Origin of the sequence: Kribbella jejuensis, from assembly GCF_006715085.1 — a bacterium.
GTDB classification, from domain to species: Bacteria; Actinomycetota; Actinomycetes; order Propionibacteriales; family Kribbellaceae; genus Kribbella; species Kribbella jejuensis.
On record NZ_VFMM01000001.1, the window covers coordinates 2149266 to 2205974 of the forward strand.

At 66.7% G+C, this 56709-nt stretch carries 53 protein-coding genes, 1 tRNA gene and 1 pseudogene (2 of these 55 running past the window's edge); 18 read left to right on the forward strand and 37 right to left on the reverse strand.

Annotation, left to right across the window (positions count from 1 at the left end; translation table 11 throughout):
* The 15 genes from FB475_RS10530 to FB475_RS10600 all read right to left on the reverse strand — a co-directional run.
* A protein-coding gene (locus FB475_RS10530) for an MCE family protein (RefSeq protein ID WP_141854842.1) crosses the window boundary here: on the reverse strand, positions 1–474 show its 5' portion. It extends 768 nt beyond the left edge of the window; the window shows 474 of its 1242 coding nt (coding positions 1–474); its start codon is at positions 472–474; its stop codon lies off the left edge, out of view.
* The gene (locus tag FB475_RS10535) at positions 471–1661 is read right to left on the reverse strand and encodes an MCE family protein (protein ID WP_141854844.1); all 1191 of its coding nucleotides are present in this window, start codon (positions 1659–1661) and stop codon (positions 471–473) included. Before FB475_RS10535 ends, FB475_RS10530 begins: the two co-directional genes overlap by 4 nt.
* Entirely contained in the window at positions 1661–2674 is a 1014-nt protein-coding gene (locus tag FB475_RS10540) for an MCE family protein (RefSeq protein WP_141854846.1), read from the reverse strand. The genes FB475_RS10535 and FB475_RS10540 overlap by 1 nt, the downstream gene beginning before the upstream one ends.
* Positions 2671–3702, reverse strand: coding sequence for an MCE family protein (locus tag FB475_RS10545; protein ID WP_141854848.1), 1032 nt, complete (start codon positions 3700–3702; stop codon positions 2671–2673). Before FB475_RS10545 ends, FB475_RS10540 begins: the two co-directional genes overlap by 4 nt.
* Complete coding sequence (locus FB475_RS10550) at positions 3699–5027, reverse strand: MCE family protein (protein WP_141854850.1); 1329 nt, start codon at positions 5025–5027, stop codon at positions 3699–3701. The genes FB475_RS10545 and FB475_RS10550 overlap by 4 nt, the downstream gene beginning before the upstream one ends.
* Positions 5024–5842: an MlaE family ABC transporter permease gene (locus FB475_RS10555; RefSeq protein ID WP_141857912.1), complete on the reverse strand. Its 819-nt coding sequence runs from the start codon at positions 5840–5842 to the stop codon at positions 5024–5026. The genes FB475_RS10550 and FB475_RS10555 overlap by 4 nt, the downstream gene beginning before the upstream one ends.
* A 13-nt stretch (positions 5843–5855) precedes the next feature.
* Positions 5856–6629: an MlaE family ABC transporter permease gene (locus tag FB475_RS10560; protein WP_141854852.1), complete on the reverse strand. Its 774-nt coding sequence runs from the start codon at positions 6627–6629 to the stop codon at positions 5856–5858.
* A 115-nt stretch (positions 6630–6744) separates the two neighbouring features.
* Complete coding sequence (locus FB475_RS10565; RefSeq protein ID WP_141854854.1) at positions 6745–7692, reverse strand: ABC transporter ATP-binding protein; 948 nt, start codon at positions 7690–7692, stop codon at positions 6745–6747.
* A 200-nt stretch (positions 7693–7892) separates the two neighbouring features.
* Positions 7893–8282 carry a 50S ribosomal protein L7/L12 gene (gene rplL / locus FB475_RS10570; RefSeq protein WP_141854856.1) on the reverse strand — a complete coding sequence of 130 codons (390 nt, stop codon included), beginning with the start codon at positions 8280–8282 and terminating at the stop codon, positions 7893–7895.
* A gap of 66 nt (positions 8283–8348) precedes the next feature.
* The gene (gene rplJ, locus FB475_RS10575; RefSeq protein ID WP_141854858.1) at positions 8349–8960 is read right to left on the reverse strand and encodes a 50S ribosomal protein L10; all 612 of its coding nucleotides are present in this window, start codon (positions 8958–8960) and stop codon (positions 8349–8351) included.
* A gap of 217 nt (positions 8961–9177) precedes the next feature.
* Positions 9178–10362, reverse strand: coding sequence for an MFS transporter (locus FB475_RS10580; RefSeq protein WP_141854860.1), 1185 nt, complete (start codon positions 10360–10362; stop codon positions 9178–9180).
* The gene (locus FB475_RS10585) at positions 10362–11171 is read right to left on the reverse strand and encodes an IclR family transcriptional regulator (protein ID WP_141854862.1); all 810 of its coding nucleotides are present in this window, start codon (positions 11169–11171) and stop codon (positions 10362–10364) included. The genes FB475_RS10580 and FB475_RS10585 overlap by 1 nt, the downstream gene beginning before the upstream one ends.
* 81 nt (positions 11172–11252) lie before the next feature.
* Positions 11253–11657, reverse strand: a complete 405-nt coding sequence (locus FB475_RS10590; RefSeq protein ID WP_141854864.1) for a RidA family protein — start codon at positions 11655–11657, stop codon at positions 11253–11255.
* 9 nt (positions 11658–11666) lie between these two features.
* A complete protein-coding gene (locus FB475_RS10595) occupies positions 11667–12401 on the reverse strand; it encodes an IclR family transcriptional regulator (protein WP_141854866.1) in 735 nt (244 codons plus the stop codon).
* Entirely contained in the window at positions 12398–13360 is a 963-nt protein-coding gene (locus FB475_RS10600; RefSeq protein ID WP_141854868.1) for a sugar kinase, read from the reverse strand. The genes FB475_RS10595 and FB475_RS10600 overlap by 4 nt, the downstream gene beginning before the upstream one ends.
* Positions 13361–13499: 139 nt before the next feature.
* Here FB475_RS10600 and FB475_RS10605 point away from each other — a divergent pair, with 139 nt between their 5' ends.
* Genes FB475_RS10605 through FB475_RS10615 form a run of 3 tightly spaced genes read left to right on the forward strand, consistent with a single transcriptional unit; the run spans position 13500 to position 17030 of the window.
* Positions 13500–14801, forward strand: a complete 1302-nt coding sequence (locus FB475_RS10605; protein ID WP_141854870.1) for a type III PLP-dependent enzyme domain-containing protein — start codon at positions 13500–13502, stop codon at positions 14799–14801.
* Between the two features lies 1 nt (position 14802).
* Positions 14803–16395 carry an N-acyl-D-amino-acid deacylase family protein gene (locus FB475_RS10610; RefSeq protein WP_141854872.1) on the forward strand — a complete coding sequence of 531 codons (1593 nt, stop codon included), beginning with the start codon at positions 14803–14805 and terminating at the stop codon, positions 16393–16395.
* Complete coding sequence (locus FB475_RS10615; RefSeq protein WP_141854874.1) at positions 16392–17030, forward strand: bifunctional 4-hydroxy-2-oxoglutarate aldolase/2-dehydro-3-deoxy-phosphogluconate aldolase; 639 nt, start codon at positions 16392–16394, stop codon at positions 17028–17030. Before FB475_RS10610 ends, FB475_RS10615 begins: the two co-directional genes overlap by 4 nt.
* Here the strand turns inward: FB475_RS10615 and FB475_RS10620 are convergent.
* Genes FB475_RS10620 through FB475_RS10630 form a run of 3 tightly spaced genes read right to left on the reverse strand, consistent with a single transcriptional unit; the run spans position 17017 to position 19653 of the window.
* Positions 17017–17718 (reverse strand): DUF4097 family beta strand repeat-containing protein, encoded by a 702-nt coding sequence (locus tag FB475_RS10620; RefSeq protein ID WP_141854876.1) that lies wholly within the window; start codon positions 17716–17718, stop codon positions 17017–17019. The two genes, FB475_RS10615 and FB475_RS10620, sit on opposite strands and share 14 nt — an antisense overlap.
* Positions 17715–18362: a response regulator transcription factor gene (locus FB475_RS10625; RefSeq protein WP_141857913.1), complete on the reverse strand. Its 648-nt coding sequence runs from the start codon at positions 18360–18362 to the stop codon at positions 17715–17717. Before FB475_RS10625 ends, FB475_RS10620 begins: the two co-directional genes overlap by 4 nt.
* 13 nt (positions 18363–18375) lie before the next feature.
* Entirely contained in the window at positions 18376–19653 is a 1278-nt protein-coding gene (locus FB475_RS10630; RefSeq protein ID WP_141854878.1) for a sensor histidine kinase, read from the reverse strand.
* Between the two features lie 156 nt (positions 19654–19809).
* On the opposite strand from FB475_RS10630, the gene FB475_RS10635 reads away from it, so the two are divergent.
* Complete coding sequence (locus FB475_RS10635) at positions 19810–20310, forward strand: hypothetical protein (RefSeq protein WP_141854880.1); 501 nt, start codon at positions 19810–19812, stop codon at positions 20308–20310.
* Here the strand turns inward: FB475_RS10635 and srmL are convergent.
* The 6 genes from srmL to FB475_RS10665 form a co-directional block, all read right to left on the reverse strand.
* Complete coding sequence (gene srmL / locus FB475_RS10640) at positions 20300–21412, reverse strand: PheS-related mystery ligase SrmL (protein ID WP_141854882.1); 1113 nt, start codon at positions 21410–21412, stop codon at positions 20300–20302. The genes FB475_RS10635 and srmL overlap by 11 nt on opposite strands.
* 219 nt (positions 21413–21631) lie before the next feature.
* The gene (rplA, locus tag FB475_RS10645) at positions 21632–22354 is read right to left on the reverse strand and encodes a 50S ribosomal protein L1 (protein WP_141854884.1); all 723 of its coding nucleotides are present in this window, start codon (positions 22352–22354) and stop codon (positions 21632–21634) included.
* A gap of 76 nt (positions 22355–22430) precedes the next feature.
* Positions 22431–22862, reverse strand: coding sequence for a 50S ribosomal protein L11 (rplK, locus tag FB475_RS10650; RefSeq protein ID WP_141854886.1), 432 nt, complete (start codon positions 22860–22862; stop codon positions 22431–22433).
* Positions 22863–22874: 12 nt separating this feature from the next.
* Positions 22875–23753, reverse strand: coding sequence for a transcription termination/antitermination protein NusG (gene nusG, locus FB475_RS10655; RefSeq protein ID WP_420359223.1), 879 nt, complete (start codon positions 23751–23753; stop codon positions 22875–22877).
* 383 nt (positions 23754–24136) lie between these two features.
* A complete protein-coding gene (secE, locus tag FB475_RS10660) occupies positions 24137–24379 on the reverse strand; it encodes a preprotein translocase subunit SecE (RefSeq protein WP_130384685.1) in 243 nt (80 codons plus the stop codon).
* Positions 24380–24434: 55 nt separating this feature from the next.
* A tRNA-Trp gene (locus FB475_RS10665) sits at positions 24435–24507 on the reverse strand.
* A gap of 368 nt (positions 24508–24875) precedes the next feature.
* On the opposite strand from FB475_RS10665, the gene FB475_RS10670 reads away from it, so the two are divergent.
* The 4 genes from FB475_RS10670 to FB475_RS10685 all read left to right on the forward strand — a co-directional run bounded on the left by FB475_RS10670 (position 24876) and on the right by FB475_RS10685 (position 29262).
* Entirely contained in the window at positions 24876–26069 is a 1194-nt protein-coding gene (locus tag FB475_RS10670; RefSeq protein ID WP_141854890.1) for a pyridoxal phosphate-dependent aminotransferase, read from the forward strand.
* A 139-nt stretch (positions 26070–26208) separates the two neighbouring features.
* Positions 26209–27243 (forward strand): adenosine deaminase, encoded by a 1035-nt coding sequence (locus FB475_RS10675; RefSeq protein WP_141854892.1) that lies wholly within the window; start codon positions 26209–26211, stop codon positions 27241–27243.
* Between the two features lie 122 nt (positions 27244–27365).
* On the forward strand, positions 27366–28394 hold the full coding sequence (locus tag FB475_RS10680; RefSeq protein ID WP_202878300.1) for a GDP-mannose 4,6-dehydratase: 1029 nt from the start codon (positions 27366–27368) through the stop codon (positions 28392–28394).
* Between the two features lie 49 nt (positions 28395–28443).
* Complete coding sequence (locus FB475_RS10685) at positions 28444–29262, forward strand: IclR family transcriptional regulator (RefSeq protein WP_202878301.1); 819 nt, start codon at positions 28444–28446, stop codon at positions 29260–29262.
* A 24-nt stretch (positions 29263–29286) separates the two neighbouring features.
* Here the strand turns inward: FB475_RS10685 and FB475_RS10690 are convergent, their stop codons facing one another.
* Positions 29287–30771: a M81 family metallopeptidase gene (locus FB475_RS10690; protein WP_141854896.1), complete on the reverse strand. Its 1485-nt coding sequence runs from the start codon at positions 30769–30771 to the stop codon at positions 29287–29289.
* A 3-nt stretch (positions 30772–30774) separates the two neighbouring features.
* The gene (locus FB475_RS10695; protein WP_202878302.1) at positions 30775–32067 is read right to left on the reverse strand and encodes an aspartate aminotransferase family protein; all 1293 of its coding nucleotides are present in this window, start codon (positions 32065–32067) and stop codon (positions 30775–30777) included.
* Between the two features lie 128 nt (positions 32068–32195).
* Between FB475_RS10695 and FB475_RS10700 the strand changes: the two genes are divergently transcribed.
* On the forward strand, positions 32196–33074 hold the full coding sequence (locus tag FB475_RS10700) for an SMP-30/gluconolactonase/LRE family protein (protein WP_141854898.1): 879 nt from the start codon (positions 32196–32198) through the stop codon (positions 33072–33074).
* On the opposite strand, the gene FB475_RS10705 is transcribed toward FB475_RS10700, so the two are convergent.
* From FB475_RS10705 to FB475_RS10720, 4 genes are all read right to left on the reverse strand, one after another.
* Complete coding sequence (locus tag FB475_RS10705) at positions 33068–33949, reverse strand: SDR family NAD(P)-dependent oxidoreductase (RefSeq protein ID WP_141854900.1); 882 nt, start codon at positions 33947–33949, stop codon at positions 33068–33070. The two genes, FB475_RS10700 and FB475_RS10705, sit on opposite strands and share 7 nt — an antisense overlap.
* The gene (locus FB475_RS10710) at positions 33891–34985 is read right to left on the reverse strand and encodes a pyridoxal-phosphate dependent enzyme (RefSeq protein WP_141854902.1); all 1095 of its coding nucleotides are present in this window, start codon (positions 34983–34985) and stop codon (positions 33891–33893) included. Before FB475_RS10710 ends, FB475_RS10705 begins: the two co-directional genes overlap by 59 nt.
* Positions 34982–35893 carry a succinylglutamate desuccinylase/aspartoacylase family protein gene (locus FB475_RS10715; protein ID WP_238332271.1) on the reverse strand — a complete coding sequence of 304 codons (912 nt, stop codon included), beginning with the start codon at positions 35891–35893 and terminating at the stop codon, positions 34982–34984. The genes FB475_RS10710 and FB475_RS10715 overlap by 4 nt, the downstream gene beginning before the upstream one ends.
* A 137-nt stretch (positions 35894–36030) precedes the next feature.
* Positions 36031–37077, reverse strand: a complete 1047-nt coding sequence (locus tag FB475_RS10720; protein WP_141854905.1) for a nucleotidyltransferase family protein — start codon at positions 37075–37077, stop codon at positions 36031–36033.
* Between the two features lie 157 nt (positions 37078–37234).
* Between FB475_RS10720 and FB475_RS10725 the strand changes: the two genes are divergently transcribed.
* From FB475_RS10725 to FB475_RS10740, 4 genes are all read left to right on the forward strand, one after another.
* Positions 37235–37873: a NeuD/PglB/VioB family sugar acetyltransferase gene (locus tag FB475_RS10725; RefSeq protein WP_141854907.1), complete on the forward strand. Its 639-nt coding sequence runs from the start codon at positions 37235–37237 to the stop codon at positions 37871–37873.
* Positions 37874–38404: 531 nt separating this feature from the next.
* Positions 38405–39745, forward strand: a complete 1341-nt coding sequence (locus FB475_RS10730) for an ABC transporter substrate-binding protein (RefSeq protein ID WP_141854908.1) — start codon at positions 38405–38407, stop codon at positions 39743–39745.
* Positions 39746–39855: 110 nt separating this feature from the next.
* A complete protein-coding gene (locus tag FB475_RS10735; RefSeq protein ID WP_202878303.1) occupies positions 39856–40743 on the forward strand; it encodes a carbohydrate ABC transporter permease in 888 nt (295 codons plus the stop codon).
* Positions 40744–40799: 56 nt separating this feature from the next.
* Positions 40800–41615 (forward strand): carbohydrate ABC transporter permease, encoded by an 816-nt coding sequence (locus FB475_RS10740; protein ID WP_238332076.1) that lies wholly within the window; start codon positions 40800–40802, stop codon positions 41613–41615.
* An 11-nt stretch (positions 41616–41626) separates the two neighbouring features.
* Here the strand turns inward: FB475_RS10740 and FB475_RS10745 are convergent, their stop codons facing one another.
* Both FB475_RS10745 and asnB read right to left on the reverse strand, forming a co-directional pair.
* Positions 41627–42409 carry a polysaccharide pyruvyl transferase family protein gene (locus FB475_RS10745; protein ID WP_185759187.1) on the reverse strand — a complete coding sequence of 261 codons (783 nt, stop codon included), beginning with the start codon at positions 42407–42409 and terminating at the stop codon, positions 41627–41629.
* A gap of 43 nt (positions 42410–42452) precedes the next feature.
* Complete coding sequence (gene asnB / locus FB475_RS10750; protein ID WP_141854916.1) at positions 42453–44306, reverse strand: asparagine synthase (glutamine-hydrolyzing); 1854 nt, start codon at positions 44304–44306, stop codon at positions 42453–42455.
* A 158-nt stretch (positions 44307–44464) separates the two neighbouring features.
* On the opposite strand from asnB, the gene FB475_RS10755 reads away from it, so the two are divergent.
* Both FB475_RS10755 and FB475_RS10760 read left to right on the forward strand, forming a co-directional pair.
* The gene (locus tag FB475_RS10755; protein ID WP_141854918.1) at positions 44465–45880 is read left to right on the forward strand and encodes an FAD-dependent oxidoreductase; all 1416 of its coding nucleotides are present in this window, start codon (positions 44465–44467) and stop codon (positions 45878–45880) included.
* Positions 45881–45968: 88 nt separating this feature from the next.
* Positions 45969–47489 carry an amidase family protein gene (locus tag FB475_RS10760; RefSeq protein WP_141854920.1) on the forward strand — a complete coding sequence of 507 codons (1521 nt, stop codon included), beginning with the start codon at positions 45969–45971 and terminating at the stop codon, positions 47487–47489.
* Here FB475_RS10760 and FB475_RS10765 read toward each other — a convergent pair.
* Positions 47410–48762: a glycosyltransferase gene (locus FB475_RS10765; protein WP_141854922.1), complete on the reverse strand. Its 1353-nt coding sequence runs from the start codon at positions 48760–48762 to the stop codon at positions 47410–47412. The genes FB475_RS10760 and FB475_RS10765 overlap by 80 nt on opposite strands.
* Before the next feature lie 174 nt (positions 48763–48936).
* Here FB475_RS10765 and FB475_RS10770 point away from each other — a divergent pair, with 174 nt between their 5' ends.
* Positions 48937–50055, forward strand: coding sequence for a DegT/DnrJ/EryC1/StrS family aminotransferase (locus FB475_RS10770; RefSeq protein WP_141854924.1), 1119 nt, complete (start codon positions 48937–48939; stop codon positions 50053–50055).
* Positions 50055–51278 (forward strand): UDP-N-acetylglucosamine 2-epimerase, encoded by a 1224-nt coding sequence (gene neuC / locus FB475_RS10775; protein WP_141854926.1) that lies wholly within the window; start codon positions 50055–50057, stop codon positions 51276–51278. Before FB475_RS10770 ends, neuC begins: the two co-directional genes overlap by 1 nt.
* Here neuC and FB475_RS10780 read toward each other — a convergent pair.
* From FB475_RS10780 to FB475_RS10790, 4 genes and pseudogenes are all read right to left on the reverse strand, one after another.
* Positions 51187–52650 carry an MFS transporter gene (locus tag FB475_RS10780; RefSeq protein ID WP_141854928.1) on the reverse strand — a complete coding sequence of 488 codons (1464 nt, stop codon included), beginning with the start codon at positions 52648–52650 and terminating at the stop codon, positions 51187–51189. The two genes, neuC and FB475_RS10780, sit on opposite strands and share 92 nt — an antisense overlap.
* A gap of 144 nt (positions 52651–52794) precedes the next feature.
* Positions 52795–53841, reverse strand: coding sequence for a hypothetical protein (locus FB475_RS10785; protein ID WP_238332077.1), 1047 nt, complete (start codon positions 53839–53841; stop codon positions 52795–52797).
* 177 nt (positions 53842–54018) lie between these two features.
* Positions 54019–54183: pseudogene (locus tag FB475_RS38375) on the reverse strand (helix-turn-helix domain-containing protein); the annotation flags it as partial.
* 141 nt (positions 54184–54324) lie between these two features.
* Positions 54325–55503 (reverse strand): AraC family transcriptional regulator, encoded by a 1179-nt coding sequence (locus FB475_RS10790; protein ID WP_141854931.1) that lies wholly within the window; start codon positions 55501–55503, stop codon positions 54325–54327.
* 80 nt (positions 55504–55583) lie between these two features.
* Between FB475_RS10790 and FB475_RS10795 the strand changes: the two genes are divergently transcribed.
* Positions 55584–56709 carry the 5' portion of a tryptophanase gene (locus tag FB475_RS10795; protein ID WP_238332078.1) on the forward strand. The gene runs 239 nt beyond the window's last position, so the window shows 1126 of its 1365 coding nt (coding positions 1–1126); the start codon lies at positions 55584–55586; its stop codon lies beyond the right edge, outside the window.

A 56709-nucleotide genomic window follows, 5' to 3' on the forward strand; every position in this document is an offset into this window, starting at 1 on the left:
GAGCAGCAGCGACAGCGCCGACAGGACCTCCTCGACCTCGACGTTGCTGGTCGTCCGGGACAGCGGGATCAGCTCGCCGTTCTCCAGCTTGCCGCGCGGTTGCTCGGACCCGGTCGGCCGGGACAGCGACACGAACTTCTCACCGAGCAGGCTGGTCTGGCGGATCGTGGCGTGCGTGTTGTCCGGCAGGTCGAGGCTCTTCGGCAGCTTGATCCGCACCTTCGCGACGTACCCGTCCAGCCAGACCTTCTCGACCGTGCCGACGGTGACGTCGTCGACCTTCACCGACGACTTCGGTACCAGGTCGAGTACGTCGGCGAACTCGACGGTCACCGTGTACGACGGGCCCTTGATCTTGGCGCCACCGGGCAGCGGCAGCGAGTAGACGGAGAAGTCGCAGCCGGACAGCAGCATCGCCAGCGCGGCGACACCGGCGGCAAGCGAGACACGGCGTTGGATTCTGGGGCGTTTCATTTGACCAGCCCCCCGAGCGTCGGGTCGACCGGGTCCGGCCGGTTCAGCGGCGGCTGCGGCGCGGGCGCCCACGGCGTACCGGCCGGGCCACCGCTGATCGGCGCGTTCGCACCGGTCAGCTGGGTGATCAGCGGCAGTTTGGCGAGCGCGTCGAGCACCGGCTTGAGCGCCGAACAGGTCGACATCGACTGGTTCGCCTGCAGCAGGATCGAGCAGATGAACGTCGCCGGGTCGTCCAGCTGGCCGGGGTTGATCCGCTGGTCCAGCGTGCCGAACTGCGGGTTGTAGATCCGGGCCAGGTTGCCGAGGCCGAGCGGCGCGGTGTCCAGCACCTCGGCGATCGCGGCCTTCTCCTTCACCAGGATCTGCGACAGCTGCGTGGCCTGGGAGACCGTCCCCTTCACCAGGGTCCGGTTGTCCCGGACGAACGTGCCGACCTCGGTCAACGCGGTCGCCAGCATCGCCAGCGCGTTGCCGAGGTCCTTGCGCTCGGCGGCCAGCGTGGTCGAGGTCGCCGCGAAGTTCGCGTTGAACTGGCGGACGAGCCCGTCGTTCGCGGCCAGCGCCGACACGAACGTCTGCAGCTGCCGGATCGTGTTGAACAGCGCGGACGAGTTCCCCGACAGCGTGCTGGTCAGCTTGGACACGTCGGTGATGGTCTGGTTGATCTTCGCGCCCTGGCCGTTCAGGTTCTTCGCGGAGACGTCCAGCAGCCGGGCCAGCGCGCCCTGGTCGTTCGCGCCCTTCGGACCGAGCGCCACCGACAGGTCGTTGAGGCTCTGGTAGATCTGGTCCAGCTCCAGCGGTACGGCGGTCCGGTCGAGCGGGATCTCGGCGCCGTCGGCCATCACCTCGCCCTTGGAGTACGCCGGCGTGAGCTGCAGGTACCGGTCCGCGACGATCGACGGCGACGCGATCACGGCCTTCGCAGTGGCCGGCACCTTGTCCTTGGCGTCCCACCAGAACCTCACCCGAACCGAGCGGCCCGCCGGCGTGATGCTCTCCACCTCGCCGACCTTGATGCCGAGGATCCGGACGTCCGAACCGGGGTAGATCGAGACCGCGCGCGGGAAGTACGCCGTCGCGGTGACCCGCTTCGGCTTCGGCCACAACGTGACCGCGCTGACCACGAGGATCACCAGGACCACCGCGATCGCGATCAGCCGGGACAGTGCGTTCACCCGCATCAGCCGTTACCCCCGAGGATCTTGGGCAGCCCAGGGGGCAACAACTTCGGCAGCGGGATCTCCGGGACCGGAGCGAGGTTCTGCAGGTAGGTGTCGAACCACGGTCCGGTGCCGAGCGTGTTGGTGAAGACCCGGACGAACGGCGCCAGCCCCTTCAGGCTCGCGTCGAGCGAGTTCTGGTTCTGCAGGAGTACGGCGAGGACCGCGTTCACCTTCTGCAGCGTCGGTGCGAGGTCCTTGCGGTTCTCCCGGACCAGTGCCGTGATCTGCGCGGACAGCGCCTGCGTCGACACCAGCAGCTGGTGGATCAGCGCGCGCCGGGCCTGGACCGCCTGGAAGACCGTGTTGCCGTCCTTCATCAGCTTGACCAGCTGCTGGTTGCGGTCGGCAAGGACCTTGGTGACCACGTTCGAGTGCTGCAGCAGCAGCTTGAGCTGCTGGTCGCGGGCGGCCACGTTCCGGGAGAGCCGGGACAGTCCGGTCAGCGAGGCCTGCACCTCGTCGGGCGTGTTCTTGAACGTCGCCGACAACGTGTCCAGGGCCTTCGCCAGCTGCGCGGTGTTGATCCGCTCGGTGGTGTTGGCCAGATCGGTGAACGCGTCGACCACGTCGTACGCCGAGATCGTCCGGTCCAGCGGGATCTCCGAGCCGGGCTTCAGCTGCCCCGAACCGGCCGGATCGAGCTTCAGGTACTTCTGCCCGAGCAGCGTCTTGATCTTCATCTCGGCGCCGGTCTGGTCGCCCAGCTTCACGCCCTTGTCGACGACGAAGTCGACCCGGACGTGGGTGCCCTCGAGGACCACGGCGCGCACCTTGCCGACCCGGACCCCGGCCACCCGGATCTCGTCGTTCGGCTTCAGGCCGCCAGCCTCGGAGAACTGCGCGGAGTACTTCGTCCCGCCGCCGATCAGCGGCAGGTCCTGCGCCTTGAACGCGGCCAGCATGATCAGCGCGATCACCGTCAGGCCGACGACACCGATCGTCACCTGGTTCTGCTCCCGGAACGGCTTCACTTGGCACACCTCGCCGAGTTGAGGTCGTACGAGACCGGGATGCGGGTGCCTGTCGGCAGCGTGACGTTGCCGTCGAAGTTGCACAGGTAGAAGTTGAACCAGGAGCCGTAGGAGGCCGTCCGGGTCATCGTGTTCAGCTTCTCCGGCATGAACTGCAGGGTCTTCACCCAGATCGACTGGGTGTCGTCGAGCGTGCTCGCGACCGTCCGGAGCCGGTTCAGGTCGGCCTTGATCGGGACCCGGGTCTGCTGCAGCAGGCCGGCCGTCTTGGTGTTCAGCGAGTTGATCGAGGTCAGCGAACTCAGGATCGGGTTGATGTCCTGGCTCAGGCCGGTGATGAACTGCTGCAGGTTGACGAGCAACTGGGAGAAGTTCTGCTGCCGCTGCGAGACGATCTGCAGCGTCGAGGTGAGGTTCGTGATCAGGTCGCCGATCACCTGGTCGGCGTCCGCGAGCGTGGTGGTCAGCGACGCGGTCTTGGCCAGCAGCGACTCGATCGTGCCGCCCTCGCCCTGCAGCACCTTGATCACCTCGAACGCGAACTGGTTCACGTCCGCCGGCGTGAGCGCGGTGAACAGCGGCTTGAAGCCGTTGAACAGGACGGACAGGTCGAGCGCCGGCGTCGTCCGCTCCTTCGGGATGATGCCGTTCTTCTTCAGCCGCGGGCCGCCGCCGACCCCGTCGGTGAGCGCGATGTAGCGGTTGCCGACCAGGTTCCGGTAGCGCAGCGTGGCATGCGTCGAGGTGTCCAGGACCTCGTTCGAGTCGACGCTGAACGTCACCATCGCCAGCGAGTCCTGGTACAGCTGGATCTTGTCGACCTGCCCGACCTTCACGCCGGCGATCCGGATGTCGTCGCCCTGGTTCAGCCCGACCGCGTCGGTGAACACCGCGCGGTACTTCGTGGTCGAGTTGAAGGTGATGTTCCCGATCGTCACCGCCAGCAGCGCGGTCGCGATCGTGGTGACCACCACGAAGATCCCGAGCCGGACGGTGTCGAAGGTCGTCTTGCGGTCGAAGAAGCTCATCCGAGGTTCACCTGCCCTCCGCGGAGCAGCGGCCCGACCAGCAGCGTGGTCAGGTCCGGTACGTCGGTGGCGGGTACACCCATCGCGGGGCCGACGACCGCGTCGATCACCTGCTGTTCGGCCGGCGTACCGACGCCCTGGGTGTCCATGGCGAACCCTGGCATCGCGCGGTTCAGCTGCAGGTTGAGCGGGAAGCGCTGGTTCTTGTTGTGGTCGCCGATCACGCCGTCGTCACCGGTCACGTACGGCGCCGGGTTCTCCTGCGTGTACGGGCCGGGCTTCTCACCGGGGACGCTGTAGTTCCGGCCGATGCAGGTCGGGCCGCGGTGGTCCTTGTACGCCGGGAGCTCGTTCGGCTCGTACGGCGTCGGCTGGTTGGTGATCAGCTCGAGGTTGATGTTCAGCCGGCCGTCGCGGAACGTGTCGTTCAGCCGCGGCAGCGTGTCGCTCATCACGCCGAGGAAGCACGGGAACTCGGGCGAGTACTTCTCCAGCAGGTCCAGCACCGGGCGGCTGACCTGGCCGAGCCGGATCACCCGGTCCTCGTTCGCCTTCAGGAACGCGTCACCGGTCGTCGACAACTGCTGGACATTCACGAAGAACGCCTGCAGCTGCTTCTCCTTCTCGACGACCGTGTTGCCGGTGATGGTCAGGTTGCGCAGCGCGCGGGCGAGATCCGGTGTGACGTCGCCGTACAGATCCGAGACCTGGCTGAGTTTGGCGAGCGCGTCCATCAGCTTCGGGATGCTCGGGTTCAGCTTCTTCAGGTACGCGTCGAGCTGGGTCAGAGTGCCCGCGATCTCGGTGCCGCGGCCCTCGAGCGCGGTCGCGAGGGTGTTCAGCGTGGCGTTCAGATCGGCCGGGTCGACCGCCTGGAGCAGCGGAAGCGCGTCGTTCAGCACCTTCTCGATCTCGATGCCGACCGCGGTCTTGTCCCGCTGGATCACGTCGCCGGCCTTGATGTGCGCGCCCTCGGGGCCTTTCGGCGGGACGAGCGAGACGTACTTCTCGCCGAACAACGTCTTCGGCAGGATCCGGGCGCTGACCGCGGCGGAGATCTCGTCGACCTGGTCCGGCTTCAGCGCCAGGTCGATGGTCGCCTCGTCACCGTCGGTGGACACCTTGCGGACCTCGCCGACGATGATCCCGCGCAGCTTGACGTCCGCGTGCTCGTTCAGCTGCAGGCCGATGTGGCTGGTCTTCAGCTCCACGTTCACGGTCTTGACGAAGACCTTGGCGTAGAAGGCGTACGTCAGCCAGAGCAGGAACACGAGGACGCCGATGAACATGACGCCCAGCACCTTGTGAGAGACGAGTCGGGTCATCCGGCCAACCTCACGGTGGTCGTCGTACCCCAGATGGCCATCGAGAGCAGCAGGTCGACGACGTTGATCACGACGATCGACGTACGCACGGCGCGGCCGACGGCGACGCCGACGCCCGCAGGACCGCCGGTCGCGTGGTACCCGTGGTAGCAGTGCACCAGGATCACCAGCACGGAGAACACCAGCACCTTGCCGAACGACCAGAGCACGTCCCCGGGTGGCAGGAACAGGTGGAAGTAGTGGTCGTACGTCCCGGTGCTCTGCCCGTAGAACGTGGTGACCGTCAACCGGGTCGCGAAGTACGACGCGAGCAGGCCGACGACGTACAGCGGGATGACCGCGACCAGGCCGGCGATGATCCGGGTGGTGACCAGGAACGGCAATGACGGGATCGCCATCACCTCGAGGGCGTCGATCTCCTCGCTGATCCGCATCGCGCCGAGCTGCGCGGTGAACCCGCAGCCGACGGTCGCGGCGAGCGCGATGCCGGCGATCAGCGGGCCGATCTCGCGGGTGTTGATGTAGGCCGAGACGAAGCCGGCGAAGGCCGACGTACCGATCTGGTTCAGCGCCGAGTAGCCCTGCAGGCCGACCTCGGTACCGGTGAAGAAGGCCAGGAACGTGATCACGCCGACGGTGCCGCCGATGACGGCCAGCGCGCCGGTGCCGAGCGTGACCTCGGCGAGCAGCCGGAGGATCTCCTTGCGGTACCGGGTGACGGACTTGCCCGACCAGGCCAGCGCCTTGATGTAGAACGCGAGCTGCTCACCGAGCCGGTCGAGCGAGCTCAGCGGCTTCTTCACCAGGACGTCCATCAGGGCCGACACGTCAGGCCCCCTTCGGCGGGACGAGCTGGAAGTAGATCGCGGTCATCGAGAAGTTCGCGACGAACAGCAGCATGAACGTGATCACGACCGACTGGTTCACCGCGTCGCCGACACCCTTCGGGCCACCGCCCGCGTTGACACCCTTGTACGCCGCGACGATCGCGGCGATCGCTCCGAAGACGAGGGCCTTCGCCTGGCCCTGCCACAGGTCCGGGAGATGCGCCAGCGCGGTGAAGGACGCGATGTAGCTGCCCGGCGTACCGTCCTGGAGGACCACGTTGAAGACGTAGCCGCCCATCACGCCGACCACGCTGACGAAGCCGTTCAGGAAGAACGCGACCAGCATCGTGGCCAGCACCCGCGGTACGACGAGGCGCTGGATCGGGTCGATCCCGAGCACCATCATCGCGTCGAGTTCCTCGCGGATCTTCCGCGAGCCGAGGTCCGCGCAGATCGCCGAACCGCCGGCACCGGCGATCAGCAGCGCGGTCGCGATCGGCGACGCCTCCCGGACCACGGCCAGGACGGCTGCCGAACCGGTGAACGCCTGGGCGCCGAACTGCTTGATCAGTCCGCCGACCTGCAGCGCGATCACCGCACCGAACGGGATCGCGACCAGCGCGGTCGGGATGATCGTCACGCTGGCCACGAACCAGGCCTGCTGGAGGAACTCCTTCAGCTGGAACGGCCGGCGGAACATCGCCCGGAAGGTGTCGAGAGCGAACGCGAAGAGCGATCCTGCGTGCTTCAGCGGAGCGGTAGCAGAGACGGTCACGGGGCCTCCCGCTCTGGACTGAGGAGCGCAGGGAGCGAAGCGACCGGAGCGACGAGGGAAGAGCGGGAGTCACAGCCCCGTGACCCGCCGCGCGGCAGCGCGGCATCCAATACGGTCACCTGGCGCCCACCGTCGATGTGGCGAAGGATCCGGGCGGCGGAGTGACGCCGTTCTCCCGGCACCACTCGCCCGGCGGGCGCTGGGTCGGGCGGAGCATCCCGCTGCTGGGCAGCTGCTGGATCGGGATCGGCGGCAGCGGCGGCAACTCCTGGCCGCTCTCGCGGGCCAGCTCGTCGGCGTCCTTCTCCTCGGACATCCCGATCGGGCCGATCATCTGCGCGTTCAGGAACTGCCGGATCACCGGCTCCTCGCTGGACAGCAGCATCTCCCGCGGGCCGAACATGGCCAGGTGCCGGTGGTACAGCATGCCGATGTTGTCCGGCACGGTCCGCGCGGTGTTGATGTCGTGCGTAACGATCAGGAAGGTCGCGCCGAAGGCTTCGTTCAGGTCGATCATGACCTGGTTCAGGAACGACGTACGGACCGGGTCCAGGCCGGAGTCGGGCTCGTCGACGAGCAGGATCTCCGGGTCGAGCACGAGTGCCCGGGCCAGGCCGGCGCGTTTGCGCATCCCGCCGGAGATCTCACCGGGCAGCTTCCGCTCGGCGCCGACCAGGCCGACCATCTCCATCTTCTCCATCACGATGGAGCGGATCTCGGACTCGGACTTCCTGGTGTGCTCGCGGAGCGGGAACGCGACGTTGTCGTACAGGTTCATCGAGCCGAACATCGCGCCGTCCTGGAACAGCACGCCGAACAGCCGGCGGACCTCGTACAGCTCGCGTTCGCTGCAGGTGGCGATGTCGGTGCCCTCGATGAAGACGTGTCCGCGGTCGGGCTTGATCAGGCCGATCAGCGTCTTCAGGAACACGGACTTGCCGGTGCCGGACGGGCCGAGCATCACGCAGATCTCACCGGCCGGCAGGGTCAGGGACACGTCGCCCCAGATCAACTGGCTGCCGAACGATTTGGTGAGACCTTCGACGCGAACTTCTACGCCCACCGGCCCTCCTCACGGGATGTCTGCTGCTGCCCAAACGACGGGGCAGTGGCCTAGGTTACGCACGAGTACGGTTTTGCGTAACCCCTGGAAGTCAAGCGATTGCGATAGTAGCGATCCAGAAATGAGAGAAGGACGGACCCCTTGCGGGGACCGCCCTTCTCTACACATTCGTTACGTCCCGGAACGGAACGTAAGCGAGGTCACTTCAGGGTGACGGTGGCGCCGGCGCCCTCGAGGGCCTCCTTGGCCTTCTCCGCGGCAGCCTTGTCGACCTTCTCCAGGATCGGCTTCGGGGCCGACTCGACGAGGTCCTTGGCCTCCTTCAGGCCGAGGCTCGTGAGACCGCGCACCTCCTTGATGACCTGGATCTTCTTGTCGCCGGCGCTCTCGAGAACGACGTCGAACTCGTCCTGCTCCGCGGCCTCTTCGGCCGGGGCGCCGCCGCCCGCGGCCGGGGCAGCGGCAACGGCGACGGGAGCAGCGGCGGTCACGCCGAACTCCTCCTCGAACGCCTTAACGAACTCCGAGAGCTCGAGCAGGGTCAGGTCCTTGAACTGACCGAGCAGCTCCTCGGTGCTGAGCTTCGCCATGGTGGCGGTCCTTCCTAACTGTGGTACTTCGTGATCACTGATGGGGTGGTGCTGGTGAGAATCGCCTCAGCTGTCCGCTGCGGCGGTCTCCTCGGTGCTCGCCTCGGCAGGTGCGTCGGCCGCCGGAGCAGCCTCCTCGGCCGGCGCCTCGGTGGCGCCACCCTCCGCCTGCAGTTTGTCCTGCAGCGCCGCGAACAGGCGCGCGGCCTGCGACAGCGGAGCAGCGAACAACGACACCGCTTGCTGCGGGGCCGCCTTCATCGCACCTGCGAGCTTCGCGAGGAGAACCTCACGCGACTCCAGGTCAGCGAGCTTGCTGATCTCGTCAGAGCTGAGCGGCTTGCCGTCGAGCACGCCGCCCTTGATGACGAGAAGGGGATTCGCCTTGGCGAAGTCACGCAGGCCCTTGGCCGCAACCACCGCATCGCCCTTGATGAAGGCGATGGCCGACGGACCCTCGAGCAGCGAGTCGAACGACTCGACACCCGCGTCCTTGGCCGCGATCTTGGTCAGCGTGTTCTTCACCACGGCGTAGTTCACGTCGTCACCGAGCGAAACTCGAAGCTGCTTGAGCTGCGCAACGGTGAGACCGCGGTACTCGGTCAGCACAGCGCCGTTGGAACTACGGAACTCGTCCGTCAGCTCCGCGACAGCGGCTGCCTTGTCCGGCCTCGCCATGGGGGTCTCCTTCTATCGGCTTCCACGCCGTAGACCCCGGAGAAAGAGAAACGCCCCTGCGCAGGCGCAAGGGCGTGAACATACATGCTTCACTATCCAAGTCACCTGCGCGGGCCGCCCACCTGAGTGGGACTTTCAGCTACCTAGGGCAGCAACCAGCGGTCTTCGGCAGTAGCCATTGTTGCACCCGCAATAGCTTCTACCAAATCGGTTGCGATCAGGCGGGCTGCTCCGCTTGTGGATGCGGTGGGATCCAGCGGTGCATCGCGGTGGCCGCGGCCCAGCCCGTGCCCGCCATGATGACGATCGCCGGCGCCAGCCCGAGCACCGCCGTGGCCCCCGCCAGCAGCAACGGCCCCGCGCCGTTCCCGGTGTCCGCGAACAACCGGAACGCTCCGAGGAACTGCGCCCGCCCGACCGCTGGCGACGCGTCCGCTCCCAGCGTCATGATCACCCCGGCGCCCAGCCCGTTCCCGATCCCCATCAGCAACGCGACCGCGGTCAGCGTCACCGTCGTATGCGTCAACGGCAGCAACAGATGCGCCAGCCCCAGCACGAACATCGACGGTACGGCGACCCACTTCCGCCCGAGCCGGTCCATCACCGAACCCGCCGGATAGAACAGCAACATGTCCACCGCACCGGACAGCCCGAAGATCACACTGGTCGTTTGCGGATCCAGCCCGATGTGCAATGCCCACAGCGGAATCACCACCTGTCGCGACGCGCGCACCGCGCCGACAAGTAGGGCGCCGACGCCAAGAGTCCGCAGTACGGGGAAGTGGTCGCGGATGACAACCCAGGTGGACTGACCGGCGACAGGGCCTCGTCCACGGCGGTGCTCCACGTCGGGCAGGCTCAACAGGACGCCACAGGCCAGTACGGCGGCCACCAGGTGCACCCAGTACGCACCGTCGGTATTGAGGAACTTCATCGCGAAGGCACCGAGGAACGGGCCGATGAAGGAGCCGATGCGCTGTACGCCGCCCAGTGTCGACAACGCTCGCGCCCGGAGCTCGATCGGGACCGCTTCACTCAGATACGCCTGCCTGGCAAGGCCCCAGACCGCTCCTGCGAGCCCGGTGCAACCGATAGCAATGGCCAGACCCCACACGTTCGGGACAACCAAGCAGCCCGCTAGAGCGAACGCCACGAACACAGTCGCTCCCAGCATCGCCTTGCGTTCACCGATGCGGTTCGTCAGCGCGCCGGCCGGGATGTCGCCGATCACCTGTCCCAGACCGGCAGCCGCCACGACCAGACCGGCTACCGCAACGGACGCACCCAGGTGGGTTGCCGAGAGCGCGACAACCGGCGCGATGGCGCCCTGGCCGATCCCGTAGAGCAGGGCCGGCAGGTAGACGGCAGGGGCGATCTTCCACAGACTCCGGGCCTGGGACATCACCGGCCGCCGGCCAGCGCCGTACTACGGTCCCGGGTGGCCGGGGTGGCTCCCAGCAGCTCCGACACCGACCAGGCACCTTCGGCGACCCGCATCCCGAACTCCTTCATCCGCTCCACCGGCATCCGCATCTCGGGGCCGGACACGCTGAGACACCCGGCGACCTGGCCGGAGTAGCCGAACACCGGTGCGGCCACACTGCAGATACCCGCGGTCCGCTCGGTCCGTGACATCGCGTAGCCGCGCCGCCGAATCTCCGCGAACTGCTGCGCGAGCACCTCCGGGTCCGTGATCGTCGCCGGCTGCACCTTCTCCAGCGGGCCCTTCAGAACTTCCTGCTGCCGCTCGAACGGCAGGAATGCGAGCAACGCCTTGCCCGGTGCACCCTGCGGCAGGGCGACCGGCAGGCCGAACTCCGTGTATGTACGGCGGAGTTGGTGAAGGCTCTCGACCTGATCCAGCACGACGCGCTGGCCCGACGGCAGCAACTCGTGCACAGCCGCGGTCTCCCCTGTGTCATCGCGGAGTGCACGCAGCACCGGAAGCGCCGCGTCGCGCAGACCGGCCGGAATCCCGCCGCTGTGCGCGAGTTGTACGACGAGCGGGCCGATCGCGTACCGCCGGTGCGCGGTCTGCCGGACCAGACCGTTCTCCTGCATCGCCAACAGCAACCGGTGCACCGTGCTCGTCGACAGCCCGGTCGCCCGGGCCAGGTCACTGATGCCGAGATCCGGCGTCCTGGCGTCGAAACAGCGCAGGATCGCCACGGCCCGGTCGATCGACTGCACCGAACCGCGAGCTTCCTGCATGGTGAAATCCTATCCCGCGATACGGGACGCCGGCTGGGCAGTCCAAAGCCCGGACCACCAGGGCCCGGGCTTGGGAGTGGTTCAGCTCAGGACGGCGAGGGCGTCGATCTCGACCAGCATGTCCGGGAGCGGCAGGCCGGTGAAGACCGTGGTCCGCGACGGCAGCACACCACTCGGGGTGCGGGTGGAGACGAAGTCCGCGTAGGCCTCGTTCATCGCGGCGAAGTCCTCGCGCTGGGTGAGGTAGACGCGCAGCATGACCACGTCGTCGATGCTCGCGCCGCCGGCCTTCAGGATGGCCTCGATGTTCTGCAGCACCCGGGTGGTCTGGCCCTTCACGTCACCGGCGAACACGAAGTCGCCGGTGGCCGGGTCGACCGAGCCCTGACCGGACACCTGCAGGATGTTGCCCTTGCGGACGCCCTGCGAGAACACCGGCATCGGCGGCGGCGCGTCGGTGGTGGACACTGCGGTCTTGTCGGACATGGGACCTCTCTAGTTGTAGTCGGCTGAGATCGCGTTCGCGGTGGCGAGCAGGTCTGGCAGCAGCTCGAGCACCTGTTCATAGTTCAGCAGTACGTCGGGTACGGACAACGACACGGCCCCCACAACCCGGCCGGTGGCGTCCTTGAGCGGCGCACCGATGCAGTTGATGAACGACTCGTGCTCGGCCTTGTCCTGCGCCCAGCCACGTTCCTTGGTGATCAGCAACTCGTCCCGCAGCCGGTCCGGGTCGGTGATGGTGTTCGGTGTGTAGGCCTTGTAGTCCAGCGCCTGGACGATGGCCTCCTGCTGCCGCTTGGGCTGCGCAGCCAGCAGTACCTTTCCCACCGCGGTGCAGTGCAGCGCAGCCGGCGCACCGACCTGTGAGTACATCCGTACTGACCGCACACTGTCCAGCTTGTCGACGTAGATGACCTCACCGTTCTCCCAGGCGGCCAGGTGGACCGTCTGCCCGGTCTTCTGGTTCAGCTCGCGCAGATGCGGTGCGGCAACCTGCCGTACGACGTGTTGCTCGCGCGCGACGTCCGCGAGAGCGAACAGCCGCGAACCCAGGCGGTACTTGTGCGATGCGTCCCGCCGTACGAACCGGTCGGCCTCCATCGTGCGCAGCAACCGCAGCACGGTTGTCTTGTGGACGCCGAGCTCCGCGGCCAACTGGTCCAGCGACCGCTCGCCCTCTCCCAGGCTCGTGAGAATCTGCAGCGCGCGGCCGAGGCTCTGGCTCATGCCACACCGATCTTCGTCGCCGCCCACTCCTCGTCGGTGGCGTTGAGCAACTTCTCCCGCTCGACCAGGCTCGGAGGCGGCGCATGATCCTCAGGCCGCGTCAACACCGCGGCCGCCGTGAGATGCCCCAACCGCAACCGCTGCGTTGCCGGCAGCCCCTGCAAGGTCCCTGCCAGGAAGCCTGCCGCAAACGCATCCCCGGCCCCGACCGTCTCCACAACTTCTACGGACAGTGCTGGGACCTCAGTGCGACCATCCGGCTCAAGAACAATCGCGGCGTTGGAGTCGTCCTTCACCACCAGCGTCTTGCCGCCGACCAACTCGTACAACGCCTCGGGATCCCCGGTGCCGGCGAAGACCTCAGCCTCGTCCGCCCCGATCAGCACGATGTCGGCAGCCTTCAGCAACCGCCACAACGGCTCCGGATCCCGCTCACGCCACAGCACCGGCCGCCAGTTCAGATCGACGCTCAGCAAGAACTCCCGCGGCTCGGTGGCCAGCCGCTCCAGCATGTCCGAGCTCGACGAAGAAATACCCGCGGTAATACCGGTGGTGTGCACGAGCTTCGCCTGCGCCAACCGCTCCCGCACCTCCGGCCGGTCCAGGAACGCGGGATCCATCGCAGCGGCCGCCGAGCCGGTCCGGTAGTAGTGCATCTGCGACCGCCCGCCGTCGGACTCCTTCACGTAGAGCGCCGTCGGCCGGACCGGGTCCAGTTCCACTCCCCCGACGTCGACCCCGCGCGCTTCGAGGTCCCGCAGTACGTGCTGGCCGAAACCGTCGTCGCCGAGCCGGGAGATCCACCCGGTCGGTACGCCCAACGCGGCCAGCCCGCCGGCCACGTTGCACTCCGCCCCGCCGACCGACCGCTTGAACACCTCGACGTCCGACAGCGGTCCGGCGCCACCCGCGAGCATGATCATCGCTTCGCCCAGGCAGAGGGCGGCCGTCTCGGGCATCGGCACTCCTCGATCGAGAGGTGATGGGATAGGGCCTTAGCGTGCGTTGACGCGACTTCGGCCGCGATGTTACAACCGATGAGTCAGAATGCGCAATGAGCGTTGCGTATTCTGCAATCCCGACACCCCAGGGGGTCTGATGCCTGCGTACGATGCCGACGCTGTTGCCGCTCTTGCCGACCAGCAGGTGAGCTGGCGGGACAAGGCCCTGCCGCCGGGCTTCTGGGGCCGGACCGTCGCCGACGTGCTGGCCGAGAAGCCCCGGCTGTCCCAACTGCCGACGCCGTTGATGACGCTCTCGGCGGCCGGCCTGCGGCACAACGTCGACACGCTGGCCACCTGGTGCGCGCGGCACGGCGTCGAGCTCGCGCCGCACGGCAAGACCACGATGGCGCCCGCGCTCTGGGCGATGCAGCTGGACGCCGGCGCCTGGGCGATCACGCTCGCGAACGCGTTCCAGCTCGGGGTGGCCCGGGCGTACGGCGTCCGGCGGGTGCTGATCGCGAACGCGGTGATCTCACCGCTGCAGCTGCGCTGGATCGCCGACGAGCTCGCGGCCGACCCGTCGTTCGAGGTGTCGGTCTGGGCGGACTCGGTCCGGACCGTCGAGCTCATGGAGCAGGCGCGGTCGGCGTACGTCGGACCGGACGCCCGGCCGCTCGACGTGCTGGTCGAGGTCGGCGGGATCGGCGGCCGGACCGGCGCTCGCGACCTGGAGACCGCGCTCGCCGTCGGCCAGGCGATCAAGGACGCGTCCACGCTCCGCCTGGCCGGTGTCGCCGGCTACGAGGGCGCGATCGGCCACGGCGTCGACGAGGCGAACCTGGAGGAGGTCCGCGCGTACCTCCGGGAGCTGGCCGGTGTGCACCACCGGCTCCGCCCGCTGTACGACGCGGACGTCGTACCGATCGTCAGCGCGGGCGGCAGCCAGTACTTCGAGCAGGTCGCGAAGGTCCTCGCGTCCGAGGCCGGTGAAGGCGCCCGGGTGGTCCTGCGTTCCGGTGCGTACATCGCCCACGACGACGGGCTGTACCGCCGCGTGTCGCCACTCGGCGAGCACCCGCGGACCGATGGCGAGCAACTGGTCGCCGCCATGCACGGCTGGATCCGGATCACGTCGCAGCCCGAGCCGGGGCTGGCGATCTTCGACGCCGGGCGCCGCGACTTCCCGTTCGACCAGGACTGGCCGGAGCCGCAGCTGATCCGGCCCCACGCTACGGGCGATCCGGTCCTGCCCGCGACCGGGATGACCGTCACCAACCTCAACGACCAGCACGGTTTCCTGCACTTCACCGACGTACCGGTGGTGATCGGCGACGAGCTGCGGGTCGGGCTCTCACATCCTTGTACGGCGTTCGACAAGTGGGGCCTGATCCCGGTCGTCGACGACGCGGACGCCGCCGACCCGGTCGTCGTCGATCTGGTGCGGACGTTCTTCTGAGATGCTCACCATCACGGGCGCGCTGATCGTCGACGGCTCCGGTGCGCCGGGGTACCACGCCGACGTCGCCGTCGACGCCGGCCGGATCGTAGCCATCGGCAACGACCTGCCGGCCGCGGGCCGGACCATCGACGCGGGCGGGCTGGTGCTGTCGCCCGGCTTCATCGACATGCACGCGCACTCCGACCTGCAGATCCTGGTCAACCCGGACCACACCGCCAAGGTCAGCCAGGGCGTCACGCTCGAGGTGCTCGGCCAGGACGGCCTCTCCTTCGCGCCGATCGACGACCCGACCCGGGCCGTCGTGCGGCGCCAGATCGCCGGCTGGAACGGCGAACCCGACGACTTCGACTTCTCCTGGTCGACGGTCGCCGGCTACCTCGACCGGCTCGATCAGGGCATCGCGTGCAACGCGGCGTACCTGGTCCCGCAGGGCACCTTGCGGATGATGGTCGTTGGCACATCCAACCGTCCAGCGACCGGTCCTGAACTGCAGCGGATGAAGCAGCTGCTCGCGGACGGCCTGCGCGAGGGTGCGGTCGGGATGAGCAGCGGGCTCACGTACACGCCGGGCATGTTCGCCGACACCGACGAGCTCGTCGCGCTCTGCTCCGTGGTCGCCGAGTACGGCGGGTACTACGCGCCGCACCAGCGCTCCTACGGTCGCGGGGCACTCGAGGCGTACGCCGAGATGATCGAGGTGGCGCGCCGCTCGGGCTGCGCGCTGCACCTGACCCATGCGGTGATGAACTTCGCGCCGAACGCGGGCCGCGGCGCCGAGCTGGTCGAGATGATCGACAAGGCACTGGCATCCGGCGTCGACGTCACCACCGACACCTACCCGTACTTGCCCGGGGCAACCACCCTCTCCGCGGTGCTGCCGAGCTGGACCGCCGAGGGTGGACCGGACGCGCAGCTGGCCCGGCTCCGCGACCCGGCCGCCCGCGAGCGGATCACGTACGAGCTCGAGCAGGTCGGTACCGACGGCTGTCACGGCTGCGTGGTCGAATGGGACACGCTCGAGATCGCCGGCGTCCGCAATCAAGCGCTGTCCGAAACGGTCGGAAACACCATCGCGGCACTCTCCGCGCGTTCCGGGAAGCCGGCCGCGGACGTGTTCTACGAGATCCTGCTCGCCGACGACCTGGCCACGTCGATCCTGCAGCACGTCGGCCACGAGGACAACGTGCGGACGATCATGCGGCACCCGGCGCACACCGGCGGTTCGGACGGGATCCTGGTCGGCGGCAAACCGCATCCACGCGCGTGGGGCACGTTCCCGCGCTACCTCGCCCGCTACGTCCGCGAACTCGGCATCCTCGAGCTCGCCGACTGCATCCATCACCTCACCGGCCGCCCGGCCCGCCGGCTCCGGCTCACCGATCGCGGCCTGGTCCGCGAGGGGTACGCCGCTGACCTGGTCCTGTTCGACCCGGACACCGTCCGCGACGCCGCCACCTTCCCCGAACCCCGGCAACCGGCCGAGGGCATCCCGTACGTGTTCGTCAACGGCGTACCCGTCATCGACGCCGGCCACCGCACCGACGCTTTGCCCGGCCGTGCCGTACGCCGAACTGAAAGGAAACCCCTGTGAACACCCTGGACCTGCTGCGCGCCGACCGGGTGCTGACCGTCGTCCGCGCCCCGGAGATCTCCGACGCCCGCGACCTGTGCGCCGCGTTGGTTGCCGGCGGCATCCACGTCGTCGAGCTCACGTACACCACCCCGGACCTGCCCCGGCACCTCGAACGCGCCGCCGCCACCGCGGCCGAGACCGGCGCGGTCGTCGGCGCGGGTACCGTGCAGACCGGCGACCAGGCGACGCAGGCGATCGACGCGGGCGCCCAGTTCCTCGTCACGCCCGGCCAGGGCCTCGAGGCGGCCGCGATCGCCGACGCCGCCCGCACCGCGGGCATCCCGCTCGTCCTCGGCGCGTTCACGCCGTCCGAGGTGATGACCGCGCTGGCGCTGGGTTCCGTCGCCGTGAAGATCTTCCCGGCCCACCAGCTCGGCCCGAAGTACTTCAAGGACCTCAACGGACCGTTCCCCGGCGTACCGCTGATCCCGTCCGGCGGCGTCAACGCCGGCAACGCCCGGGACTTCCTCGACGCCGGAGCGCTCGCGGTCAGCGCCGGTACGGATGTCGTCGCACCCACCGACGTCGCGGCAACGAACTGGGACGCCATCACCACGAAGGCGAAGGCGTTCTGCGCGGCTATTGCACCGTGATGCTGCCGTAGCTGCTGCGCAGCCGGAGCCGGTGCGTCGCGGTCGGATCGTTCGGCACGCTCAGATCCGTCGAGCCCTGCGACGCGACCGCGTCGATCGAGTACGCCGTCGTGCGCGGCAACTGCACCGTGATCGACCCATCGGTGGAGCTCGCCGACACCTGCTGCGGTGCGACATCGAAGAACAGCGAGATCGATCCTTCACGCGCACTGACAGAGATCTGCGGGCTCCGGACCCGCGCCATGTCCACCGATCCCTGGCTCACGTCGACCGTCAAAGGCGACGAGACGCCGGCCACGTTCAGCGAACCGCCGTCGACCTTCGCCTTGAGCGCTGCTGTCGCAGCGGGCACCTCGACCGTGAGATCGACCTGACAGTGCGAGTCCGGGCACCTGGTCGCCACCACCACGACCTTGCCGGCGGTCGACACGTTGACCTCAGGTCGCTGCGCCCCGTACGTGCCGTCGACCGTGACATGGACCTGACCGTCGAAGCTCGGCTCGACCTGCGTCGACACGTCGGAGGTGATCTGCACCCCGTCCGCGGCCGGCGCGAACGCGGCCGAGTAGCTGTACTGCAGCTTGCCCCGGATCACCGAGACGGTCACCGCCGCGCTGCCGAGGACAACCGCCAGCAAGGGAATCAATCCCACGAGCAGCATCGTCCGCTGCGCCTTTGTGAGGCTCATGACGTACCCAGGTATCTGAGGACGGCGAGCACCCGGCGGTGTTCGCCGTCGGTCGGTGACAGCTGGAGCTTGAGGAAGATGTTGCTGATGTGCTTCTCGACCGCACCTTCGCCGACAACGAGCGCCTGCGCGATCCCGGCGTTCGACTTGCCCTCCGCCATCGCACGAAGCACGTCCTGTTCCCGCGGGCTGAGCACGGCCAGCGGATCCACCTTCCGGGACCGCACCAGCAGCTGCGAGATCACCTCCGGGTCCAGCGCCGCGCCGCCGCCCGCGACCCGGCGCAGTCCGTCGATGAACTGGTCCACATCCGCGACCCGGTCCTTCAGCAGGTACCCGACGCCGCCAGGGTTTCCGCCGATCAGCTCGCTGGCGTACCGCTCCTCGACGTACTGCGACAACACCAGCACACCGACGTCGGCGTACCGCTCCCGGATCACCAGCGCCGCCCGCAACCCTTCGTCGGTGAAGGTCGGCGGCATCCGTACGTCGACCACGCACACGTCCGGGCGCTGCGCCTCGACCGCCTTCAGCAGTGCGTCTCCGTCGCCGACCGCCGCGACCACCTCGCAGTCCTGTTCCTCAAGCAGCCGCACGATCCCCTCGCGCAACAGCACCGAGTCCTCGGCGATCGCGACCCGCATCCGTTGAACGCTGTCAGCCACAGGGCACCTCCGCGATCAGGATGGTCCCGCCGCCGGGCGGGCTGTCCACCGTCAGCCGTCCGTCCACACCAGCCACCCGATCGGACAGCCCGCGCAATCCACTACCGCCCGCCGGGTCGGCCCCGCCGCGTCCGTCGTCGCGTACCTCGACCCGCAGTATGTCGCCCTCGCGCGTGACGCGTACCTCGGCCGCGGCGGCGTCCGCGTGCTTGGCGACGTTCGTCAACGCCTCGGTCACCACGAAGTACGCGATCGACTCGATCGTCAGTGACGGCCGCGGGTGCACGTCGACGCTCAGCCGGACCGGTACGACGGATCGGGCCGCGACCGCGGACAGCGCCGCGTCCAGGCCGCGGTCGGTCAGCACCGGCGGGTGCAGGCCCCGGGTCAGGTCGCGGATCTCGGCGATCGCCTGCATCGCCTCCGAGTGCGCCTCCTCGATCAGCGCCCGGACCGCCGGGTCCTTGTCGCCGAGCCGGTTCTTCGCCCGGCCGAGCGTCATCGCCAGCGACACCAGCCGCTGCTGGGCACCGTCGTGCAGGTCACGTTCCATCCGCCGCCGCTCGGCCTCGACCGAGTCGACCACCTGCTGCCGGCTTTGCACCAGTTGGTGGACGCGCTCGGCGAGGACGCCGGACTCCGACGGGCCGAGCAGCTCCTTCGCCAGCCAGCCGTCGAACGCCGACGCGGCCCGGACGATCAGCGGCGAGACGAAGAACAGGAACAGCGCTGCGAGCACGGCCACGATCGTGGCCGACTTGACGTTGTCGATGACGAACGGCCCGAGCTGCGCCTGCGACGCCGCGTACTGCGAGTAGTACGCCGGCAGCGCGATCAGCACCGGCGGGATCGACCAGGCGACCACCACCGCGAAGAACCAGATCGTTGCCAGCAGCAACAGCGCGCAGTAGTAGGCGAACTGCCGCCACAGGCCCGGATCGTTGATCGCCTGCAGCGCGTCCTCCTGCCGCGAACCGGTCCGCGGCGGCGGCACCAGCGGCGTCACCTGCTGGCCACGGGTGATTCGCGCCCGGGCTCGCTCCCAGCCCGCGATGGTGTAAACCGATCGGTTCGCCCACACGCTGATCGGGATCCCGAGCGCCGCGAACGGCATCCCGAGCAGCACCAGGATCGTCGCGCACAGCACGAGCAGACCCGACGTCAGCACGACCACCGAGTCGCCGAGGATATGGATCGTTGCCAACCACAAGTACGGCGACCGCCAGAGCCGCCAGGGTGCCCGGGGAACCGGACTCGCTGCAACGCTCATCCGGATCACCTCCCCGTTGCTCGCGGTCACAACTTACGTGGTCGGCCGCACCGACGGCATCCGGACATCCCACCGAACCCGCGGGGGGTTATCCCCACCCCGGTTCGTGGGCTGACCGGACTGCGCCGGAAGGCCGTCGCCGGGAGCCTTGAGGACATGACGACGACAGCGACGTTTCCCGGCGAGTTGGACGGCAAACTGGGTGATGCGATCGACGATCGCGTGGCCGATGCCCTCGAGGACTACATCACCGAGGGCCGGCTGGACGGCCGGATCCGGGCCCGCCGCTCCCCCGGCGGCCTGGCCGCGATGGTCGCCGCCGGAGTCGCCGCGGTACTGCTCCCGTGGTGTCTGATCCTCGCCGCCACCCTGCCGAGCAGCTACCAGGCCGGCCACTGGAAGCTGACCTGGATCGGCCTCGACTGCGGTACCGCGATCGCCGCGGGGCTCACGGCGTACCTGCTGCACAAGCGCAACCGGCACGCCGCGCTGACCGCGATGGCGGCCGGCACGCTGCTGGTGGCCGACGCCTGGTTCGACGTCAGCACCGCAGCGGCCGGCTTCGACCGGACCCTCTCGCTGACCGAGGCACTGCTGCTCGAGCTGCCGCTGGCCGTCTGCGCGTTCGTGGTCGCGGCCCGCGATCTCAGGCGCTGATCAGCTCCAGCACTGGGCCCTCGTGCAGCGCGCGGTAGACCTTGTCCCGCAGGACATTCGCCTCCGCGTCGGTGAGCGTCCGGTCCACCGGTCGCAGGATCAACCTCACCAGCAGGTTCCGCTGCCCCGGCGTCAGCTGCAGCCGGTCACGGGCACTCGTCGGCAAGTCGTCGTACGACGTTTCGCCCAGCACCTCCAGCGACTCCGCGGCATCGGCGTCCGGGCCCAGCGCGGACCGGACCTTGTCCCCGAGCACCTCGTCCGACACGTCCGCCGTCGCGCCGACCACGACCGACAGGTCCCGGCGTACCGGCGGCATCGTCGAAACCGCCTTGTAGGGCAGCAGATCCAGCATCTGCCCGGCCACCCGCGGGTCGGTGGACCGGAGCAGCCGGATGTCGCGGATGCCCTTGCGGAGCATCATCAGCCGGTCGAGGCCCGGGCCCATCGCGAGCCCGGTCCAGCTCTCGTCCAGGCCGGCGAGCCGCAGTACGTGGGGCGCCGCGACCCCGCACTCGCCGATCTCGATCCACTGGTCGTCGAGCAGTACGTCGATCTGCCGGCCGTGGATCGTGTACGGGTGTACGGCCGGGACGGTGCGGTACGTCTGCCCTGGCAGAACGGTGTCGACCAGCCGGGCGATCATCTCCTCGAGCTCGGGTTCGCCCAGGGTGACGTTGCGGCTGAGCCGCCACAGGTCGAGCTGGTGCGGCGTACCGGTGTGCTGCCAGTCGACCGAGTCCCGGCGGTAGCAGATGCCGGCACAGATCATCAGTACGTCGGACACGTCGGAGGCCGCCAGCTCGCGCAGCGCGGGCGGGATCATTGCCGACGTGTGACTTCGCAGTACCTCGGTGTCGGAGACGTAGCGCGTGTACCGCGCCTCGCGGGTGACGGCATCGGGCGCGTAGCCGAGGTTGTCGTAGTTGTCGGCCAGCGACACGACGGGATGGTCGCGGCGGGTCCAGACCTCGGTGTAGGGCCAGGCCTTTTCGAGCGCGGTACGGATCGAGTCGACGACGAGCTGGATCGCGTGCGGGCCCTGGGCCGGATCGCTCAGGTCGCGGAGCTTCAGGGCAGCGTGCAGTTCTTCAACAGACATGAGTGCTTCTCCAAGATGACGGTCTCGACGGGGGATCCACCCCGGTCGGCCACGGTCACCTCAGGAGAGAGCGCAGCAGCAGCCCACCCCGTCGGCACCGTCGTGCCGGCCGGGGCGCAGAAATCGCCGCCCGTACTGCGTCATACCGCCAACTGTACCTGGTGCAACAGAAATGCCCCCGGGAATATCCCGGGGGCAATCTGGTGCTGACGGTGAGGCTCAGGCCTCGACCGGCTCCTCGGTGAGGTTGCGGGTCAGGTTGGGGTCAACCTGGACACCCGGACCCATCGTGGTCGAGAAGACCGTCTTCTTGATGTAGCGGCCCTTCGAGCTGGCCGGCTTCAACCGCAGGATCTCCTCGAGCGCGGCGCTGTAGTTCTCCACCAGCTGGGCCTCGTCGAACGACGCCTTGCCGATGATGAAGTGCAGGTTCGCGTGCCGGTCGACCCGGAACTCGATCTTGCCGCCCTTGATGTCGGTGACAGCCTTCGTGACGTCCGGGGTGACGGTGCCGGTCTTCGGGTTCGGCATCAGACCACGCGGGCCGAGGACGCGACCGAGACGGCCGACCTTGCCCATCAGGTCAGGGGTGGCGACGACGGCGTCGAAGTCCAGCCAGCCGTCGGTCACCTTCTTGATCATGTCGTCGTCGCCGACGAAGTCGGCGCCCGCCGCCTTGGCCTGCTCGGCCTTCTCACCGGTGGCGAAGACGAGGACCCGTGCCGTCTTGCCGGTACCGTGCGGAAGGTTGACGGTGCCACGCACCATCTGGTCGGCCTTGCGCGGGTCGACCCCGAGACGCATCGCCACGTCCACGGTGGAGTTGAACTTCTTGCTGCCGGCGGCCTCCTTGGCCAGCCGGACCGCCTCGAGCGGCGTGTAGAGGTGATCGAAGTCGATCTTCTCCGCCGCGGCGCGGTATGCCTTGCTGCGCTGTGCCATTACTGCTGTTCCTCTCTGGGGTGTGGTCTCCGGGCGGCACTACGCCCTGCCACTACTACGTGAAGTTGGGGTGCGATCAGCCGTCGATGGTGACGCCCATGGAGCGCGCCGTACCCTCGATGATCTTCATCGCCGCGTCGATGTCCCGGGCGTTCAGGTCCGGCATCTTGGTGGTGGCGATCTCGCGGACCTGGTCCTTGGTGATCTTGCCGACCTTGTCGCGCTGCGGAACGGCGGAGCCCTTCTGCAGGCCAGCGGCCTTCTTGATCATCTCCGGCGCCGGCGGCGTCTTGGTGACGAAGGTGAAGGAGCGGTCTTCGTAGATCGTGATCTCGACCGGCACCACGTTGCCGCGCATGGATTCGGTCTGGGCGTTGTACGCCTTGCAGAACTCCATGATGTTGACGCCGTGCGGACCGAGCGCGGTACCGACCGGCGGGGCCGGCGTCGCGGCACCGGCCTGGAGCTGCACCTTGACCAGTGCAGCGATCTTCTTCTTGGGAGGCATTCTGTCGGGTCCTTAGACTTTCTGGATCTGGTTGAAGCTGAGTTCCACCGGGGTCTCCCGGCCGAAGATCTCCACCAGGGCCTTGATCCGCTGGGCCTCGGCATTGATCTCCGTGACTGTGGCGTGCAGGGTCGCGAACGGCCCGTCGACCACCATGACCGAGTCACCGACACCGAAGTCGGCGACCTCGACCTTCTTCTTGGCCGCGGTCTTGGCGGGTGCGGCGCCGGCTTCGGCTGCCGCCGCCTCGGCCGCCGCCACGACGGCCGGAGCGAGCATCTTCTCCACCTCTTCGAGGCTGAGCGGGACCGGCTTCTGGCTGTTGCCGACGAAACCGGTCACCGACGGCGTGTGCCGCACGGTCGACCAGGACTCGTCGGTCAGATCCATCCGGACCAGCACGTAGCCCGGCAGCACCGTACGCTTCACCATCCGGCGCTGCCCGTTCTTGATCTCGGCGACCTCCTCGGTCGGCACGATGATCTCGAAGATGTAGTCCTCCATGTTCAGGGAGTTGATCCGGTTCTCCAGGTTGCCCTTGACCCGGTTCTCCATCCCTGAGTACGTGTGCACGACGTACCAGTCGCCGAACTGCGAACGCAGCCGGGCGCGCAGCTCCTCGAGCGGGTCACCCGGTTCCTCGGGCTCCGGCTCTTCCTCGTCCTCGGCACTGTCCTCGTCGGCGCTGTCGTCCGCGCTGTCCTCGTCGGTGCTGTCGTCCGCGCCGGCGCTGGAGAAGACGACCTCGTCCGGCGCGGCGGCCGGCTCGGTGGTGGTCTCCGGCGCGGTCTCGGCGGTCTCCGCGGCGAGCTCCTCGGTGGCGTCCTCGACGTCGCCGGCGGTCACCACCTCGGCGTCCTCGCCCGCGGCCTCGTCGGCCGCCGGGACCACCACGACCGGCTCGTCGTCGGAGGTGTCCGCGTCCGGCTTCGGCGTCTCCGCCTCGTCGTCGGCGGAGTACTCGTCCTCTTCGTCGACCGCGTCGTCTTCCTCGTCGCCCTCGTCCTCGTCGTCGAGGTCCGCGAACGGGTCGTCGTCATCCTCGTCCGCAGCGAACAGGTCGTCGTCGTCGTCGGTGTCGGTCTCGTCGAAGTCGAGATCGAGGTCGTCGGAGTCGGATACGTCGAACTCGTCCTCGTAGTCGAGGACCTCGTCGTCGCGCTCGGACACGTCGTACTCCGTCATCTGTGGTTCGGGGTCTTGTCTGCTTCGGATCAGGCTCTGCTTCGGGTCGAGCCCGGGACCTACAGGAGGTCGGTCGTTTCGGGTGTTCCTCAGCCGAAGATCTTGAACATCGCCCAACCGAAGGCGAGGTCGAGGACCGAGACGATCGCGATCACGAACACCACGAAGGTCAGCACGACCACGAAGTAGGTGGACAGCTGCTTGCGCGTCGGCCAGACGACCTTGCGGAGCTCGGCCACCACCTGCCGGTAGAAGCGCAGCAGGCCCCTGCCCTGCTTGCCCTCGGCGGGCTTGCCGGCGCCGGACGGTGCCGGGGTGCGCGTCTCCGTCACGACCTACCTCTTTCGCTAGCGGCGGCCTGACCGGCCCTGCGCCGGTCAGGATTTGCAGGGCACGAGGGACTTGAACCCCCAACCTTCGGTTTTGGAGACCGATGCTCTGCCAGTTGAGCTAGTGCCCTCTGCAATCCATCCGGACGCCGCGTCGGACCTGATCTCGGGCATGCCGGATCAGGGCCATCAACGCCCGGACTAGAGAAGTGTACGGGGTTCGAGCCACCTGGTCGAACTGAGGCCCTTACCCGTACGACCCCGGAGCCGGGCGCCGCACCGCGGACAGAACCATACAGCCTCCACCACCTGCCAACGGACCACACCCCCTTGGTGTTCCCGGACTCCCAGCACTCATCAAGCTCGCCTGGGTACACGCCCTCACGCTCAGGACCCGCCACCCACACCTTCCGACGGGGGGCTTGGTGAGTGCCGGGCGTCCGCATCACCTGGTGGATACCGGGTGGGACCCGGTGCGCGGTGCTGCCAGGATGGGCGCATGGGTTCCAGGATCTCGGCGCGGATCGGCGCCATCAGTGAATCGGCGACGCTGGCGGTGGACAGCAAGGCGAAGGCGCTCAAGGCGGCCGGGCGCCCGGTGATCGGGTTCGGCGCGGGCGAGCCGGACTTCCCGACGCCGGACTACATCGTCGAGGCCGCGGTCGCGGCGGCCCGGGATCCGAAGAACCACCGGTACAGCCCGGCCGGCGGCTTGCCCGAGCTGAAGCAGGCGATCGCGGACAAGACCAAGCGCGACTCCGGGTACGAGATCGAGGCGTCCCAGGTGCTCGTCACGAACGGCGGCAAGCACGCGGTGTACAACACGTTCGCGACGCTCCTCGACCCGGGTGACGAGGTGCTGCTGCCCGCGCCGTACTGGACGACCTACCCGGAGACGATCCGCCTGGCCGGCGGCGTACCGGTCGAGGTGCTCGCCGACGAGACCCAGAACTACAGCGTCACGGTCGAGCAGCTCGAGGCGGCCCGGACCCCGCGGACCAAGGCCTTGCTGTTCTGCTCGCCGTCCAACCCGACCGGCGCGGTCGACAGCCCGGAGGCCGTGGCGGCGATCGGACGCTGGGCGCTCGAGCACGACCTGTGGGTGGTCACCGACGAGATCTACGAGCACCTGACGTACGGCGACGCCCGCGCGACGTCGATCCCGGTCGCCGTACCGGAGCTCGCGGACAAGACCGTCGTACTCAACGGTGTCGCGAAGACGTACGCGATGACCGGCTGGCGGGTCGGCTGGATGATCGGTCCGAAGGACGTCATCAAGGCCGCCACCAACCTGCAGTCGCACCAGACCTCGAACGTCTGCAACATCGCCCAGCGGGCCGCACTCGCGGCGGTGTCCGGTGACCTGACCGCGGTCGACGCGATGAAGGTCGCGTTCGACCGGCGCCGGCGGACCATGGTCCGGATGCTCAATGAGATTCCCGGCATCGACTGCCCGGAGCCGACCGGTGCGTTCTACGCGTACCCGTCGGTCAAGGGAGTCCTCGGCAAGGAGATCGCCGGCCGGACTCCGACCTCGTCGTCGGAGTTGGCGGACCTGATCCTGGACGAGGCGGAGGTGGCAGTCGTACCCGGCGAGGCGTTCGGCGCACCGGGATACCTGCGCCTGTCCTACGCACTCGGCGACGACGACCTCGTCGAAGGCCTCGGCCGGATCGCCAAGCTGTTGAGCTGACGATGGACGCCGGCCACTCACCAACCCCGCTCCGGGCGCCGAGCCCACGCTCGGGGCTGCCGTGCTCCGGGGGCTTGGTGAGTGGCTCAGGTCCGCGGCCGATTTCTCGCCCGGCGCTGTGCGTCGGTAACCTTCGGTAATGACGCAGCGGGATCTGCGGGTGCTGCCGAAAACACACCTGCATCTGCACTTCTCCGGGTCGATGCGGCACCTGACGCTCGTCGAGCTGGCCGACAAGCACGGCGTCCGGCTGCCGGACGCGCTGCGGACCGAGTGGCCACCCGACCTGTCCGCCGCGGACGAACGCGGCTGGTTCCGGTTCCAGCGGCTGTACGACATCGCCCGCTCGGTGCTGCGCACGGAGGACGACGTACGCCGCCTGGTCCGCGAGGCCGCCGAGGACGACCGTGCCGACGGCTCCCGCTGGCTGGAGATCCAGGTCGACCCGTCCGGGTACGCGAACCGCTTCCACGGCATCACCGAGTTCACCGACCTGGTCCTCGACGCCGCCCGGGACGCTTCCGCGTCGACCGGCATCGACGTACAGGTGATCATCGCCGCGAACCGCACCCGCCACCCCCTCGACGCCCGCACCCTGGCCCGCCTCGCCACGCAGTACGTCGGCCGCGGCGTCGTCGGCTTCGGCCTCTCGAACGACGAACGCCGCGGCACCACCTCCGAGTTCGCCGCAGCCTTCCGCATCGCCCGCAACGCCGGCCTGCTGGCGGACCCCCACGGCGGCGAACTCTGCGGCCCCGCCACCGTCCGCACCTGCCTGGACGAACTAGGCGCCGGCCGCATCGGCCACGGCGTCCGCGTCGTAGAGGACCCGGACCTCCTGAAACGCGTGGTAGACGCCCAGATAGCCCTCGAAGTCTGCCCCGCCTCCAACGTCTCCCTAGGCGTCTACCGCCGCCCCGAAGACGTCCCCCTCCGCCAACTCTACGAAGCCGGCGCCCGCATAGCCCTAGGCGCCGACGACCCCCTCCTCTTCGGCTCCCGCCTGGCCGAGCAATACGAAACCGCCCGCACCGTCCACAACTTCACCGACCCAGAACTGGCCGACCTCGCCCGCTCCTCGGTCCTGGCCTCCACCGCCCCACCCGAAACCCAAAAATCCCTCCTCACCGAAATAGACGAATGGCTAGGCACCCCCGCCGCCGTACCAGCCTGACCACCGCCTGACGGCTTCTGCATGTAACTCACCCCCTGTCGCCGCCCGTTCCGCTGTTGCCAGCATTGCCAGGTCAACGGACAGCGGAGGCAGCGTCACCGATGGTGAGGGGAGATGGCCCAGTGGAGGGACTGGCGGGGAAACGCGTGCTCGTGACAGGCGCCGACGGGTTCATCGGGAGCCACTTGGTCGAGCGACTGCTGGACGAAGGCGCCGAAGTACGAGCACTCTGCGTCTACAACTCCAACGGCTCCTTCGGCTGGCTCGACGATCAGCATCTGCGGGGTCCGACCACGATCGAACGGCGGCTCGGCGACATTCGCGACGCACGGCTGATTCGGGAGCTCGTCAGCGGCGTCGACATCGTCTTTCATCTGGCTGCACTCATCGCGATCCCGTACAGCTACGAAGCACCGGCCTCGTATGTCGAAACCAATGTGCTGGGCACGATGAACGTCCTGGACGCCGCGAGAGACTGCGACGACGTCCGTGTCGTCAACACGTCCACCAGCGAGGTCTACGGCACGCCTGAATCCGTACCGATCGACGTCGGCCACCGGCTGCACGCTCAGTCACCCTACGCGGCAACGAAGATTGCCGCCGACCAACTGTGTCAGTCCTATGCCTGTGCCTTCGGACTCGACGTCGTGACTCTGCGGCCCTTCAACACCTTCGGCCCGCGGCAGTCCACCAGGGCGGTGATACCCGCGATCCTGCGGCAACTGCTCGCCGGCCACGATCGGATCAAGCTCGGCAACCTTGCTCCCCGACGTGATTTCACCTATGTCTCCGACACGGTGGACGGCTTCATCAGGCTTGCGGTCGCCGACGTGCCGACCGGTACCGTCGTGCAACTCGGCACCGGACACGCCGTCTCGATCGGAGAACTGTTCGACCACTGCGCCGAGATCGTGGGGAGCACGGCGACCGCCGTCATCGATCCGGTCCGGATGCGCCCGGACGCCAGCGAGGTCACCGTTCTGCTGTCGGATCCGCAGCAGGCCGACACTGTCCTGGGCTGGCGGCCGAAGGTCTCGCTCACAGAGGGAATCACGCGTACGGCAACCTGGCTCGCGACCCGGAGCGATCAGCACCTCCGGGGGCATGCAATTGGCCCCCTTGCCCCCGACGAGAAGCGTTTCATAGGATGAAACCTGGAATCTAATTCACGTCGAGGCTCTCGGCGTCTCGTACACAGAGGTGAGTCCACTGGCATCGCCAACGCGCACTGGATCGACAGCCAAGCCCGAGGACGAAACAAGGGAGTACGGGGTTCGTGCCATCGAGCGTGTCTGTGCGGTCCTGAATCTGCTCCAGGAGTCCGTCGACGGCGTGACGTTGAAGGAGGTCGCGGACGCCGCAGAGCTGCCCAAGTCGTCGGCGTTCCGCTATCTCTGGACGCTCGAGAAACACCGCTACGTGGAACGCGACCTGGACAGCGGCCTGTTCCGTATCGGTCTGGGGTTCCTCGGAATGCAGTCGCGGCATCTGGAGGTCCTTCGTGAACGGGTCCGTCCGTCGCTCGAGAGGCTTCGCGACACCCTCGACGAGACAACCAACCTGGGTGTCCTCGACGGTCACCACGTCATCTACCTCGAGATCATCGAAAGCCGCCGCAGTGTGCGGTTGGCGGCCAGCCGAGGCAGCCATGACGCACTGCACTCCACGGCACTGGGCAAGGCGATCGCCGCCCACCTGCCAGAATCTCGGGTACGCGAGTTACTGGAGCAGGTCGGCATGCCACGCCGGACGGCTGACACCATCACCGATGTCGACGACTACATCGCGGAATTGGCGAAGGTGCGGCGTCTGGGGTACGCCGTCGACAATCGCGAGAACGAACCCGACGGCCGCTGTGTGGCTGTCCCGATCCTCGGCACCCGGCTGCCGGCCGCGATCAGCGTCAGCGCGCCCGAAGCTCGCTTCCCGATGCGAGACGTCGAGAAGACCGCCCAAACGCTCATCGAAGTAGCTGAACAGATCACGCTGACTCCGCTGCCCATGGACGAACCGCAGTAGCCGTCCGAGTGAGCCGGTGATGCCTCACGTCGCCGGGAACACCGCGTCCTCGAAGGGATACAGCGGCCGCCGCCGATGCGAGTAGTCGAACTTGTCCAGGCTCATGGCGCTGACGCCATCGGTGTCGACGACGATCATCCGCGAGGCGATCGGGGCATAGCTGGCCCGCGGCGAGTTCACTCCCTTCGCTACCACCACGCGGTAGGACGACGGAACGACCCCGACCGACAACAGTTGCTGACAACTCGTGCTCATCACGGCGGTCGACGACAGGACCAGAGTGTGGCCCGCTGTGGTGTCGAGCACCGCTGTAGGCCCCATATCGAAGTACCTGAATCCACCGTGCGTCGGCGTCGGTTCCTCGAACCTGCCGTCGGACACGGCCCGCACGCAGCCGTCGACGAGCACCGGGCGCCCCGCGGAGTGGGGCTGGCAAGCGCCGACTGCCAGGCTCAGGCTGGTACCGACGCCTGATTCGATGCACTGCCGGGCGGCCTTGGGATCGCAGATCACTTGCACCAGCGATCGTTGGCCGCACCGGACAGCGGCTTCGAGAATGACGGTGGAGTCGCCGGGCGCGCCCCCTCCGATGTTGTCCCCGGCGTCGAGCAGAACCACCGGCCCGGTCGGCTGGCAGGCTGCGATGTCGAGTGCCTGATCGACGGAGACCCCGATCGTCTGGAGGTCTCGCCGGCGGTCCCACACAGCCGCGGCGAGTTCCTGCGCGGCGTGACGGGCGGCGTCCGGATCCCCATCATGGATGGCCACGCAGGACATCCCCAGCTGCGGTACGTCGGCGTAAGGGAATCCCTCGATGACGCTGCAGGACAGCAGACCGGGCGACGCTGCAATCGTTCGCGCCTTGGCCAGGAGGCTCGCCATCGGCTCCTCACTGGTGTCCTGGCAGGCGATGTTCGCGACCAGCGGGAGCGAAACCATCGCCTGCTCCGGGTGGATCTCTCCGCGAACGGTTCGGACGATCAACTCGGTGCAACGCTCCGCCTGGTGTTTGGCGTCGACATGCGGATTGGTCTGGTAGACCAAGGTGACCGTCAACGCGTCGAGCAGCCGCTGGGTGAGGTTGGCGTGCATATCGAGTACGGCGCCGATAGGCACGCCCGCGCCCACGACGGCACGGACTCTCGCCGCGATCTCGGCATCCGCATCGACGAAGTTCTCCGCAACGGCGGCACCGTGCACATTCAGCAGCACCCCGTCCCACGGACCACGCTCGCGCAACAGCTCGGTCATTTCGCCGACCAGCCAGTCGAACGCCTCCGCGGTGATCGGCCCGGTCGGCGTCACGAACCCGAACATCAACGGGACCACGTCGACGCCCAACTCCGCGCCGGCGGCGAGGAAGCCACCGTTGGTCGTCGACGACGTGGCGTAGGCCTCGACGATCTCCGCTCCCCGCCAGACGCCACCGTTGCTGAACAAGTCGCGATCCGCGCACACCGGCGAGAAGGTGTTCGTCTCGTGGTACAGGCCCAGCAGTGCAAGTCGCATGATCTACTGCTCCGCCTTCACTTTCCACTCCTCAAGCGTCTTGTCGAAGCGAGTCAGGGCAGCGTCCAACTCGCGCGCGCCGTGGGCTGCGGACACGTACCACACGCCACGTCCGGCCAGCCAGATTCCGTTGTCCACCAATGCGGCCGCCAGGCGCTCGTAGCGGGCGAGGTCGAGTTGCTGGAGGCTGCGATAGTCGCGCACCTGCGCATCACCGAACGAAACGTGGAACGCCGCCGGCAACCCGGCGACCCGCAGGTTCACGTCGTGCCTCGCGGCGATGTCGAGCAGCCCTGACATCAGCGCACGTCCGTGCTCGCCCACCTTTGCGTATGGCGGTTGGTCGCGCAGACTCGTCAAGGTCGCGGTCACGGCCGCCATGGCCATCACCGACGAGTTGAAGGTACCGGAGTGATTGACCTCCCCAGTTCCGAACCTGCACATCAGATCTTGCCGTCCAACGACGGCCGCGACCGGGAAACCTCCCGCGAACGCCTTCCCGTAGGTGGCGAGGTCGGGGGTTACGCCGTACCTCTCGACGGCACCGCCGAGCGCGATCCGGAAACCTGAGATGACTTCGTCGAAGATCAGCACCACGCCGTACCGGTCGCACAGTTCGCGCACGGTCTCCAGATAACCCGGAAGCGGCTCGATCACCCCCGCGTTGATCATGATCGGTTCCATGATCACGGCCGCCAGCCGGGATCCGTACTGCTCGAACTTCTCGACCAGCAGTTCGGCGTCGTTCCACGGCAGGATGTGACACGGCCGCAGATGATCCGCGACCTGACCGGCGCTCGCGGCGCCCCAGGTTCCGTCGTGCTCGCCGACAAAAATGTTGTCCAGCCAACCATGGTAGTGCCCTTGGAACCGAATGATCTCGGTGCGGCCGGTCGCCGCCCTGGCGAGCCGCAGCGCCGCCTGAACGGCCTCGGTGCCACTGACGGAGAAGCGGACCATGTCCGGCCACTTGGCGACCGAGCAAACGAGCTCCGCGGCCTGGATCTCCGGTTCGTGCTGCCCGCCGTAGATCAGCCCGTCCCGGCACGCTGCGGAAACGGCTTGGATCACCTGATCCGGCGCATGACCGAGGAAGTTCGGTCCCTGCCCGAGCAGATAGTCGACATAGTCGCGTCCGTCGACGCTGAACAGCCACGCCCCCTTGGCGGAGCGGATGAACGGATGCGGGCCACGCAGTCGGACGTTCGAGTGCACGCCACCGGGCGATCGTTCGAGTGCGCGGTCATGCAACTCGTCGGAGCGGACGTTGCGCCCGTTGACCTCGGATATCGACACTGTTCCCCCAAACGATGGAGTTTCACTTGATGAAACGATCGTGCTATTATTCAACGCTACGGTTCTGAAGCGCCGTTGGTCAAGGGAGGCGCGTTACGCCAGGTCGCCGAGGTTCGAGCGAGGTGACGATGCAGTACGAACCGCCGACAGTGCTTGTGCACTGCGGCTGCACGGTCGGCGAAGGCCCGCTGTACGACGAGACCACGCAGACGTTGTACTGGGTGGACATTCCCCGTGGTGTGCTCTGGCGCTACTCGTTCAGATCCGGCAGCGCGGACTTCTGTGAGGTCGGCGAGCCGGCGGGCAGCCTGTGCCCTGCCGGGGACGATGGGTTCGTCATCGCGGCCCGCCGAGGTTTCCTGCACTTGGAACGGTGGGACGCCGAGCCTATTCTCTGGAGGCCGGTCGAGCACGACCTCCCCACTCAGTTCAACGACGGCAAGTGCGACTCGCGGGGACGGTTCCTCGCCGGAACAGCTGCGTTCGAAGGCAAATGCCCGGGCGCGCTGTATTGCCTGGACAGCGACGGGACAGTCACGCGGCTGATCAGCGGTGTGGGTATGTCCAACGGCTTGGACTGGAGTCCGGACGACCGGTTGTTCTACCACGTCGACAGCGAAACCCGGGCTGTCACCCGGTACAGCTGGGACGCCGACGATGGGGTGCCGCACAATCCCGAGGCGCTGATCACGCTGACCGCGGCCGAGGGGCTACCTGACGGACTGAGTGTGGACGCCGATGGATACCTGTGGATCGCGGTGTGGGGTGGTTCGCAGGTACGCCGCTACGATCCGGCCGGGCGCCTGGTCGGCCGGATCCTTCTCCCAACGCCCAACGTGTCCAGCTGTACGTTCGGCGGCCCGGACCTGAGCGATCTCTTCATCACGACAGCCGCCGCCGGCGTCGCTCCGGATAGCCCCGGCTGGGAGTACGCGGGCAGCTTGTTCATGGTTCCCGCCGTTGGCCGAGGACAGGCGCGGAAGGCCTTCAGCGGCCCAATTCAATAGGCCGCCAGGCCGCCGTCGACATAGATCGTGGATCCAGTCACCGCCGCCGCCTCACCGGAGATGACCCACGCCACGGCAGCTGCGACATCGGCCGGCCTAATCGGTCGTGGCCACGGGGTTCGCTTGGCCCAGGACACCGCTCGCTCGGCGGCAAACTCCGCCGCTCGGCTGCTCACGGTCTCCACGTCCCCCGGGGCGATGCAGACCACGCGCACCCTCAACGAGGCGAGGTCGTACGCCAGCGCCCGCGTCAACCCGTCCATTCCCGCTTTGCTCGAGACATAAGCCGCCGCGTTGGTCTGCGCTTGCAGTCCGGCGATCGAGCCAATGTTGACCACGACGCCCTCGTTGCGGGACAGGTACGGGAGGGCTTCGCGGACCAGCCGCAGCGGGGCCTTGAGGTTGACGTCGATCACCTGGTCGATGCGCCGATCACTGAAGTTGCCAAGGGCATCGACGGCGCCCGCGCCGGTGACACCGGCATTGTTGACCAAGATGTCCAGCGCACCGAAGTGGGCGGCACAGGCCTCCACTGCCCGCGCGCACTCTTTCGCATCACTCAGATCATGTGCTCCGAGCCGAACCCGGGCCGAGTGCCGGAAGAAATCCTTGCCCGCGGCTACCTCCGCCTCGGTCCGCTGGGCCACGTAGACGTTCAGCCCATCGGCGAGAAGCCGACAGGTGATCGCAGCGCCGATTCCGGTTGCGCCACCTGTCACAAGAGCTGTGCTATGCGCCACTGAAGTCCTAGTCGAAGCAGCCACGGAGTATGGAACCGTCGTTTCAAACTCAGCTTGGCAGCGACGCAGCGAATCGTCAATCCGAGGTTGTGCGACCCACCCAGTCTTCGACCCGCCGCGACACGGTGTCGACATCGATCATCTGCATCCGTGACGCGTCGTCACTGAACCGGCCAAGATCCTTCCAGCCGCCGCCAGTCAGAATGACCACTGGTCGTGCGTCCGGACCGAGGCGCCCGTGTTCAGCGTCGGCCAGCAACGCCGCAACGGTCGCCGCCGCAGCCGGTTCCACGAACACGCCCTCTGCCGAAGCCAGCCAACGCTGTGCGGCCAGGATCGCTGCGTCGTCGATCGCAGTACCCCATCCGTGCGAGCGCTCGACCGCGCCCGCCGCAAGGTCTCCGTCCGGCGGGCGCGGCAACTGCAAGGCCGAGATAGAGGTGGTACTACGTTCGACCTCAACCGCAGCGACGGCGCCGTCGAGATAGCGCACGACCGGCGCACAGCCCGACGATTGACACGCGATCATCCGCGGCTGCAAACCACGCCGGTCGAGGCCACGAGCGACCGCCACGAGCAATCCCCCGCCGCCGACCGATACATAGACGTGCGTAGCGGCGGGGACCTGTTCCGCGAGCTCGTACGCGATCGTGTCGATACCTCTCATCCCCTCGGCGTTGAATGCGTGCAGCGTGACGCCGAGAAACAACTTGTGTCGTTGCGCCGCGTCCCGAACCTGATCGAACATGTGGCCGTCGACCTCGGGCCGGCCCGCACCCTGGACTCGCACGACAGTCACAGCGCCGGATCCGAAGGCCATCAGCGGCAGCGACTTCTCCGGCGGAACGGACCCGGCCAAACAGATGAACCCCGGCAGGCCCGCACGGGCCCCGTATGCCGCCATCGCCATACCCGCGTTTCCCGACGAGGTAGCGATCCACCCTCGATACCCGCGGCTGCGCGCCAACGACAAGGACATCGCAGCGACGCGGTCCTTGTACGAACCTGTTGGATTACCTGTCTCCACCTTCGCTGAAACCGACCGCACTCCGAGCCGCCGTGCGAGCGCCGGCAACTCGATCACAGGGGTCGCACCTTCGCCCAAACAGACTGTCTCGCTCACAGGCGGGAGATCCGATGCGAACCGATCCAGAACGCAGCAATTTGTCACGGAGCCTCACAAGGGTCTGCCAGCACGAACAACACCTCGCCGCGCATGGTCCGGGCCTGGCGCCGGAGGAACATCAGCACGCCGCACCGCGGGGCACGGACAATTTCCAGAAGTTCTCCTTGATAGCCGAAGAGCCGACCGATCTCGCCGCCATCCGGAATCAGGTCCCCTGCGACGGCCGTGGCCGCGAACAGCCCGGCACGTGATGATGTGGCGCCCGCGTCAAGATCGCCTGAGCCACGGACCCATCGTGGCTCGGCGGACGGTTCGGTTCGTGACCGGTCGGACAACATGCCCAACTCGGCCATCACCGACAGCACGCCGGTGACGTAGGTCCGCAGATCTTCCTGCCTGATCGCGCCGCCTCCACCACACTCGACGTACATGGCCGGTATGCCACGATCTCTGGCAGCAACGAGGCTGCGACCGTGCGGCCAAGAGTCGTGCAGCCAGGTCAAGGGCGCACCGAAGGCCGCAGCAGCCCAGAGGCCCTCGTGGAGCACACCGCAGAACAGCGGCATGCTGTAGCGCAGACCGCCGGAGTGCAGGTCGATCAGTAGGTCCGCCCCGTCGATGACCCTGTTGGTGATGCCATCCGCAATGACCTCGGTCGGTCCTCCGTGGCAGTCACCCGGAAACGACCGGGCCAGGTCTCCGCCATCGTGCGGGGTCCTTCTAGCGCCTGCCGACCACGCAGCCGGATTCGCCGGCGCAACCGCCCTCACGGTGCCGCGAAGAGCTGACCCCTCGAGTTCGTCGAGAATGCGCCACACGGCGAGCACGCCTTCATCCTCGTCACCGTGCACTCCCCCGAGCAGAGCCAGAGTGGGGCCTGACCGGCCACCGTGCACCGTCGTCATCACAGCGCCGCCCGGCAGCACGTCGCGCTCCAGGCGAGCTCCGTGCACTGTTCGCAAGGCGGTCTCCTCTCCAGCGGTGAAAAACGAAACTCGCGTTCCAATGTAATTGACACTCGGGGTGCCAGGGAATCAGACACCGCGGGATGTCCGATGCAAGTCCGGTTCGACGCCGGCGAAGGAAACGGTCAAGCTTGCCCGCGCGCCTGGGCGAGCTCGGCCGGGCGGCCGATGTCCTGCCAGTGTTCGCGGACCTGCCACAGGCCGATCGGCCAGCCGCGCTTGAGACATTGGTCCAGCAACTCGGTGATCAGAAAGAGCCGCCCTTCGGGAATCTCCGAGATGAGCTTGGGCTCGATCACATAGATCCCCGCGTTGACGGGCCACGACGGGACGGGCTTCTCGACGATACGTACCAATCGGCCACTCGTCTGCTCGAGTACGCCGAACGGCACCTGGTGTTCGTAGCGAGTCGTCGCGACCGTGGCGACCACGTCTTCACCGGCGTGGGCCTCGAGGAGACCACCGACGGAGAATGCGGTGACCAGATCGCCGTTCATCACCAGGATCGGCTCGGTGATCTCGCAGTCCTGCTGGGCCAGCAGACGCAACGAGCCTCCGGTGCCCAGCGGAACCGCCTCGTCCTCGCGCAGGTATTCGATCCGGCAACCGAAGGCGCGGCCGTCACCGAAATGTTGCTCGATCACCTCGTTCAGGTAGTTGACCGAGATGAAGATCCGGGTGATTCCTGACCCGACGAGATGCATCACCAACCGTTCGAGGATCGGCCGCCCGGCCACCGGCAACATCGGCTTCGGCACATGATCGGTCAACGGAGCCAGTCTCGACCCCCGCCCGCCGGCCATGATGACTGCCACGTTCCCGCGGTGCGCAGGGCCGGCAACCGCGAGGTCGGAATGTACCTCGACGAGCCGTCCGTCCTGGTCGACGACCGGCAGCTCGCGAAGACCGAGCGTATGCATCAGGTCGATCACTTCTGCCCGTCCGGCACCCGGCTTGGTCGAGACACCGGCATCCTCCATGAACGGGTAAAGCCTGGACTCGAGTCCGATACCGTCGAGCAACGCCTGGCGAATCGCGCTCTCGCTGACCGCGCCCACCAGCCGACCGGCCGAATCGGCAACGAAAGCACGCGACCAACCGGACCGATCGATCGCCAGCAGCGCCGCTCGTATCGAATCCCCTTGGCCGACAAGGACCTCACCAATACGCATGCTTGCCTCACATCCCTACTGGGCCGTCCACGTGTGCAAGCGTTCCAGATGCACCCACGACCGAACCAGGAGATGAATTCAGCCTGACCAGGCCGGCACGGGCGGAGGCGAAAGGAGGCCGCTGGCACCCAACCGGCGTCGTCGGCACGATGACACCATGGCTGAGCGGCAGATTCCGGTCCGTGAACTCATCGTTGTCGGAGCCGGTGCTCTGGGCCGGCAGGTCGGGTCGCTGGTGGCCGAGCTCGCCGGTGCCCCCTTCCGGATCACCGGGTACCTCGACCGCTCCGACCCCGCGCCGCGATGCACTCCTCTGCTCGGCGGAGACGAAGAGTTGACCAGCGCGGATGCCGCGTACGTGATTGCCATCGGCGATCCCACGGTCCGGCGACGGGTCGACATTTTCGCCACCAGGTGGAATCGGCATCCTGCGACCCTGGTGCATCCCGCTTGCACGTTGGACGACGGAGTCGCTCTCGGGGCGGGGACCATCACGTTCCCAGGAGCACGAATCCAGGTCCAGGCGACCCTGGGTCGGCACGTCCTCGTCAACGCCAACGCAGTAGTCGGACATGACTGTCTGGTCGGCGACCATGTCGTACTGAGCCCTCTTGCCATGCTGTGCGGTGGGGTCGAGGTCGGAGACGCGGCCTTCATCGGCGCGAGTGCCGTTGTGCTGCCCGGTCGGGTGATCGGTCCCGGCGCGACCGTCGGTGCGGGTGCCGTCGTCACCTCGGATGTGCCACCCCTGGCCCGCGTCGCCGGCGTGCCGGCCAGGAATTTACCTCGGGGCTGAGCTGCCCGGCTGGCCGGAACGGCATGCCCGTGCGTGCCCTGCGTGCTCACCTTGACAGTTCACCAAGCGCTTCGTTTACTGGAATGAAACACGGGGTTCAATTCTTGGGCCTCAGGCTTCGTCACCTGTTTCCAGTGCCGGGGACAGGATCCGATCGGAGCCTCCGGCCCCGTGCCGCTCCGTGCCAACTCCAGCCCTGAGGAGGTCGGTCGATGATGGACCACAACCATGTGCGGTGCGGCGAGCACATAACGGGCATTCCGACACCGTCCACGCGTTGACCGACTGCCGCGTCCGTACCTGCGAAACGCGACGAACCCGATCGGTCACGTCTTTCGACTCCGCGCCTTCCAAGACCGTCTCTTGACTCGCCTGAGAGTCCAGTCCCGGTAGGCCAACCGTATTCGCTCAGCATCGGGCTGAGTGCGGAACATTCATCCTCAGCGCCTCACGGGTCGGCGGATCAGCCGAACATGCCCAGTCGAAGCTGCTGAGTCGGCTATGGCCAGGCACTAGTTAAGGAGCCTCGACATGAACCGTCGTCTGTCACTCATCACATCTGTCACCAGTGTGCTCGCACTGGCCGCTTCGCTTGCCGCGTGCGGCAGTAAGGACGCAAGCCCAGCTGCCGGATCGTCTGCGGGCAGCTGCGCGCGAGCGCAGGGCAAGGTCGAACTCACCTATTGGGGTTTCGGGTTGCCGGCACCGAAGATCGTGCAGGAATTCAATAGAACCCATCCCAATATTCACGTCACCATGAAGGACGTCTCGACAAACTCGGTCCAGCAGATGACGAATGCCCTCAAAGCCGGAACCGCTCCCGACGTCGGCATGGTGCAGTACTCCGACCTCCCGAGCTTCCGGCTGCTCAACGGGCTCCGAGACATCTCGGCTTGTCCTGGCGTCGCAGACACGCGCGGGCAGGTTATTCCATGGACCTGGGCACAGGTCACATTCGGTGGCGGCGGAGTTTATGGAATGCCGCAGGACACAGGTCCCTTGGCGCTCTATTACCGCAAGGACATTTTGGCCAAGTACGGACTCGCCGTTCCCAAGACGTGGGCCGATTACGAAGCGATCGGCAAGCGCCTCAAAGCAGCGGACCCGTCGGCCCACCTAGCCCACTTCGCCTCCGGCGACGCGTACCGGTTGCTCAGCCTGATGTGGCAGAACGGCGCAAGGCCCTTCCAGTACGCCGACAACCATCTCACCGTCGACCTGACCGGCGGCAAGGCACGCCAAGTGGTCGAGTACTGGCAGCGGCTGATCGATGAGCACCTGGTGGCAACCACCGTGCAGGAGCTCACCCCGGCAGAGTTCAAAGCGATGGACAACGGCACTCTAGTCACGATGCTCGGCGCGAGCTGGCTGAGTGGCGTGATGCAGGCCAACGCGCCGGGCGCTTCCGGCAAGTGGGCAGTAGCGCCGCTTCCACAGTGGGACACCTCGAAGCCCGCGGGCGCCAACTACGGAGGCTCGGCGAATACTGTCTTCGCCAGCAGTAAACACCCGGCTGAGGCCGCTGAGTTCGCTTCCTGGGTCGCCACCAACTCGTACGCGCAGAAGCAGTTGATCGCCGTCGGCAGCGTACCCCCGTCGGTAGCGGCGCTGGGTCTGCCCGAGATGGATGTGAAGCCTGCGTACTTCGGCGCGGAGCCGATCTGGCATGTGTTCAGCGATTCCTCGAAGACGGTCGACACAAGCTTCCAGTGGCCCCCGAACATGACCACGGTGACGAACAGCATGAGCGACGCCATCACCAGCACGCTGAAGGGGTCGACCACCCTGAGCGCCGAACTCGAGCGCGCGCAGCAGAAGATCGTCACCGACTTGAAGTCCCGCGGCGTCGATGCCCGGGCCGGCGGTCAGTGATGGTGAGGGTTGGGTCGTCGGCCGAAGCCGAACACCAACTGAAGGGCCCCGGACGCACGCGGGAGAGGGCAAGCGTGAGCCGGCCGTCCCTGAATCGAGGTAGTCCGCTGGTGGCGGAGCGTTCGTTCCGCCGGCAGCGTGGCCGCTTGGTCGGTCTCGGTTTTCTGAGCCCGTTCTTCGTGCCCTTCGTGCTGTTCTACATAGGACCCGTCGTCTACGCGGCGGTCCAGAGCACCGAAGTCACCCAGCGAGTCGGCGGAATCTTCGGAACGGAGGTGACAAGATTCGGCGGCGTAACGCAGTACGCCGCTGTCCTGACCAGCGGCGACTTCTGGTCCAGCTTGAGCCGGGTCGTGCTGCTGGCAGCGGTTCAGGTACCGGTGATGGGCGCAGTCGCCCTACTCCTCGCGCTTCTGCTGGATTCACCCCGAGTCAAACTCGGCCGATTCTTCCGGCTCGCCTATTTCCTGCCGTTCGCGGTTCCAGGGGTTGTCGCAGCCATCATGTGGGGAACCCTCCTGGATCCCAATACTTCGCCGATCTATCAAGCCGGCCTGCATGTCGACTTCCTCGGAGGGAGTCTGGTGCTGCCGAGCATCGGCAATGTGGCCTCCTGGACCTTTGCGGGATCCAACGCGATCATCTTCTTGGCAGCGCTCAAAGCCGTACCGCCGCAGCTGTTCGAGGCTGCCCGGATCGACGGCGCAGGCGATCTCCGGATCGCCTGGTCGATCAAGATCCCGCTGGTGCGGCCGACGATCATCTTCACCGGCATTCTCAACATGATCGGTGTACTGCAGCTGATCACCGAACCGATGATCTTCCGCACGATCACCTCTGAGGTCACCTCGGGATACACACCGAACATGCTGGCCTACAACGCCGCCTCGACGAATCAGTACCAGTACGCGGCAGCCGTCTCGGTGACGCTCGCGGTCATCACGTTCGCGGCATCGTTCGGCTTTCTGCGCCTGCTCCAGCGGAGGTCCGAAGGATGAGCCGGATCGCAGTAGCAGCACCTGACCTCAAACGAGCCAACGGCAGAATGTCCGTGATGATCGTCTGTGTGATCCTCGCGGTCTTCGCCGGGTACTTCCTCCTACCGCTGTGGTGGCTCGGCGTCACGGCAACGAAGCGGCAAGGCGACTTTGCGACGACGAACGGATTCTGGTTCAGCGGCTTCCATCTGGTGGAGAACCTGCGCGCCTTGTTCGGCTACGGCGACGGAATCTTCGCGAGGTGGCTGCTGAACAGCGCCATCTACGCGGGCGTCGGTGCACTGGCTGCCACTGTCCTCTCGTCCATGACCGGCTACTACCTCGCGAAGTTCTCGTTCCGGGGACGGAGCTTCCTGTTCTCGATCGTCCTCGGTAGCGTCATGGTGCCGTCGACCGTCCTTGCACTACCGCTGTTCCTCGTCTTCTCGAAGGCACATCTTGTCGACACGTACTGGGCGGTCCTCCTGCCCAGCATCGTGAGTCCCTTCGGGGTCTACCTGTCGCGGATCTTCGCCGACTCGTCCGTACCCACGGAGATCATCGAGGCGGCCCGGGTGGACGGTGCCGGTGAGTTCCGGATCTTCACAACGATCGCCCAGCGACTGATGCTGCCAGGTTTGGCGACCGTGTACCTGTTCGGATTCGTGGCCATCTGGAACAGCTTCTTCCTCCCGCTGTTGATGCTGCAGAGCCAGGATCTCTATCCCGCGACCTTCGGTCTGTACGCCTGGAAGGGCCAGGCTCAAATGGATCCTCATGTTCAACTGCTCGTCGTCATCGGGTCGTTCGTCGCCACAGCACCGCTGATGGCGGCCTTCCTGGCGCTACAACGCTATTGGCGGGCAGGGCTGACGCTCGGAGCACTGGATTAGGGGCGGGCCGGCTAGCCCGGGAAGGCTTTGACGAGCCGATCCGCAATAGCTTTCAGATCGGCCGGAACGCGATACCGCCGTTCTATCTCCGAGGTGATGGACGCGGTATCTCGCGACATCACCTCGCTCAGCGGCAGGATGACCTGTCGCGCGGGATCGGTGAACACCGAGTAGTAGTCGAGGAACTTCTTCGACCCGCCGATCCGAGGGTCATTGCTGAGTGGAACGTAGGCGTTGGGCGTTCCGATGCTGTCCGCGACCACGAGCCCGTGCAGGCTCGACGACAGGACGTAGTGGCATCGAGCGATGTCGCGGACGACTTCGGGCGCCGGCTTTGTCACGTCGACGATCGTCACCCCAGGCCGGCCCCGCAACTGCGCAACGAGTGGCAGTTCGGCATCAAGGAAGTGTGGGACGATGCCGAGCTCGTGCTGCTTGCGGGGCAGAGGCTCGACGAGGACGTACGCAAGCAGTCCCGGATCGCCGAGCGCGACGTCAGAGTCCAGGTCCGCGATGCGCTCTCTCGTCAGCCGGCCGCGGAGTGCCGCGATCTGGAACTCACCAGCAGAAATCGTGTCGGTTGCCGTCAAGAACAGACCGCTACCCCACAAGGCCGGCCGGTTCTCGCCTTTGCTGGACAACATCATTTCGATGACTGTTCCTACGGTTGCGATCTCACAGGCGTCCGGCTCCGCCCATTCGACCCGGAGACCGAACAGTGCACCCACCAGGTACGGTCCGAGTTCGTCGCCGAAGTTGCCGCGGTAGGGCGGATCCGGTCGCCACCAGTACATCCTCAGAGGTGCTCGGAGAGGTCGTGGGTGCTGTGTCATCAGCTCAATCCAGCGCCAGCGTCGGCCGGTAAAGCTCGAACAAGTCGTGCAGATCGAGAACCCAGTTGATCTCCTCGGACAGCATGGCCGGCGCGTCGCTCGGATCGCAGCGAGACGCTTCCTCCATCCAGCTGCGGTCCACAACGGCGAACACGGCGTCGTCCTCGCCTGCGAGCACTTCCTTCGCACGCTGCTGAAGCGCGGCGGTATACATCGGATCGTGGCTGGAGGGGTATCCGCTCTTCACCCGACCTACGACGGAAGCCGGAAGCTTGTCCTTCATCGCATGTCGAAGGATGCTCTTCTCCCGTCCGTCGAACGTCTTGAGTGACCACGGAACGTTGTAGACGTACTCGACGAGATGGTTGTCGCAGAACGGCACTCGCACCTCGAGGCCGACGGCCATCGACATCCGGTCCTTGCGGTCGAGCCATTCCCGCACATAACGAGTCATGCACAGATGGGACATCCTTCGCATGCGCCGGTCTTCGGGGCTCTCGTCCTCGAGGTATTCGACTGTTGCCGCGGCCTCCGCATACTGTTCGGCGACGAACGCGGGCAGCTCAGCGCGGCGGAGGTGTTCAGCACGAATGGGCGAGCGGCCCAGTGACCGGTAGCGGCCCAGACTGTGATCCCGCGATGTGACCAACCAGGGAAACCCGTCGAAGGCTCGGGCTGCCTCGTCGTGGAACCAGAAGTAGCCACCGAACAGTTCGTCGGCCGATTCGCCGGACAGGGCTACCGTGGCGCGCTTCCGGATCGATGCGAAAAGCAAATACAGCGATGCATCGAGTTCACCCAGACCCGGCATGTCCCGAGCTGCCACAACAGCCCGGCGGAGGTCGCGATCGTCCATCCGCGCAGGATCAAGGGTGACGATCTGGTGTTCGGACCGCACCAAGGTCGCGACCTCGGCGGCATAGGGCGTATCAAGTCCGCGGACCATGTTGTTCGGTGCGAAGTTCTCGGCCAGATTGGCGAAGTCCACGGAGAACGTACGCACCTGTTCTTCGTGTGCCCGCAGCTGTGAAGCCGCGAGCGCGGCGATCGAACTCGAATCCAGCCCACCCGAAAGCAGCACGCCCAGCGGGACGTCGGAGACCAACTGACGACTGACGCAGTCGGTCAGCAACTCTCTGACCCTCTCAACAGTTGTTTGCCTGTCGTCCTGGTGCGGCCGGGTCGGCAACCTCCAGTATGTCCGCTCGGATATCCCTGATGGCCGTACGGTCAGAACTGTGCCGGGTTCGACCTGCTCGATGCCCTTCCACGGCGAGCCGCCGGTGAGTCCTATCGGAGCGAGCATCCGCCGGAGCCCGGCTGCATCAACGGCCGGCTCGAGCAGACCATGGGCCAGGATCGCTTTCGGTTCGGAGCCGAACAGGACGCCGTCGTTGGTTCGGTGGTAATAGAGGGGTTTGATGCCCATCCGGTCGCGGATCAGAACGAGTTTGTTGTCGCGCTCGTCCCAGATAGCGAGCGCATACATGCCGTTGAGACGCTCAGCGATGTTGTCGCCCCACTCCAGGTAGCCGCGCAGCACGACTTCGGTGTCACTGCTCGTCCGGAACCGGTACCCGCGCGACTGCAGCTCGGCGCGTAACTCCTTGAAGTTGTAGGCCTCACCGCTGTACACCATCGCAACCGCGCCGCCCGCCGTCTCGACGGTCATCGGTTGTGCTCCACCGGCAAGATCTATGACGGCCAACCGGCGATGGCCCAGGGCAACATGCCGCCGTACCCAGGTGCCTGACGCGTCGGGTCCGCGATTGGCCATGGTTGCTGTCATCTCATGGATGACCTCATGCTCGCGGGTGAGGTCGCGGTCATAGGAAACCCATCCGGTGATGCCGCACATCGTTGAACCTTTCGTCGACGTCCTCGCCGCCAATGATGTTCGAGCCACCTCGGCACAAGACAGGCGGCGAATTCAGCCCACTGGCACGCCGTCACTGCTAGAATGAAATGCGAGTTTCAGTACGTGACATGTAGTGGATCGACCTCAGGAGAGTCGCCATGACTGCCACATTCCAACTGCGCCGGGAAATCCCGGTGGAGGACGGTTACGACCTGGTCGTGGCCGGAGGCGGGCCGGCCGGTGCGACGGCCGCAATCTGCGCCGCTCGCCTCGGCGCCAAGGTTCTGTTGATCGAGTCGACCGGCTGCATGGGCGGCATGGGAACGTCGGGGTTGGTGACGGCCTTCGATCCGGTCGGCAACGGCGAGGAGATGCTCGTCGGGGGCCTGATGCGGGAGATCATCTTCAAGCTCGGCGAACGCGGGTCCTTGAAGCCGCGGCTCGAGGTGCAGAGCCATGTCAAGAAGTACCACGCCTGGACGCCGTTCCGCGTGGAGGGCTACAAACTGCTTCTCGACGAACTCACCACACAAGCCGGCGTCGAGGTCCGGTTCTTCTCACGAGTGATCGACGCGCAGGCCGACGTCGGCACCGGTCTGGTCGACGGAGTCGTTGTGGCGAACGCCGAAGGCTACCGGTTCGTCAAGGCGAGGACCTTCATCGATGCAACGGGCGACGCGATCCTGGCCAAGATCGTCGGCGTCGAGGTACGTGAAGCGGGCCGGGATTCGCCGAACATCATGCCGGCCACGCTGCCGTCGCTGTTCACGGGCATCGACTGGGCGCGATCCGAGTTCCGGCCGGGCGCCGGCATGCACCAGCACGACGAGTACCTGTTCCAGGCGATCGCGGACGGCCACTTCAGCCAGCCGGACAAACATTTGCCAGGCATGTCCCAGGTCGGCGATCAGATCGGCTACCTGAACGGCGGCCACCTGTTCAACATGAACGCGCTCAAGGTGAAGGATCTGAGCGACGGAGCAATGCTCGGCAGACGACTCGCGCACGAATACTGGCGGTTCTTCAACAAGTACGTCCCCGGCTACGAGAATGCCGAACTCGTCATCACGGCTTCGCTCATCGGCGTCCGCGAGAGCCGTCGCATCGTCGGCGAGTACGAGCTGAACATCGACGACTACCTGGCCCGCCGCAAGTTCCCCGACCAGATCGCACTGTTCAACAAGTTCATCGACATCCACCCTCACGACACCGGCGACGATGAGTACGAACGCTTCCGGGCCGACGCCGAGACCCAGAAACGACTGGGACCGGGCGAAGCGTTCGGCATCCCGTCCGGCATCCTGGTCCCACGCGGCTGGACGAACCTGTGGGTTGCCGGACGCTGCGCCTCGAGCGATGTGGAGGTCCACGGCTCGATCCGTGTTCAGCCCGCCGCATCGATGATGGGTCAGGCTGCGGGCACGGCCGCCGTGCAGTCGATCCAAACCGGCGAGCCCGCCTGTGACCTCAACACGGCAACTCTCGTAGAAACCCTCCGCTCGCAGGGCGCCCACCTGCCACAGCCGCACCTACGGCCGACCATGACCCGCAACCGCGAAGGATCCGCGCACTAACGGGAGTTGTTCAGATCGATTGCGGCGCTGGTAGAATGGAATGGTCGTTTCAGTCTATGGATAAGCGTTGACCCTCCAGGGGGTAGGGATGATCGAGAACGGGGTCGAGGCAGGCGCGTCGCCGTCGGCGGAGCAGGTCGCGCGTTATCGGGCCCGGCGTGGGTTTCCGGCCAATCCGGCGCGGGACTCCGATGGGCTGCGTGCTGATCTCGTCGAGTTCCTGAGCGTGTTCCGTCGGCTCAACCAGCTCGAGCAACCGCGGCCACAGCTGCGCTACGCAGACCGAGATGCCGGGAGAGCACCCCGCCCCGGTGAGGATCCGTACAACGCCATCATTCGGTGGTGCAACGTTGCCGGTGCCGCACAAGGTCCGCTAGGCGGCCTCAGGGTCGGGGTCAAGGACAACATCGCAGTGGCCGGAGTGCCGATGACCGAGGGCGTCAGGTACCCCACGGAGATCATCCCCAGGGAAGACGCGGTCGTCGTCGAGCGACTGCTTGATGCGGGAGCCGTCATCACCGCGAAGACCTCGGTCAGCTTGGCCGATGCCGATTTCGGCGTGACACGCAATCCGCACGATCCTCGCTTCGCGCCGGGAGCCTCGTCGTCAGGATCGGCCGTTGCCGTCGCGACCGGGCTCGTGGACGCGGCGATCGGATCGGACCAGGGTGGCAGCGTGCGGAACCCCGCGGCCTACTGCGGAATCGTCGGTATGAAGCCGACCCACGGCCTGGTCCCTTCGTACGGTCTGGCGTACTGGGACCACACGCTCGACCATATCGGTCCGATGACGAAAACCGTCGCGACCAACGCGGCCCTGCTCGAGGTGATGGCAGGAGCAGATTGGCGGGATCCGCAGTCCAGATGGGCCCCGCGCGTGACCGGAAAGTATGCGGGTGCCTTGGGTGAAGGAATTGCCGGTCTCCGCATCGGCATCGTGGAGGAATCGCTCGTACCCGCGGGCTGTACCGCAGCGACGCTCGCTGCCTTCGACCGGGCCTCTGAGCGGCTACGTGATCAGGGTGCGAAGGTCGAACCGGTGTCAATTCCACTCTGGGCCGACGCAGCGGCCATCTGGCTCGCGGTCCTGACCTTCGGTCTCGTCGCGATGGCCGACTCGAACGGCCAGGGCTATGGTCACCTCGGCCGGATCGACGTCGACCGGCTTGCAACGGTCGCCGCCCAGTACCGGTCCGGGCAGCGGGACCTTCCGTGGCTGGCCTCGATCCTTCCGCTCGCCTACGAATACCTCCAGGAAACCCGTCTCGGCGTCGATTTCGGCATCGCACAGAACCTCAGACTCGAATTGCGCCGTCAGGTCGGTCGCTGTCTGGACCAGCAGGATCTGCTGATCACACCCACCGCCACGAGCGGCCCACCACGGCTCGATGTGCGCCAGTCCGAAGGGTTCCGCCTGGCCGACTACACCAGAGCGATGGCCAACACCACTCCCGCGAATCTCACCGGCCATCCAGCACTGACCGTGCCTTCAGGGGCCGGCGACAACGGTCTGCCGACCGGCCTGCAGATCATGGGCCGGGAGTTCGACGAGCGCACGGTGTACCGGGCCGGGTTCTCGATGGAGGCCGACGGAGGCTTCGCCGGCTGATCGTCGGCCGAGCCACATCCTCGATGAGCCGCACCGCTCGGTCGATTCCTTCCTCGTCGCGGATCCATTCAGCAAGCCTCTTGGCCGAAATCGAGAACGATTGATCGGTGACTGCCATCTCGATGGCTCGAGCCAGCTCCGTCGCGTTCAGCTGCCGCTGCGGCAAGGGCTCCGGCGCCGCCCCGAGTTCGTGGACCCGACGGGCGAAGAACGGCTGATCCAGGACGAAGGGACACACGACTTGTGGCCGGCCTGCGGCGAGGGCCGCCGCGGTGGTTCCGCTCCCACCGTGATGAACGACCGCGGTCACGTGTTCGAACAGCCAGTCATGTGGGACGTCCCCGACCGGCAAAATGTCCTGATCGTTCTTGCTCGCCTCAATGCCACCCCAGCCGGTGCCCACCACCGCACGAACTCCGGCCGACCGTACGGCTTCGGTGATCATCCTCGCAGTGCGCCCGGGATCCGAACCTGCCATGCTGCCGAATCCGACGTACACGACCGGTGCCCCGCTGTGGAGGAAGTCGTTCAAATCAGTGGACGGCATCCAATCAGGCGGCGCCGGGAGCAGCCACGGCCCGGTCGTCTGCACCCAGGAGGGATAGTCGTCCGGCGGCGGAGCGAGCAGGTGCGCGCTGAAGGCCTGGAGCAAGGGCGTCGAGCCACCGCCCGGCATCCGCAGCACGTCCAGATAGCCACCGCGTCTCGTGAGGCCCAGCTTGTTCCTGCGCCACCTGTTCGTGTGGCCGGCGAGTATCTGGTACCAGATGTTGGTCGTCAGGTACGTGAGCCGGTTCCAGGTCACGGGCAACGGCAAGTCGTGCATCGGGTTGGGAAACGCGCGGGTCGGGACCCAGAACGGTTGCAGACAAGCCCGCACGGTAGGGATGCCGAGCCATTCGCCGAGCTGCCGGCCCGGAAGGACGATGTCATGAACTATGACATCCGCGCCTGCCCGTGCAGCATCGGCCATGTCGTCGAGTACCGCGTCCATCTTGTTGCGGTACATGCGCGCCACAGTCATAGCCAACCGTTTCCCGCGCAATCCTCGATAGTTCGTTTCGAGAACTTCGCGCACGGCCGGGTGACCGTAGAGCTCGTTCGGACCGTCGGCCAAGGGGACAAAAGGAATCCCGTATGGCTTCGCGAGCGCGGCTGAACCCGCCGGAGCTCCCAGCCGGACCGTATGCCCAGCGCTTGTGAGCGCCAAGGCCAACGCAATAAAGGGCTGCACGTCGCCACGCGTTCCGTGGGTCAGGACCAAGACATCCATCGGGTACCAGCCTCGTCTGCCAGCCATCAGGGCTTCAAGTCTTGTCAACCTGCGGACATACCGACAGCAGGGCTTGTTCCACCGGCGCCGGTGTAAGGCGGCCCCTCGTTTCGCAGACTGCCGCGCTGGCAATGTTGTTCCCCGATTCCGCGGCGACATGGAGGAGATGCCCAGGTGATTCCGCTGAGCGAACCGACCTTCGGCGGCAACGAAGCGGTCTATCTGGAGCAATGCCTCGTCGGCGGCTACGTGTCCTCCGTCGGCCCTTTCGTCGACAGCTTCGAGCGCCAGTTCGCGGCATGGGTCGGCTCCCATCACGCAGTGGCCTGCGCCAGCGGCACAGCAGCGCTGCATGTCGCGCTGCAGATCGCCGGAGCCGCACCCGGCCGGCTGGTCGCGGTCTCCGACTTCACCTTCATCGCGTCGGTCAACGCGGTTCACTACACCGGCGCGGATCTGCTGCTGGTCGACAGCGAGCCGCGGACCTGGAACATGAACACCGAACTGCTGCGCGATCGTGTCGTTCGTCGAGCCGCACGCGGTCACCGGCTCCCCGATCTTGTCGAGATCGTCCACGTCCTCGGTCACCCAGCCGATATCGAGCCACTGCTGGAACTGCGCGAGCGGTTCGGCATCCGGATCATCGAGGACGCGGCTGAGTCACTCGGTGCGAGCTGGCACGACGGCCGGTTGGCAGGTACGGTCGGCGACCTGGCCTGCTTTTCCTTCAACGGCAACAAGATCATCACCACCGGGAGCGGGGGGATGATCACGACAAACGACGCGACGTACGCGGCGCGCGCCAAACATCTCACTACCCAAGCCAAGGTGCCGGCCTCGTCGTACTTGCACGACGAGGTCGGGTACAACTATCGGTTGAGCAATCTCTCGGCTGCGCTCGGCATCGCGCAACTCGAGCAACTGGCGGATCGGATCGGGCGTAAACGCCAGATCGCGCTACGGTACGCCGAGCAACTCGAAGGCTTGCCGCTCACCTTGCCACCACACGCCACCTGGGCAAACCCGACGTACTGGCTGTACTCAGTGCTTCTCGACGAGGCCGCGCCTGAGAACGTCGTCGCGAGGCTGTCCTCCGCGAAGGTCGAGGCCCGAAGAGTCTGGCGTCCCGTTCACCTCCAACCGCCGTACGCAACTGCCGAACGGCTGCTCGGGAGCGTCGCAGAGGCTATACATGCTCGCGGCCTTTCGTTGCCCAGTTCATCCCATCTGACCGCGGAGCAGCAACGGAGGGTGTCCGCCGAGCTGGGATCCGCGCTGGCGGTTCAGAACTGATGGCGCGGAGGGTCTGTGTGTTCACCGGCTCTCGGGCCGACTACGGACCGCTCACATCCGTACTGCGTGCCTTGAGCAACGATAGTGACATCGAACTCCGCTTGCTTGTCAGCGGATCCCATCTCGTCGCCCAGCAAGGGATGACGATCGAGGCGATTGCGGCAGACGGCTTTCCGGTGGGGGCCTGCGTGCCGATCGTCGTGGCGGGCGACTCCCCGGCGAGTGCGGCCAAGTCGTTCGGGCTGGGTGCCATCGGTTACGTGGACGCACTCGAGCGCATCGCGCCGGACATCCTCGTAATCCTCGGGGACCGATACGAAGCCCTGGCGGCTGCCGTAGCTGCGACGTTCCTGCGGCTTCCGCTCGCGCATATCTGCGGCGGCGAGGTGACAGCGGGATCGACCGACGAGAGTATGCGGCACGCGATCACGAAGCTGTCGCACCTCCATTTCACGGCGACCTCGGAGTTCAGTCGTCGGGTCGTTCAACTCGGCGAGGATCCGCAACGGGTCCATACCGTTGGTTCACCCGGCCTCGATTCGGTGCGGACGACGACGTTGCTGGACCGCGACGCACTGGCGGTTGCATTGGGTTTCGGGCTCCGTACACCGACGATCGCTGTGACCTATCACCCCGCCACCGCCGATCCGGCCGGTAGCCGAGCAGGCATCAAAGGTCTGCTCACCGCACTCGACCGCGTCGAGAACGGCCTTTTCGTCTTCACCGGATCCAATGTCGACCTAGGTGAGACATTCATCGAGACAGAAATTCAGGAGTTCAACGGACGCCATCGCGGCCGGTCGGTCAGTTTCGCGTCGCTTGGCCGGATCCCGTACCTCAGCCTGGTCAAGCACGCGGACGTCGTCGTCGGGAATTCGTCCAGCGCGCTGATCGAAGCACCGGCGCTGGGAACGCCGAGCGTCAACGTCGGAAGCCGGCAGGAGGGTAGGCCGACATCCAGCTCGACCATCAGTTGCGGCGAGGCTGCCGAGGACATCCTCGCCGCCATTCTGCAGGCGCGTTCCCCCGAGCACAGACAGCTCGCGAGCATCGCTGAATCCCCGTACGGCGACGGCTTCGCCGCAGACCGGATCGTCCGCATCCTCAAGGACACACCACTCGACGGAGTGCTCAAGAAGCACTTCGTCGATCTCGACGACGCACGTCATCGGAACCATGCATCCCTAACGCGGGCAAGCGACGCAAGGCAAACACCAGCATGATGCCCACGATTGTCAAGACGACCGCCGACATTCCGGCGATCAGATGTAATCCGGTTGTGAACGCATCACGGGCCCGTGCGAGGACGACCTCTGGTTCGGCGTCGGCGATGGCCTCGGCCAGCGACGTGCCCGCTGTTCGGCCGCTGATACTGCGATAGGACACAGTCATGACACTGCCGAGGATCGCGACGCCCAACGCCAATCCGATCCCCAAGCTCGTTTGCGCGACAGCAGCAGCGGTCCCTGCCTTCTGTGGTGGCACCGAGCCGATGACCAAATTCGTGCCCAGCATCTGCACGGGCGCCGACCCGACGCATCCCACCGCGAACGCGAACATGAGAACCGTGGTTGACGTCGCCTGAGTCATCACAACCATTCCGGCGGTCGTGCATGCGATGCCACCCGGAATCAGAACCCCTGGCCGGATCCGTCGAGCCGCGATCGGCGCCAACTGGAAAGCCACGACCGAAGTGAGTACGCCCGGAACCACAGCGAGACCCGCCGCCAGCGGCGTCATGCCTTGCACCAACTGGAAGTACTGAACCACGAACACCGTCACGCCGCCGGACAGCACCGAGAAGACCAACATGCCGGCCAGCATCGCGCCGGACGTCGATCGGCTGAACAACCGTACGTCGACCAATGGCTCGGACAGGCGGCGCTGCCTCCGCACAAATGTCCATCCGATCACCAGCCCGGTCACGAGTCCCACCACCGACATCACGTGAACTCCTTGCGCGGCGAAGTGCTTCAGACCGTAGACCGCCGGAAGAATCGCCGCCGGGAGGAGCAGCGCGCTCAGTACGTCGACCTGCCCGGCCCGCTCAGTGCGATGTTCGGGCAACAGGAGCGGTCCGAGAACCAGGAGCGCCACCATCGCCGGCACGCCGATCAGCAATGCCGAGCCCCACCAGAACTCGGCGAGCAGCAACCCGCCGACGATTGGACCGGCGACGGCACCGAGTGCGAAACACCCGGCCCACAGGCCCAACGCGGTGACGCGGCGCCGTTCGTCCGGAAACAGCATCGAGATCAACGACAACGTGCAGGGCGCGATGGACGCCCCCGCGATGCCGACGACGGCGCGAGCCCCGATCAGCATCCCGGCGTTGACCGAGTACGCCGCAACGACCGAAGCGACAGCGAAAACCGCTGCGGCGATGAGGAGCAGCCGACGCCGCCCGACCCGGTCGGCGAAATGCCCCATGGCAATCATCAGGCCGGCGACCATGAACCCGTACACGTCCAGAATCCACAACTGCTGTGTGCTCGAGGCGCCCAAGGCCGCGGTCAGCGCCGGCATCGCCAACAGCAGCACGAACTCGAGCATCGAAACCAACATCGCCGCGAGGCAGAGGACGGCCAGTGCCATCCACGCACGCCAATCCGTGCGTTGATCTTCGCTCGAAGGCAGCGGTGGGTTCTCCGTGCGGGATTTCGGCACTGCTGACCTCCGGGCTCAGAAGCGTTCCCTGTTGACTGTCGCGGTGAGCGACACAGCAGTCCAGGTGGCGAGTTACGCCGTCGAATCAGACTTCGCGTCGAAGAGTGGCAATCTGCTTGACCTGGATCGAGCTTCGACGAGCAGTGCACGAACAGTTCCTGTGCTGATCCGAGCCTCATCGGCGCTCAACCGGTTGGCCGGCACGTGCAAGGCGGTGGAGCGCTCGCGCAACTGGACCACGTGCGAGTACTGATGGCCGAATTGGGCGGTTACTGCGTTGCCGGCTGTGTTGGGGTGGGCTGTGGGGTCGACGCGGAGGCCTTGTTGGGCGAGTAGGCCGGTCGCTATGAGTTCGCCTGCTTCGGCCAGTAGCAGGTGGGCCGACTGTGGTGCGTCGGTCGCGATCTGTTCGGCGGCGATGACGTGCTGCTCAGCCAGCTCCAGGGCAGGTTCCGAACGGGCATCAGGACCGTTCGTCAAGGTGAGCTGCCCCGACTCGAGCAGCTGCAGGATGGCTGCTCGGCCCGCCGCGAAGTCTTCGCGGCCGCGGACTGTTCCAACTGGTCCGACCATCCGGACTTCTACGATCGGTTCGCCGTCCCAGTGGGCAGGCATGGTGAGGGTTCTGTCGGTCTCGATCCCGCTCAGGTGCCATCGGACCGGCCGTTTGAGCCGTAGCTCAGCACGGCCCGCGGCAAGGTTCAGTTCATCCTGATCTGCGGGGCGGCCAAGCTCGGTCACCACAACCAGGTCGATGCTGTCCGGAGCCGGTCCTGGGACGCCGGCGAAGCGCTGCGCCCACGCTCCCCCGACGATGAGGCGGCAAGCGCCGCGCACGCTGCCGAACTCTTCGCCGATCACTTGTGGTACTCCGTAACTCAAGCGCAGCAGCTGGACCAGCGGCGCGAGCCCGGGACCGAGGTGGGAGGCGTGGTAGAGGCGCATCGTTCCTTCGGTACGGCCGCTGACGATGCCGGCGGTCTCCAGTAGCTGGACCTCTTTGTCGACAGACGCGAGCGCGGCGCCGGCCGTCTCGCCCAGTTCGCTGAGCGAGAACCAGCGGTCGGGATTGAGGAGTACGGCGGCGAGGACGCCGGCCTGGACCCGCGACCGCAGCACGGGTAGCAGCTCGGGCGTTCCCTGTGCCCGGCGTACCGCCCCTGGCTTCGTAGGCGCGTTGTGCGCCACCACGGCGTTTCCGGTTTTCATGCGGCGTCTCGAGAGGGCGGCTGCTTCCTCGAAGCGTTCTCGAGGGAGGTCGAAGAAGACTGACAGCCATTGTCTCGTCTCTGCTCTCGGGACCTGGGCTCCGCGTTCCCAGTGTGAGATCAGATCTCGGTTGATCGTGTGCCGACCGGACATCGTCGCGAGCTCCTTCGCGAGGCGCGTCTGGCTCAGCCCCCGTGCCTCCCGCGCCTTCCTGATCAGTTCCGCGATCGTGACCGGACCGTTCGACTCCATTGACGTCTCCCCTCCACGAAGGAAAGTAGGGATACGCCGCAGTTGCAGGATGACTTGCGGCTAGGCCCGCAACGTTACGGAGAAGAGCTGTGCGTGATCGGACCGAATTACGACCCGCTGTGTCCACGTTGCGTCGAGCGGTCAGCGGCCCAACGTCTCCGAGGGGAGTTCACCGAAACGTTTGCGATACTCGCCGGCGAAGCGACCGACATGACCGAGACGCCAACGCGCCGCGACCTGCCGCACGGTCACCGTGTCGCGTTGTTTGACCCGCAGCTCGCTGTGCGCCCGTTGCATGCGCACGTTGGTCATGTACTCCTTCGGACCGGAACCCAGATGCCTCGCGAATCCCTTCTGCAGGGCGCGAGGGCTCACCCCGGCGGCGCGGGCCAGACTCGTGATGGTGTGGTCCCATTCCGGATGGCTCTCGATCAGGTCCCGCGCGATGCTCACCGCCCGGGACGGCACCATGGGGGCGCTCGTGCCGGCCAGCAGGTCGGAGTAGTTGTGTGGTTGGGCGAGCAGCAAACCCTTGATCAAGACGTCCTCGTACCCGGCGGCCGCCAACTCGTGGTCGACGAGGCTGTCGTCGGCGCGGCCGAGCTCGTCCACAAACGTGCGCATCATCGTCAACCAACTGCGTCCGTACCCCGAGCTGACATCCATACCCGGCTGGAAACGCACGGGCTCGGGCAGTGGGGCATCGAGCATCTCGCTCAGCTGTGACTCGACCGCCAGCCGGTCGATCCGGAGGATCAGCTTCGCGCAGTCAGCAGACCACCGCATACTGAGCGACTCCGTAGGTGACACCACGGAGACGAGTCTTGGTGTGGAAAAGACCTCCTCCCGTCCGCAGCGAACGTGGCTGTGACCGGACAGCGGCACCTGTACGACGAAGAACGAGCCGAGCTCCCCCGGCTCGATCAGCACGTCCGCGCCGTAGCTGACGTAGTTCGCCGCGACGTTCGCGAGGCGGCGGGTACGCATCCGCGCATCCAGCCGGCCCGCCTTTCGGGTCAGGTCCAGGCGATGAGGGACGAAGACGCGTCCGACCGAGTCGCGAACATCGTCCAGATCATGTGAATGAAACAGCTCGTAATGCTCGAGAAGTTGCATCTTCTGTCGGCCGTCCGCCAGCGGAGCGCCAACACCCCCTTTGGCAATCATGGTGAAAAAACGATAACCGGTTAACCCAGAGTCGTCATCAGATGCGCGCGCCGCCTTACCGTCCGGGCGGGCCGGGCAGGGTTGGTTAACGTTCCACCTTTCGGCTCGCCGGCGAATCAGCGTGGAATACCGGCGGAAAGCGCCTCCCTCCAACTGGCCCCTGCCCCCGGCGTCGCGGACTGCGCAGACTTGGCCTACCGATACCCGGTTGCGCCGCTTGGAGGACGAAGCCCGTGCCAGCGTTCATGGAGCCGTTCCGGATCAAGAGTGTCGAACCGATTCCGTTTCCGTCCACCGAGGAACGACGCACGGCGCTCGCCGACGCGGGCCACAACCTCTTCCGGGTGCCCTCGCGGGCGATAACCATCGACCTGCTGACCGACTCGGGCACGAACGCCATGTCAGCCGCACAATGGTCTGCGCTTCTCAGCGGCGACGAGTCGTACGCCGGCGCGACTTCGTTCGAACATTTCCGGGCGGTTGTCCGGGAACTCACGGGATTCGACGAAGTAATACCGGTACACCAGGGCCGCGCCGCCGAGCGGATTCTCCTGGGTGAGCTGCTCGGAGCCGGCGATGTGTCGATCAGCAATACACATTTCGACACCACTCGCGCTGCCATCGAATCCGCCGGCGCCACTGCCGTCGATCTGCCGGTCGATCAGACGTCGCCGTCGGCCTTCGGTGGCGACATCGATCTCGGTCTGCTCGAAGAGCGGCTCCGCGGGACGCGCGCCAACGGAGTGCGCTGCGTCGTGCTGACCATCACGAACAACGCCGGCGGTGGCCAGCCGGTTTCACTGGCCAACGTGACCGCGGTTCGTCAGCTGTGCGACCGCCATCGGATCATGCTCCTGCTGGACGCTTCGAGGTTCGCGGAGAACGCCTACCTGATCACCGAGCGCGAACCCAGCGAGGCCGGCCGGAGCCCGCGCGAGGTCGCGCATGCTCTGTTCTCCTTGGCGGACGGATGCTGGGCAAGCCTGAAGAAGGACGGCCTCGCCAACATCGGTGGACTGATCGCGCTGCGGGACACCGAGCTCGCACGTCGTTGCCGACAGCAACTGATCGCGTTCGAGGGTTTCCCGACGTACGGCGGACTCGCCGGCCGCGATCTCGACGCGCTCGCACAAGGACTCCTCGAGGTGACGGATCCGGCGTACCTGCGGTACCGGGCATCGACTGCCCGCTGGTTCGGCGAACAGCTCTCGGAGGCCGGACTCTCGGTGCTTCAGCCGACGGGTTGCCACGCCGTGTACGTCGATGCCGCGCAGGTTCTGCCGCACATCTCGCCTGAGCAGCTGCCCGCGACGGCATTGGCCAACGAGCTCTACCTCGCCGGAGCCGTACGGGTCTCCG

What these genes read in the sequence shown, in the direction of transcription:
- FB475_RS10725 (WP_141854907.1), top strand. Translation starts at nt 37,235, where the DNA reads ATGGCTGAGCGGCAGATTCCGGTCCGTGAACTCATCGTTGTCGGAGCC.
- FB475_RS10760 (WP_141854920.1), top strand. Translation starts at nt 45,969, where the DNA reads ATGATCGAGAACGGGGTCGAGGCAGGCGCGTCGCCGTCGGCGGAGCAG.
- asnB (WP_141854916.1), bottom strand. Translation starts at nt 44,306, where the DNA reads ATGTGCGGCATCACCGGATGGGTTTCCTATGACCGCGACCTCACCCGC.
- FB475_RS10545 (WP_141854848.1), bottom strand. Translation starts at nt 3,702, where the DNA reads ATGAGCTTCTTCGACCGCAAGACGACCTTCGACACCGTCCGGCTCGGG.
- FB475_RS10730 (WP_141854908.1), top strand. Translation starts at nt 38,405, where the DNA reads ATGAACCGTCGTCTGTCACTCATCACATCTGTCACCAGTGTGCTCGCA.
- rplA (WP_141854884.1), bottom strand. Translation starts at nt 22,354, where the DNA reads ATGGCACAGCGCAGCAAGGCATACCGCGCCGCGGCGGAGAAGATCGAC.
- FB475_RS10740 (WP_238332076.1), top strand. Translation starts at nt 40,800, where the DNA reads ATGATCGTCTGTGTGATCCTCGCGGTCTTCGCCGGGTACTTCCTCCTA.
- rplJ (WP_141854858.1), bottom strand. Translation starts at nt 8,960, where the DNA reads ATGGCGAGGCCGGACAAGGCAGCCGCTGTCGCGGAGCTGACGGACGAG.
- FB475_RS10675 (WP_141854892.1), top strand. Translation starts at nt 26,209, where the DNA reads ATGACGCAGCGGGATCTGCGGGTGCTGCCGAAAACACACCTGCATCTG.
- FB475_RS10555 (WP_141857912.1), bottom strand. Translation starts at nt 5,842, where the DNA reads ATGGACGTCCTGGTGAAGAAGCCGCTGAGCTCGCTCGACCGGCTCGGT.
- FB475_RS10605 (WP_141854870.1), top strand. Translation starts at nt 13,500, where the DNA reads ATGCCTGCGTACGATGCCGACGCTGTTGCCGCTCTTGCCGACCAGCAG.
- FB475_RS10700 (WP_141854898.1), top strand. Translation starts at nt 32,196, where the DNA reads ATGCAGTACGAACCGCCGACAGTGCTTGTGCACTGCGGCTGCACGGTC.
- FB475_RS10535 (WP_141854844.1), bottom strand. Translation starts at nt 1,661, where the DNA reads ATGCGGGTGAACGCACTGTCCCGGCTGATCGCGATCGCGGTGGTCCTG.
- FB475_RS10595 (WP_141854866.1), bottom strand. Translation starts at nt 12,401, where the DNA reads ATGAGCCAGAGCCTCGGCCGCGCGCTGCAGATTCTCACGAGCCTGGGA.
- neuC (WP_141854926.1), top strand. Translation starts at nt 50,055, where the DNA reads ATGGCGCGGAGGGTCTGTGTGTTCACCGGCTCTCGGGCCGACTACGGA.
- srmL (WP_141854882.1), bottom strand. Translation starts at nt 21,412, where the DNA reads ATGTCTGTTGAAGAACTGCACGCTGCCCTGAAGCTCCGCGACCTGAGC.
- FB475_RS10690 (WP_141854896.1), bottom strand. Translation starts at nt 30,771, where the DNA reads ATGCGACTTGCACTGCTGGGCCTGTACCACGAGACGAACACCTTCTCG.
- FB475_RS10600 (WP_141854868.1), bottom strand. Translation starts at nt 13,360, where the DNA reads ATGCCCGAGACGGCCGCCCTCTGCCTGGGCGAAGCGATGATCATGCTC.
- FB475_RS10765 (WP_141854922.1), bottom strand. Translation starts at nt 48,762, where the DNA reads ATGGATGTCTTGGTCCTGACCCACGGAACGCGTGGCGACGTGCAGCCC.
- FB475_RS10620 (WP_141854876.1), bottom strand. Translation starts at nt 17,718, where the DNA reads ATGAGCCTCACAAAGGCGCAGCGGACGATGCTGCTCGTGGGATTGATT.
- FB475_RS10590 (WP_141854864.1), bottom strand. Translation starts at nt 11,657, where the DNA reads ATGTCCGACAAGACCGCAGTGTCCACCACCGACGCGCCGCCGCCGATG.
- FB475_RS10745 (WP_185759187.1), bottom strand. Translation starts at nt 42,409, where the DNA reads ATGTACTGGTGGCGACCGGATCCGCCCTACCGCGGCAACTTCGGCGAC.
- FB475_RS10670 (WP_141854890.1), top strand. Translation starts at nt 24,876, where the DNA reads ATGGGTTCCAGGATCTCGGCGCGGATCGGCGCCATCAGTGAATCGGCG.
- FB475_RS10630 (WP_141854878.1), bottom strand. Translation starts at nt 19,653, where the DNA reads ATGAGCGTTGCAGCGAGTCCGGTTCCCCGGGCACCCTGGCGGCTCTGG.
- FB475_RS10585 (WP_141854862.1), bottom strand. Translation starts at nt 11,171, where the DNA reads ATGCAGGAAGCTCGCGGTTCGGTGCAGTCGATCGACCGGGCCGTGGCG.
- FB475_RS10780 (WP_141854928.1), bottom strand. Translation starts at nt 52,650, where the DNA reads ATGGCACTGGCCGTCCTCTGCCTCGCGGCGATGTTGGTTTCGATGCTC.
- FB475_RS10610 (WP_141854872.1), top strand. Translation starts at nt 14,803, where the DNA reads ATGCTCACCATCACGGGCGCGCTGATCGTCGACGGCTCCGGTGCGCCG.
- rplL (WP_141854856.1), bottom strand. Translation starts at nt 8,282, where the DNA reads ATGGCGAAGCTCAGCACCGAGGAGCTGCTCGGTCAGTTCAAGGACCTG.
- FB475_RS10720 (WP_141854905.1), bottom strand. Translation starts at nt 37,077, where the DNA reads ATGCGTATTGGTGAGGTCCTTGTCGGCCAAGGGGATTCGATACGAGCG.
- rplK (WP_141854886.1), bottom strand. Translation starts at nt 22,862, where the DNA reads ATGCCTCCCAAGAAGAAGATCGCTGCACTGGTCAAGGTGCAGCTCCAG.
- FB475_RS10625 (WP_141857913.1), bottom strand. Translation starts at nt 18,362, where the DNA reads ATGCGGGTCGCGATCGCCGAGGACTCGGTGCTGTTGCGCGAGGGGATC.
- FB475_RS10635 (WP_141854880.1), top strand. Translation starts at nt 19,810, where the DNA reads ATGACGACGACAGCGACGTTTCCCGGCGAGTTGGACGGCAAACTGGGT.
- FB475_RS10550 (WP_141854850.1), bottom strand. Translation starts at nt 5,027, where the DNA reads ATGACCCGACTCGTCTCTCACAAGGTGCTGGGCGTCATGTTCATCGGC.
- FB475_RS10580 (WP_141854860.1), bottom strand. Translation starts at nt 10,362, where the DNA reads ATGTCCCAGGCCCGGAGTCTGTGGAAGATCGCCCCTGCCGTCTACCTG.
- FB475_RS10705 (WP_141854900.1), bottom strand. Translation starts at nt 33,949, where the DNA reads ATGTCGACACCGTGTCGCGGCGGGTCGAAGACTGGGTGGGTCGCACAA.
- FB475_RS10755 (WP_141854918.1), top strand. Translation starts at nt 44,465, where the DNA reads ATGACTGCCACATTCCAACTGCGCCGGGAAATCCCGGTGGAGGACGGT.